The sequence below is a fragment of the Nocardioides sp. NPDC054178 genome (assembly GCF_055585005.1).
Genome location: NZ_JBVJKY010000001.1, coordinates 984414 through 1039364 on the forward strand (window position 1 = coordinate 984414; position 54951 = coordinate 1039364).

General features: G+C 68.9%; 57 protein-coding genes (1 of these 57 cut by a window edge). 32 read left to right on the top strand and 25 right to left on the bottom strand.

The genetic code is table 11. The features are described 5' to 3' along the window. Positions 1 to 72: 72 nt before the first annotated feature. Together ACZ6WN_RS04775 and ACZ6WN_RS04780 are read right to left on the bottom strand one after the other, a co-directional pair. A complete protein-coding gene (locus ACZ6WN_RS04775) occupies positions 73 to 885 on the bottom strand; it encodes an IclR family transcriptional regulator (RefSeq protein WP_465863036.1) in 813 nt (270 codons plus the stop codon). 218 nt (positions 886 to 1103) lie between these two features. Next, the gene (locus tag ACZ6WN_RS04780; RefSeq protein ID WP_465863037.1) at positions 1104 to 2366 is read right to left on the bottom strand and encodes a TetR/AcrR family transcriptional regulator; all 1263 of its coding nucleotides are present in this window, start codon (positions 2364 to 2366) and stop codon (positions 1104 to 1106) included. A gap of 107 nt (positions 2367 to 2473) precedes the next feature. On the opposite strand from ACZ6WN_RS04780, the gene ACZ6WN_RS04785 reads away from it, so the two are divergent. Beyond that, on the top strand, positions 2474 to 4267 hold the full coding sequence (locus ACZ6WN_RS04785; RefSeq protein WP_465863038.1) for an ABC-F family ATP-binding cassette domain-containing protein: 1794 nt from the start codon (positions 2474 to 2476) through the stop codon (positions 4265 to 4267). Between the two features lie 203 nt (positions 4268 to 4470). On the opposite strand, the gene ACZ6WN_RS04790 is transcribed toward ACZ6WN_RS04785, so the two are convergent. After that, positions 4471 to 4959 carry a MarR family winged helix-turn-helix transcriptional regulator gene (locus tag ACZ6WN_RS04790; protein WP_045546820.1) on the bottom strand — a complete coding sequence of 163 codons (489 nt, stop codon included), beginning with the start codon at positions 4957 to 4959 and terminating at the stop codon, positions 4471 to 4473. A gap of 109 nt (positions 4960 to 5068) precedes the next feature. Between ACZ6WN_RS04790 and ACZ6WN_RS04795 the strand changes: the two genes are divergently transcribed. The 4 genes from ACZ6WN_RS04795 (at position 5069) to ACZ6WN_RS04810 (ending at position 7176) form a co-directional block, all read left to right on the top strand. Next, positions 5069 to 5866 carry a methyltransferase domain-containing protein gene (locus tag ACZ6WN_RS04795; RefSeq protein WP_465863039.1) on the top strand — a complete coding sequence of 266 codons (798 nt, stop codon included), beginning with the start codon at positions 5069 to 5071 and terminating at the stop codon, positions 5864 to 5866. Beyond that, positions 5863 to 6243: a VOC family protein gene (locus ACZ6WN_RS04800; protein ID WP_465863040.1), complete on the top strand. Its 381-nt coding sequence runs from the start codon at positions 5863 to 5865 to the stop codon at positions 6241 to 6243. Before ACZ6WN_RS04795 ends, ACZ6WN_RS04800 begins: the two co-directional genes overlap by 4 nt. 149 nt (positions 6244 to 6392) lie before the next feature. Further along, a complete protein-coding gene (locus ACZ6WN_RS04805) occupies positions 6393 to 6659 on the top strand; it encodes a metal-sensitive transcriptional regulator (RefSeq protein WP_008362591.1) in 267 nt (88 codons plus the stop codon). Positions 6660 to 6708: 49 nt separating this feature from the next. Further along, positions 6709 to 7176: a hotdog fold domain-containing protein gene (locus ACZ6WN_RS04810; protein WP_378732836.1), complete on the top strand. Its 468-nt coding sequence runs from the start codon at positions 6709 to 6711 to the stop codon at positions 7174 to 7176. A 60-nt stretch (positions 7177 to 7236) separates the two neighbouring features. Here the strand turns inward: ACZ6WN_RS04810 and ACZ6WN_RS04815 are convergent, their stop codons facing one another. The 4 genes from ACZ6WN_RS04815 to ACZ6WN_RS04830 form a co-directional block, all read right to left on the bottom strand. Then, positions 7237 to 8151 (bottom strand): amino acid ABC transporter permease, encoded by a 915-nt coding sequence (locus ACZ6WN_RS04815; protein ID WP_465863041.1) that lies wholly within the window; start codon positions 8149 to 8151, stop codon positions 7237 to 7239. Next, a complete protein-coding gene (locus tag ACZ6WN_RS04820) occupies positions 8151 to 8840 on the bottom strand; it encodes an amino acid ABC transporter permease (RefSeq protein WP_465863042.1) in 690 nt (229 codons plus the stop codon). The genes ACZ6WN_RS04815 and ACZ6WN_RS04820 overlap by 1 nt, the downstream gene beginning before the upstream one ends. A gap of 73 nt (positions 8841 to 8913) precedes the next feature. Continuing rightward, a complete protein-coding gene (locus ACZ6WN_RS04825) occupies positions 8914 to 9732 on the bottom strand; it encodes a glutamate ABC transporter substrate-binding protein (protein ID WP_465863043.1) in 819 nt (272 codons plus the stop codon). A 76-nt stretch (positions 9733 to 9808) separates the two neighbouring features. Beyond that, on the bottom strand, positions 9809 to 10585 hold the full coding sequence (locus tag ACZ6WN_RS04830; RefSeq protein ID WP_465863044.1) for an amino acid ABC transporter ATP-binding protein: 777 nt from the start codon (positions 10583 to 10585) through the stop codon (positions 9809 to 9811). A 135-nt stretch (positions 10586 to 10720) separates the two neighbouring features. Between ACZ6WN_RS04830 and miaB the strand changes: the two genes are divergently transcribed. Beyond that, positions 10721 to 12223: a tRNA (N6-isopentenyl adenosine(37)-C2)-methylthiotransferase MiaB gene (gene miaB / locus ACZ6WN_RS04835; protein ID WP_465863045.1), complete on the top strand. Its 1503-nt coding sequence runs from the start codon at positions 10721 to 10723 to the stop codon at positions 12221 to 12223. Between the two features lie 106 nt (positions 12224 to 12329). Next, positions 12330 to 13262 (top strand): zinc metalloprotease, encoded by a 933-nt coding sequence (locus ACZ6WN_RS04840; RefSeq protein WP_465863046.1) that lies wholly within the window; start codon positions 12330 to 12332, stop codon positions 13260 to 13262. A 76-nt stretch (positions 13263 to 13338) separates the two neighbouring features. Here ACZ6WN_RS04840 and ACZ6WN_RS04845 read toward each other — a convergent pair whose 3' ends face one another. Together ACZ6WN_RS04845 and ACZ6WN_RS04850 are read right to left on the bottom strand one after the other, a co-directional pair. Beyond that, positions 13339 to 13857: a hypothetical protein gene (locus ACZ6WN_RS04845; RefSeq protein ID WP_465863047.1), complete on the bottom strand. Its 519-nt coding sequence runs from the start codon at positions 13855 to 13857 to the stop codon at positions 13339 to 13341. 259 nt (positions 13858 to 14116) lie between these two features. After that, positions 14117 to 14311 (bottom strand): antitoxin, encoded by a 195-nt coding sequence (locus tag ACZ6WN_RS04850; RefSeq protein ID WP_160025434.1) that lies wholly within the window; start codon positions 14309 to 14311, stop codon positions 14117 to 14119. A gap of 59 nt (positions 14312 to 14370) precedes the next feature. Here ACZ6WN_RS04850 and miaA point away from each other — a divergent pair, with 59 nt between their 5' ends. The 9 genes from miaA (at position 14371) to ACZ6WN_RS04895 (ending at position 24843) form a co-directional block, all read left to right on the top strand. Beyond that, positions 14371 to 15363, top strand: a complete 993-nt coding sequence (gene miaA, locus ACZ6WN_RS04855) for a tRNA (adenosine(37)-N6)-dimethylallyltransferase MiaA (RefSeq protein ID WP_465863048.1) — start codon at positions 14371 to 14373, stop codon at positions 15361 to 15363. A 14-nt stretch (positions 15364 to 15377) separates the two neighbouring features. Further along, positions 15378 to 16307: a helix-turn-helix transcriptional regulator gene (locus ACZ6WN_RS04860; RefSeq protein WP_465863049.1), complete on the top strand. Its 930-nt coding sequence runs from the start codon at positions 15378 to 15380 to the stop codon at positions 16305 to 16307. Between the two features lie 53 nt (positions 16308 to 16360). Further along, entirely contained in the window at positions 16361 to 16990 is a 630-nt protein-coding gene (locus tag ACZ6WN_RS04865; protein WP_465863050.1) for a pyridoxamine 5'-phosphate oxidase family protein, read from the top strand. Continuing rightward, a complete protein-coding gene (gene dapF, locus ACZ6WN_RS04870) occupies positions 16990 to 17841 on the top strand; it encodes a diaminopimelate epimerase (RefSeq protein ID WP_465863051.1) in 852 nt (283 codons plus the stop codon). Before ACZ6WN_RS04865 ends, dapF begins: the two co-directional genes overlap by 1 nt. A 60-nt stretch (positions 17842 to 17901) precedes the next feature. Then, the gene (locus ACZ6WN_RS04875) at positions 17902 to 18678 is read left to right on the top strand and encodes an SDR family NAD(P)-dependent oxidoreductase (protein ID WP_091051594.1); all 777 of its coding nucleotides are present in this window, start codon (positions 17902 to 17904) and stop codon (positions 18676 to 18678) included. Between the two features lie 122 nt (positions 18679 to 18800). Then, complete coding sequence (locus ACZ6WN_RS04880; RefSeq protein ID WP_465863052.1) at positions 18801 to 20432, top strand: substrate-binding domain-containing protein; 1632 nt, start codon at positions 18801 to 18803, stop codon at positions 20430 to 20432. Between the two features lie 60 nt (positions 20433 to 20492). Continuing rightward, positions 20493 to 21977, top strand: a complete 1485-nt coding sequence (hflX, locus tag ACZ6WN_RS04885; RefSeq protein ID WP_465863053.1) for a GTPase HflX — start codon at positions 20493 to 20495, stop codon at positions 21975 to 21977. Positions 21978 to 22085: 108 nt separating this feature from the next. Further along, on the top strand, positions 22086 to 22838 hold the full coding sequence (locus ACZ6WN_RS04890; protein WP_465863054.1) for an SGNH/GDSL hydrolase family protein: 753 nt from the start codon (positions 22086 to 22088) through the stop codon (positions 22836 to 22838). Positions 22839 to 22848: 10 nt separating this feature from the next. Beyond that, the gene (locus ACZ6WN_RS04895; protein ID WP_465863055.1) at positions 22849 to 24843 is read left to right on the top strand and encodes an ATP-dependent DNA helicase; all 1995 of its coding nucleotides are present in this window, start codon (positions 22849 to 22851) and stop codon (positions 24841 to 24843) included. An 18-nt stretch (positions 24844 to 24861) separates the two neighbouring features. Here the strand turns inward: ACZ6WN_RS04895 and ACZ6WN_RS04900 are convergent, their stop codons facing one another. The 3 genes from ACZ6WN_RS04900 to lexA form a co-directional block, all read right to left on the bottom strand. Continuing rightward, complete coding sequence (locus ACZ6WN_RS04900) at positions 24862 to 26418, bottom strand: MXAN_6640 family putative metalloprotease (protein WP_465863056.1); 1557 nt, start codon at positions 26416 to 26418, stop codon at positions 24862 to 24864. Positions 26419 to 26492: 74 nt separating this feature from the next. Then, positions 26493 to 28157 (bottom strand): alkaline phosphatase D family protein, encoded by a 1665-nt coding sequence (locus ACZ6WN_RS04905; protein WP_465863057.1) that lies wholly within the window; start codon positions 28155 to 28157, stop codon positions 26493 to 26495. A gap of 97 nt (positions 28158 to 28254) precedes the next feature. After that, positions 28255 to 29022, bottom strand: a complete 768-nt coding sequence (gene lexA, locus ACZ6WN_RS04910; RefSeq protein ID WP_465863058.1) for a transcriptional repressor LexA — start codon at positions 29020 to 29022, stop codon at positions 28255 to 28257. A gap of 182 nt (positions 29023 to 29204) precedes the next feature. Between lexA and ACZ6WN_RS04915 the strand changes: the two genes are divergently transcribed. Then, on the top strand, positions 29205 to 29597 hold the full coding sequence (locus ACZ6WN_RS04915) for a LysM peptidoglycan-binding domain-containing protein (protein ID WP_465863059.1): 393 nt from the start codon (positions 29205 to 29207) through the stop codon (positions 29595 to 29597). A 114-nt stretch (positions 29598 to 29711) separates the two neighbouring features. Here ACZ6WN_RS04915 and ACZ6WN_RS04920 read toward each other — a convergent pair whose 3' ends face one another. Continuing rightward, on the bottom strand, positions 29712 to 30623 hold the full coding sequence (locus ACZ6WN_RS04920; RefSeq protein ID WP_465863060.1) for a hypothetical protein: 912 nt from the start codon (positions 30621 to 30623) through the stop codon (positions 29712 to 29714). Between the two features lie 398 nt (positions 30624 to 31021). On the opposite strand from ACZ6WN_RS04920, the gene nrdR reads away from it, so the two are divergent. Together nrdR and ACZ6WN_RS04930 are read left to right on the top strand one after the other, a co-directional pair. Continuing rightward, a complete protein-coding gene (nrdR, locus tag ACZ6WN_RS04925; RefSeq protein ID WP_357337606.1) occupies positions 31022 to 31522 on the top strand; it encodes a transcriptional regulator NrdR in 501 nt (166 codons plus the stop codon). 151 nt (positions 31523 to 31673) lie between these two features. Next, positions 31674 to 34601: a vitamin B12-dependent ribonucleotide reductase gene (locus tag ACZ6WN_RS04930; protein WP_465863062.1), complete on the top strand. Its 2928-nt coding sequence runs from the start codon at positions 31674 to 31676 to the stop codon at positions 34599 to 34601. Positions 34602 to 34694: 93 nt separating this feature from the next. On the opposite strand, the gene ACZ6WN_RS04935 is transcribed toward ACZ6WN_RS04930, so the two are convergent. The 4 genes from ACZ6WN_RS04935 to ACZ6WN_RS04950 all read right to left on the bottom strand — a co-directional run bounded on the left by ACZ6WN_RS04935 (position 34695) and on the right by ACZ6WN_RS04950 (position 36612). Next, positions 34695 to 34868 carry a hypothetical protein gene (locus ACZ6WN_RS04935; RefSeq protein ID WP_465863063.1) on the bottom strand — a complete coding sequence of 58 codons (174 nt, stop codon included), beginning with the start codon at positions 34866 to 34868 and terminating at the stop codon, positions 34695 to 34697. A gap of 68 nt (positions 34869 to 34936) precedes the next feature. Then, positions 34937 to 35938: a type IV toxin-antitoxin system AbiEi family antitoxin domain-containing protein gene (locus tag ACZ6WN_RS04940; protein ID WP_465863065.1), complete on the bottom strand. Its 1002-nt coding sequence runs from the start codon at positions 35936 to 35938 to the stop codon at positions 34937 to 34939. A 77-nt stretch (positions 35939 to 36015) separates the two neighbouring features. Further along, the gene (locus tag ACZ6WN_RS04945) at positions 36016 to 36186 is read right to left on the bottom strand and encodes a hypothetical protein (protein WP_465863066.1); all 171 of its coding nucleotides are present in this window, start codon (positions 36184 to 36186) and stop codon (positions 36016 to 36018) included. 36 nt (positions 36187 to 36222) lie between these two features. Continuing rightward, entirely contained in the window at positions 36223 to 36612 is a 390-nt protein-coding gene (locus ACZ6WN_RS04950) for a carboxymuconolactone decarboxylase family protein (protein WP_465863067.1), read from the bottom strand. Positions 36613 to 36742: 130 nt separating this feature from the next. Between ACZ6WN_RS04950 and ACZ6WN_RS04955 the strand changes: the two genes are divergently transcribed. The 9 genes from ACZ6WN_RS04955 to ACZ6WN_RS04995 all read left to right on the top strand — a co-directional run bounded on the left by ACZ6WN_RS04955 (position 36743) and on the right by ACZ6WN_RS04995 (position 43531). Further along, positions 36743 to 37165, top strand: a complete 423-nt coding sequence (locus ACZ6WN_RS04955) for a DUF302 domain-containing protein (RefSeq protein WP_465863069.1) — start codon at positions 36743 to 36745, stop codon at positions 37163 to 37165. Beyond that, positions 37149 to 37409 carry a metal-sensitive transcriptional regulator gene (locus ACZ6WN_RS04960; protein ID WP_141802705.1) on the top strand — a complete coding sequence of 87 codons (261 nt, stop codon included), beginning with the start codon at positions 37149 to 37151 and terminating at the stop codon, positions 37407 to 37409. The genes ACZ6WN_RS04955 and ACZ6WN_RS04960 overlap by 17 nt, the downstream gene beginning before the upstream one ends. A gap of 103 nt (positions 37410 to 37512) precedes the next feature. Continuing rightward, positions 37513 to 38652: a hypothetical protein gene (locus ACZ6WN_RS04965; protein ID WP_465863071.1), complete on the top strand. Its 1140-nt coding sequence runs from the start codon at positions 37513 to 37515 to the stop codon at positions 38650 to 38652. Between the two features lie 73 nt (positions 38653 to 38725). After that, positions 38726 to 40738, top strand: a complete 2013-nt coding sequence (locus ACZ6WN_RS04970) for an MDR family MFS transporter (protein WP_465863073.1) — start codon at positions 38726 to 38728, stop codon at positions 40736 to 40738. Between the two features lie 53 nt (positions 40739 to 40791). After that, positions 40792 to 41094: a hypothetical protein gene (locus tag ACZ6WN_RS04975; protein WP_465863074.1), complete on the top strand. Its 303-nt coding sequence runs from the start codon at positions 40792 to 40794 to the stop codon at positions 41092 to 41094. Next, on the top strand, positions 41094 to 42296 hold the full coding sequence (locus ACZ6WN_RS04980) for a WXG100 family type VII secretion target (RefSeq protein WP_465863076.1): 1203 nt from the start codon (positions 41094 to 41096) through the stop codon (positions 42294 to 42296). Before ACZ6WN_RS04975 ends, ACZ6WN_RS04980 begins: the two co-directional genes overlap by 1 nt. A 7-nt stretch (positions 42297 to 42303) precedes the next feature. After that, positions 42304 to 42663: a hypothetical protein gene (locus ACZ6WN_RS04985; protein WP_465863078.1), complete on the top strand. Its 360-nt coding sequence runs from the start codon at positions 42304 to 42306 to the stop codon at positions 42661 to 42663. Positions 42664 to 42665: 2 nt separating this feature from the next. Next, the gene (locus ACZ6WN_RS04990) at positions 42666 to 43091 is read left to right on the top strand and encodes a hypothetical protein (protein ID WP_465863079.1); all 426 of its coding nucleotides are present in this window, start codon (positions 42666 to 42668) and stop codon (positions 43089 to 43091) included. After that, on the top strand, positions 43088 to 43531 hold the full coding sequence (locus tag ACZ6WN_RS04995) for a hypothetical protein (protein WP_465863080.1): 444 nt from the start codon (positions 43088 to 43090) through the stop codon (positions 43529 to 43531). The genes ACZ6WN_RS04990 and ACZ6WN_RS04995 overlap by 4 nt, the downstream gene beginning before the upstream one ends. Here ACZ6WN_RS04995 and ACZ6WN_RS05000 read toward each other — a convergent pair. Next, positions 43525 to 43971 (bottom strand): TY-Chap domain-containing protein, encoded by a 447-nt coding sequence (locus ACZ6WN_RS05000; protein ID WP_465863081.1) that lies wholly within the window; start codon positions 43969 to 43971, stop codon positions 43525 to 43527. The genes ACZ6WN_RS04995 and ACZ6WN_RS05000 overlap by 7 nt on opposite strands. 135 nt (positions 43972 to 44106) lie before the next feature. Between ACZ6WN_RS05000 and ACZ6WN_RS05005 the strand changes: the two genes are divergently transcribed. Beyond that, the gene (locus ACZ6WN_RS05005) at positions 44107 to 44883 is read left to right on the top strand and encodes an NPP1 family protein (RefSeq protein WP_465863083.1); all 777 of its coding nucleotides are present in this window, start codon (positions 44107 to 44109) and stop codon (positions 44881 to 44883) included. Positions 44884 to 44909: 26 nt separating this feature from the next. On the opposite strand, the gene ACZ6WN_RS05010 is transcribed toward ACZ6WN_RS05005, so the two are convergent. The 6 genes from ACZ6WN_RS05010 to ACZ6WN_RS05035 form a co-directional block, all read right to left on the bottom strand. Further along, complete coding sequence (locus ACZ6WN_RS05010; protein WP_465863084.1) at positions 44910 to 45659, bottom strand: anti-sigma factor; 750 nt, start codon at positions 45657 to 45659, stop codon at positions 44910 to 44912. Further along, on the bottom strand, positions 45656 to 46255 hold the full coding sequence (sigK, locus tag ACZ6WN_RS05015; protein WP_465863086.1) for an ECF RNA polymerase sigma factor SigK: 600 nt from the start codon (positions 46253 to 46255) through the stop codon (positions 45656 to 45658). Before sigK ends, ACZ6WN_RS05010 begins: the two co-directional genes overlap by 4 nt. Before the next feature lie 37 nt (positions 46256 to 46292). After that, the gene (locus ACZ6WN_RS05020; protein WP_465863087.1) at positions 46293 to 46934 is read right to left on the bottom strand and encodes a fasciclin domain-containing protein; all 642 of its coding nucleotides are present in this window, start codon (positions 46932 to 46934) and stop codon (positions 46293 to 46295) included. A gap of 79 nt (positions 46935 to 47013) precedes the next feature. After that, complete coding sequence (locus ACZ6WN_RS05025) at positions 47014 to 48561, bottom strand: molybdopterin-dependent oxidoreductase (RefSeq protein WP_465863088.1); 1548 nt, start codon at positions 48559 to 48561, stop codon at positions 47014 to 47016. Positions 48562 to 48618: 57 nt separating this feature from the next. Continuing rightward, on the bottom strand, positions 48619 to 50376 hold the full coding sequence (locus ACZ6WN_RS05030) for a DUF429 domain-containing protein (protein WP_465863089.1): 1758 nt from the start codon (positions 50374 to 50376) through the stop codon (positions 48619 to 48621). 48 nt (positions 50377 to 50424) lie between these two features. Further along, positions 50425 to 51096, bottom strand: a complete 672-nt coding sequence (locus ACZ6WN_RS05035) for a class I SAM-dependent methyltransferase (protein WP_465863090.1) — start codon at positions 51094 to 51096, stop codon at positions 50425 to 50427. Positions 51097 to 51149: 53 nt separating this feature from the next. Between ACZ6WN_RS05035 and ACZ6WN_RS05040 the strand changes: the two genes are divergently transcribed. The 3 genes from ACZ6WN_RS05040 to ACZ6WN_RS05050 all read left to right on the top strand — a co-directional run bounded on the left by ACZ6WN_RS05040 (position 51150) and on the right by ACZ6WN_RS05050 (position 53328). Beyond that, entirely contained in the window at positions 51150 to 52070 is a 921-nt protein-coding gene (locus ACZ6WN_RS05040) for an AraC family transcriptional regulator (protein ID WP_465863091.1), read from the top strand. Positions 52071 to 52206: 136 nt separating this feature from the next. Continuing rightward, positions 52207 to 52929 (top strand): EcsC family protein, encoded by a 723-nt coding sequence (locus tag ACZ6WN_RS05045; RefSeq protein ID WP_465863093.1) that lies wholly within the window; start codon positions 52207 to 52209, stop codon positions 52927 to 52929. Positions 52930 to 52971: 42 nt separating this feature from the next. Next, a complete protein-coding gene (locus ACZ6WN_RS05050) occupies positions 52972 to 53328 on the top strand; it encodes a hypothetical protein (RefSeq protein WP_465863094.1) in 357 nt (118 codons plus the stop codon). Between the two features lie 140 nt (positions 53329 to 53468). Here the strand turns inward: ACZ6WN_RS05050 and ACZ6WN_RS05055 are convergent, their stop codons facing one another. After that, on the bottom strand, positions 53469 to 54951 hold the 3' portion of the coding sequence (locus tag ACZ6WN_RS05055; protein ID WP_465863095.1) for a DEAD/DEAH box helicase. The gene runs 329 nt beyond the window's last position; only the last 1483 of its 1812 coding nucleotides appear in the window; the start codon falls outside the window, past its right edge — the gene reads right to left on this strand; its stop codon occupies positions 53469 to 53471.

Here is a 54951-nt window from a genome sequence, read left to right on the forward strand (position 1 = left end):
AGGCGGCAGCGCGTGACGCCTCGGCCAACCTAGCCGACGCCTCGACCGACGGGGCTGACGCCTCGGCAGGGGTCAGGCGGCGCTGGAGACCACCTCGTCGGAGATCGCGGCAGCGGCGCGGCGCAGGTGACGAGTGATGCTGGCGGCGTTGAACCCGGCGGCGCTGCCGGAGACGGAGACGGCGGCGATGGCTCGGCCCTCGATCATGATCGGGACGCCGGCGCAGACGATGCCGAGCTGGGCCTCCTCACGGTCGAAGGCGATGCGCTCGCTGTTGGCGCGGCGGAGCTCGGCGAGGAACTTCGCCGGGTCGCCGTGCGAGTGGCGGGTGCGCCTGACCAGGCCGGACTCGAGAACGGCCGCGATGTGGTTGCGGTCGCTGAACGAGAGGATCGCCTTGCCGAGTGCGGAGCAGGCGGCGGGCGCTCGCCCGCCGACGTACGTGTCCGGCTGGATGCCACCGCGTCCGGTGATCTTCTCCAGGATGACGATGTCGGTGCCTTCGAGGATGGCGAGGTGGACGGTCTTGCCGGTGGCCACATAGAGCTCGGCCAGATGCGGCATCGCGGTCTCCCGGATGCCCTGCGGGCGGCAGATCTGCACCGCGTTGCCGAGCTCGAAGAGTCGCCGGCCGAGTACGTAGTGACGACCGGTGCGCTCGACGTACCCGCTCTGCTCGAGGTGGCGCAGAAGACGGAAGGCGGTCGACTTGGGAAGGCCCGCGGTGCGAGCGATCTCGCTGACACCGAGCTTCGGACCGGCTCCGAGAAATGCCTCCAGGATCTGGAGGGCCTTCGTCGCAGACGGGGTCGCCGAAGAGGTCGTCCTCGGGGCACCTTCATGGTCGTGCTGACTAGCCAGGGTGGGGATAGCAGTGACGCTCATGGGGGGATCTCCTTAATGAGACGGAGGCACCACGAAGGGGGGATCTGGGGCCTCCAACTCTCTGTGACAGCAGTCACTGTAACGATCGTTCCGGAGGTTGTGGAGCAAATGTTGGATAAATCTCATTCCTGACCTGCGGAAATAGATGACACGACATACAGATCGATGAGTTTCCGACCGTTCGCGTCGTAAACCCTCTGTGGACCTACGGTAGTAGGTCAGTGACTGATCTGTGTATGAAACGGCGTCGCCGTCACCAGTCGCGCCAGCAGGTCCGAGGTCGTGGCCGGTGGCATGTCGGCGCTGTCGAGCGCCTCGGCGAAGAGAAGTCCGTCTGCGATGACGAGCAGCAGCGCGGCCATCTCGTCGGCGTGCGCCGGCCCGTCGTCCCCGAGCGCTCCGCGGAACCAGCCGGCGAAGTCGTCCCGCGACCGGCGGCGTACGGCAAGGAACCGGTCCCGGCCGGGAAGCGGCTCGGGCCGCTTCGGGAGCACCAGCATCAGGCCGATCCGCAGGAACGGCGGCAGTTGGCCCAGGCTGGCCACCAGTGGCCTCAGCAGGAGTGGGAGCTCGGCCGAGCAGTCGCAGTCCGCGCTCGGCGGCTGCCACGAGGACTGGGTGCTGATCCAGGCGCGGTAGGAGTCGTCCACCGCGGCCGAGAACAGGTCGTCCTTGTTCTCGAAGTGCCAGTAGACGGAGGAGGCAGGCAGACCCGCCGCGGCGCAGATCCGGCTGATCGAGGCGCCCTCGTAGCCGCTCTCCGCCGCGACCTCCAGCGCTGCCGAGACCAGCTTCTCGCGGCTGCTGCTCCTGCCCTCGTACGTCACCGGCGGCAGATCCACCGTCTCGGGGACGGCGGCCGGGTCCAACGTCCGGAGATGGTCGGCAGCCTCGGCCAGCCCGTCGGCGAGCCGTTTCCGGAGCGGGTCGAGGTCGGCGTACTCATCGGTCTGGGCGTGGATGAAGAGACCGTCGTGGGCGGCGAGCGTCAGCCGGGCGAGGGTCTCGATGTGCGGGGCGGGGAGGTCGACCGCCTCGGTCCACCACCGCTCGAAGTCGGCCAGCGTCTGGGTGCGGATCCGGAGGAAGCGACCGCGCGGACCGTCGCCGACCGTCGGCCCGGACTCGAGGGCCAGCATCAGGCCCATCCGCCACCAGTCGGCCTTGGCGCCGTGGGTGTCCGAGGTCGTACGCCGCAGGTTGGCCAGCAGTCCCAGGCGCAGGTCGTCGCCGATCGGTGTCGGCTCCCACCGCGGGGCGATGTCGTACCAGCGGGTGTAGCCGTGCTCGAGCGCCTCGGCGAGAAGCTGGTCCTTGCTGGAGAAGTGCCAGTAGAGCGAGGACGGCGGGAGACCGGTCGCGCGACGGACCAGCGCCATCGTCGTGCCGACATAGCCGCGCTCGGCGGCCAGCCGGAGCGCTGCTTCGAGGATCATCTGACGCGAACCGTGGGTGTGCTCGCGGAGTGTCTTCTCGGCCATTGCACCGAGTCTAGGCAGGTCAGGGGCTCTTCGTCCGCCGGGTGTGCCACTGGACGGCCGCCGCGATGCTGGCTGCCTCACCGCCCTCGGGGACAATGGGAGACGATATGGCGAACCTCCTCAACCTCGAGCACGTCTCCAAGGCCTACGGCATCCGGCCCCTCCTCGACGACGTCTCCCTCGGCATCAACGCCGGCGACCGTGTCGGCATCGTCGGCCGCAACGGCGACGGGAAGACGACGCTCCTGCAGGTGATGACCGGCCTCGAGGAACCCGACTCCGGGCGTGTCTCGCGCCAGCGTGGTCTGCTCGTCGGGTTCCTGCACCAGGGTGACCAGCTCGTCGACACCCACACCGTTCGCGAGGCAGTGCTCGGCGGGCGTTCCGACCACGAATGGGCCGGCGTGCCGGCGCTGCGCGAGATCGTGGAGCAGCTCCTGGCCGGGATCGACCTCGACCGGGCGGTGATGGGGCTGTCCGGGGGCGAGCGTCGACGCTGCGCCCTGGCCGAGCTGCTGCTCGGGGAGCACGACCTGATCGTGCTCGACGAGCCCACCAACCACCTCGACGTCGAGGCCGTGGCCTGGCTCGCGTCCCACCTGGCCGCGCGCTCGTCCGCGCTCGTCGTGGTCACCCACGACCGCTGGTTCCTCGACGCGGTGTGCCAGTTCACCTGGGAGGTCCACGACGGTCAGGTCGACGCCTACGAGGGTGGCTACGCCGCCTTCGTCCTCGCCAAGGCCGAACGGTCCCGTCAGGCTGCCGCCTCTGAGGTACGCCGCCAGAACCTGGTCCGCAAGGAGCTCGCCTGGCTGCGTCGCGGTGCCCCGGCGCGTACGTCCAAGCCGAAGTTCCGCATCGACGCCGCCAACCAGCTCATCGAGGACGTACCTCCGCCGCGCGACCGCTTCGAGCTGCAGAAGTTCGCCACCCAGCGGCTCGGCAAGGACGTCATCGACGTCGAGGACGTCGACCTCTTCCGGGGCGAGCGGCAGCTGCTGTCGCACGCCACCTGGCGTATCGGTCCGGGGGACCGGATCGGCATCGTCGGCGTCAACGGAGCCGGCAAGACCTCCGTGCTGTCGCTCCTGGACGGCACCCTCCCGCCTGCGGTGGGGAAGGTACGCCACGGCCGCACCATCGCTCTCCAGCACCTGACCCAACAGCTGGACGACCTCGACCCGGAGGCGCGGGTCCTCCCCACCGTCGAGTCGATCAAGCGCGTCACCAAGACGACCGACGGCCAAGAGCTCTCGGCGACCTCGATGCTCGAGCGCTTCGGGTTCACCGGCGACAAGCTGGTCACCCGCATCGGCGACCTCTCCGGCGGCGAGCGCCGCCGTTTCCAGCTGCTGCGCCTGCTGCTCACCGAGCCCAACGTCCTGCTGCTCGACGAGCCGACCAACGACCTCGACATCGAGACGCTCAACGTCCTCGAGGACTTCCTCGACGCCTGGCCCGGCACCCTGATCGTCGTCTCCCACGACCGCTACTTCCTCGAGCGCGTCACCGACTCCATCTGGGCTCTTCTCGGCGACGGCCAGATCTCCATGCTCCCGCGCGGTGTCGACGAGTATCTCGAGCGCCGCCTCCCGATCCCGGCCGAGGCGTCAGCCCCGCAGGCCGAGACGGCGCTCGCGTCGGCCGAGACGGCAGCGTCTGGCCCGTCGAAGGCCAAGCCCGGCTCTGCCGACGAGCGAGCGGCGAAGAAGGTGATCGCCAGGATCGACAAGCAGCTCGAGCGGATCGGCCAGCAGCAGCAGAAGCTCGAGCTCGCGATGGCGGAGGCGGTCAACGACTACGCCCGGCTCGCCGAGCTCAGCGCGGAGCTGGACCAGCTCGCCGCGGAGAAGGACGACCTCGAGCTGGAGTGGCTCGAGGCGGCCGAGGCGTTGTCCTGAGCCTGTCGAAGGGTCTTCGCGTAGCCGGCTCGCACGCCGAGTCGGCGCGAATTGACCGGATCCGACGCCGAGTCGGCGCAAACTGACGAGATCCGGCGTCGAGTCGGCTCGTCATAACGCGCCGACTCGGCGGGGATCTTGGTCAAGATGAGCCGACTCGGCGGGGGTTTTGGTCAAGATGAGCCGACTCGGCGGGGGCTTGGTCAGGATGAGAAGGGGACCAGCAGCCGGCGCAGCAGATCGGTGAGCTGGCTCTGCTGGTCGCCGGAGAGGCCGTCGAGGAACTCCCGCTCGGCTGCGAGCAGTGCCTCGAAGGCGCTGTCGACGGTTGCCTTGCCGTCGGGAGTGAGCCGGACGAGGACGCCTCGACGGTCCGCCGGGTCCGGCAGCCGCTCGACCAGTCCTCGGGAGGCGAGCCGGTCGACGCGGTTGGTCATGGTGCCGCTGGTCACCAGGGTCTCGCGCAGCAGCCGGCCGGGGGAGAGCTCGTAGGGGTCGCCCGCCCGGCGTAGGGCGGCGAGCACGTCGAACTCCCACGACTCGATCCCGGAGCCCGAGAACGCGTCGCGTCGGGCGAGGTCGAGGTGGCGCGAGAGGCGGGAGAGACGCGAGAAGATCTCGACGGGGCCGAGGTCCAGGTCGGGCCGCTCGTGTGCCCAGGCCTCGCTCAGGTCGTCGACTTCGTCGCGCATGGCGAGAGCGTAGCCCAAGTTCGCCTCATCGAGAATCTTGACATCGAGACAAGTCGGCGAGACGATCGGAATATCTTGACGTCAAGAGAAAATCGAGAGGATGTACGCCATGACCGCATGGGATCCCGAGCGCTACCTGACCTACTCCGACGAGCGAGGGCGGCCGTTCGTCGATCTCCTTCGCCGGGTCGGCGCCGATCGTCCGAAGACCGTGATCGACCTGGGCTGCGGTCCTGGCAACCTGACCGCCCTCGCGGCCGGCCGCTGGCCGGAGGCCAGGGTCGTCGGCCTCGACTCCAGCGCCCCGATGATCGACAAGGCGCGAGCGACCATCGACGGCGTCGACTTCGCGGTGGCAGACCTTCGCGACTGGGCCGACTCGGTGGTGCCGGGCTCCGTCGACGTACTCCTCTCCAACGCCACCCTGCAGTGGGTCCCCGGTCATCTGGACCTGCTCCCGGCGCTCGCCGGCGCGGTCGGGGAGGGCGGTTGGTTCGCCTTCCAGGTCCCGGGCAACTTCGACGAGCCCAGCCACCGGCTCCGTGAGGAGCTGGCTGCCGAGGAGCCGTACGCCGACCACACCCGCCACCTCGAGGCGCCCGGGTCGCACGACCCTGCCGACTACTACGACGTGCTGGTGAGGGAGGGCTTCGAGGTCGATGCCTGGGAGACGACGTACCTCCACGTGCTGACCGGTGAGGACCCGGTCTTCACCTGGATTGCCGGAACGAGCCTGCGTCCCACGGCTGCGGCACTCGAGAAGGCCGGCCTCTTCGAGCCGTTCGCCGAGGAGCTCAAGAACCGTCTGGCACAGGCTTATCCCGTAAGAAACGATTCGGTAGGAAACAGTTTCGTCCTGCTCCCGTTCCGCCGCGTCTTCGTGGTCGCCCGCAGACTGGAGGCATGATGCGTATCCATCACGTGCAGGTCGGCATGCCCGCCGGTCACGAGGACGAGGCCAGGACCTTCTATGCCGACGGACTCGGGCTGACCGAGGTGCCGAAGCCCGCCGAGCTGGCCAAGCGCGGTGGTGCCTGGTTCCGTTCTCCGGGCGGCGCCGAGATCCACCTCGGCGTCGAGGATCCGCACCGTCCGCAGGCCAAGGCGCATCCTGCTCTGGCGGTCGAGACCGAGGCGGACCTGGAGGCCATGGGCACGAGGTTGGCGAGCCTGGGCTTCGACGTCGACTGGAGCCAGCGCCACAATGCCGACGGATTCCAGCGCTTCCACGTCCGTGATCCGTTCGGCAACCGCGTCGAGATCGTGTGGCAGACGGACGACTAGCACGAACTTCGGCACCGTGTAGGCGAAAACCGGAATCAACCAAAAAGAACCGTAACGCCAACTGGTCTGGACCGTTGTCCCCCGGGGGATACAACAACGAGCCAGGAACGATGCCAGAAATGATGGAAGGCAACACTTTGACTGACGACGTGACCGTCCCCCAGCCTCGGGACGCGGAGACGACGAGCGTGGTCAATCGAGTCCGCCGGGCTCAGGGCCAGCTCGGCGGCGTGCTCCGCATGATCGAAGACGGCCGCGAGCTCGCCGATGTGGTCGGCCAGCTCAAGGCAGTGACCCGCGCCCTCGACAAGGCGGCCTTCGCGCTGCTCTCCAACGAGCTGCGCCGCGCGCACGCCGACGGAGACCGCCCGGAGCAGATCGAGGAGCTCGAGAAGGTCTTCCTCTCCCTCTCCTGATCTCGGGCCAGGAGAGGGGAGGAGGTTACCGTCGGGTAACCTGACCAGCATGAGCCAGCTCTACGACCTCTGGAAGTCCTTCAACCGTGTCCCCGTTGTCGGCAAGAGAGCATTTTCGGTCGCCTTCTCGAAGAAGGCGCCCTACTTCGGGTCCATCCACCCGCTGGTCAACCAGCTGCGGCCCAACTACGCAGAGGTCATCGTGCCCAACCGCAAGGGCAACCACAACCACATCGGGACCGTGCACGCCATCGCGCTGTGCAACGGTCTCGAGATGGCGATGGGTGCCCTTGCGGAGGTCACCATCCCGCGCGACAAGCGCTGGATCCCCAAGGGGATGACCGTCTCCTACACGGCCAAGGCCTCCACCGACATCACCTGTATCGCGGAGACCGACCAGGAGCAGTGGGACACCGCCGACGGTGACCTCGCGGTGCGCGTCAAGGGCATCCGTGAGGACGGCACCGTGGCCATCGAGGGCACGATCAACCTCTGGGTGACCCCGAAGAAGAAGTAGAGCAGGTATGCAACGGCCCGCTGCCCCTCGGGGCAGCGGGCCGTTGGTCTGTCCGAATGCTCAGGCGCCCGGCCCGGCACCACCGACGTTGGCAGCGTTCGCCTTCTGCACGAGCTCGGCCTCGGCGGCGACCGGGTCGACCGCGTCGGCGTGGCCGATCGGCGCCGCGGTGCGTCCCACTCGCCGGGTACGGGCCTCGGCGTAGTTGGCGATCAGTCCGAGGATCGTGTTGATGACGATGTAGATCAGTGCCACGACGATCGCCGCAGGGATCAGGTTGTTGTAGTTGCCCTCGATCTTGTTGATCTGGTTGAGCAGCTCGTCGTAGGCCAGGATGTAGCCGAGCGCGGTGTCCTTGAGCAGCACCACGAGCTGAGCGATGATCGCCGGCAGCATCGAGCGCACGGCCTGCGGGAGCAGGATGGCACGCATCACCTGGCCGGGCGAGAGCCCGATGGCGACACCGGCCTCCGACTGCCCCTTCGGCAGAGCACCCACACCTGCACGGATCACCTCGGCCAGGACGGAGCCGTTGTAGAGCATGAGGCCGAGTACGACCGCCCAGAAGACGCTGGTCTCGAGTCCCAGCGGCTGCTGCATGAAGTAGATGAACATCATCAGCAGCAGCATCGGGATCGCGCGGAAGAACTCCACGACCACGCCACTGGGGACGCTGATGAATCGGCTCGGCGAGAGGCGGCCGACTGCGAACACGAACCCGAAGATAAGTGCGAGCACCGCACCGACGGCGAAAGCGCTCAGCGTGCCGATGAGACCGGGGATGAGGAAGTTCTCCCAGACCGGCGCCTCGAGGAATGGCTTCCACTTCTCGGCGTCCCACTGTCCGGTTTCGTCGAACTTGGAGTAGACGAACCAGGCCACCCAGGCCAGGACCACGAGGGCGATGACCGAGTAGACCCAGTTGAGCGCCTTGCCGCGGGGGCCGGGGGCGTCGTACAGAACTGAGGCGCTCATTATCGGATCACCGCGAATCGCTTGGCGGCCCAGCCGGCGATGAAGCCGATGGGCAGAGTCAGGATCATGAAGCCCACCGCGAAGATGATGAAGATCAGCAGGATCTGGTCGGAGTTGCGCTCCATCAGCGACTTCATCTGCCCCGACGCCTCGTTGACCATGGTGGCGGTGGTGACACCGATGGTGACGGCGACGGTCGTGTTCTTGGTCATCGCGATCAGCACGCTGGCCAGCGGGTTGATCACCGACCTCAACGCCTGGGGAAGGACGATCAGGCGAAGGTTCTGAGTGAAGGTCAGCCCGATCGCGCGCGCCGCCTCGGCCTGTCCGAGCGGCACCGTGTTGATGCCCGAGCGCAGCACCTCACACACGAAGGTCGACGTGTAGACGCTGAGCGCGAGGACGGCCAGCCAGAAGTTGTTGCGGTAGATCAGTTCCTCGTTGAAGTTGAGGCCGAGCTGATAGCTCAGTCCGAAGAGCGTGAAGAACATGACCAGGGTCAGCGGAGTGTTGCGGAACGTGTAGACGACGGCCGAGCCGATCCAGCGCAGCACGGGAACCGGTGAGACCCGGAACGTCGCGAGCACCACGCCGAGCAGCATCGAGAAGATGCCGCTGAAGATGGCGAGTCTCAAGGTCAGCCCGAACGAGGTCAGGATGGCTGACCCGCTCTCGGAGATGAGGTCCATTGGTCCTTCCAAATTTCTTGCGCTGGACGCGCCGACGGGGCAGGGGAGCGGAGTCCCCTGCCCCGCGGGTGCCTCAGTAGCGGTCGACGGTCGGGGGCTCCGGCAGCTTGTAGCCGGAGTCACCGAGGTTGTCGTTGAACGCCTCTTCCCAGGCGCCGTCCTCGAAGGCCTTCTCGATCAGGTCGTTGATCTTGTCGCGGTCCTCGCTGCCCTTGGGCAGGCCGACCCCGTAGTTCTCCTCCGAGAAGGGGGCACCGACGATCTTGAACTTGCCCGGGTCCTGCTGGGCGTAGCCCGCCAGGATGATGTCGTCGGTGGTCATCGCGTCGAGCTGGCCGCCCTCGATCGCGGTGACGCACTTGCTGTAGGTGTCGAACTCCTGCAGCTGGACGCCCTTGGAGTACTCGTCCTTGACCTTCTGGGCCGAGGTCGAGCCGGTCACCGAGCAGAGCTTCTTGCCGTCGAGCGACTCGGGGCCGGTGATGTCGGTGTTGTCGGCGGCGACCAGGAGGTCCTGACCGGCGACGTAGTACGGGCCGGCGAAGTCGACTTCGGCCTTGCGCTCGTCGGTGATCGAGTACGTCGCCAGGATCATGTCGACGGTGCCGTCCTTGAGGAACGTCTCGCGGTTGGCGGAGACGGCCTCGACCCACTCGATCTGGTCCTCGTCGTAACCGAGGCCCTCGGCGATGTACTCCGCCATGTCGACGTCGAAGCCGGAGTAGTCGCCGTCGGCCTCCTTGAAGCCGAGACCCGGCTGGTCGAACTTGATGCCGATCTTGATCTTGTCGCCACCGGCGTCGGAGCCGGAGTCGTCGCTGCCGCCACAGGCAGCGAGCGAGCCGGCGAGCGCGAGGACGCCCGCGACCGCGGCGATCTTCTGGAACTTCATCGAATCCACCTTCTGGGATATGAGTGTTGGTGCGTTGCAGGGTTCGCGAGCCGAGGGCTCACCCGAGACGTACGTTTCAGTGCTTGAGGATCTTGCCGAGGAAGTCCTTGGCGCGCTCGGACTGCGGGTTGTCGAAGAACTCGGCGGGGGTGTTGGACTCGACGATCTGGCCGTCGGCCATGAAGACGACACGGTCGGCGGCGACGCGGGCGAAGCCCATCTCGTGGGTGACCACGATCATAGTCATGCCCTCCTTGGCGAGGCTGACCATGACGTCGAGCACCTCCTTGACCATCTCCGGGTCGAGCGCGGAGGTGGGCTCGTCGAAGAGCATCACCTGCGGCTTCATCGCCAGCGCCCGGGCGATCGCGACACGCTGCTGCTGGCCGCCGGAGAGCTGGGCGGGATACTTCGCCGCCTGGGCGCCCACGCCGACGCGGTCGAGCAGCTTCGTGGCCTCGGCCTCGGCCTCCGCCTTCTTCAGCTTGCGCACCTTCATCGGGCCCAGCGTGACGTTCTGCAGGATCGTCTTGTGGGCGAACAGGTTGAAGCTCTGGAAGACCATCCCGACCTCGGCGCGCAGCTTGGCCAGGCCCTTGCCCTCGGCGGGCAGCTCCTTGCCGTCGAGCGTGATCGTCCCCGAGTCGATCGTCTCCAGCCGGTTGATCGTGCGGCAGAGGGTCGACTTCCCCGAACCCGAGGGCCCGATCACCACGACGACCTCGCCACGCTTGATCTCCAGGTTGATGTCCCGGAGCACGTGCAGGTCGCCGTAGTGCTTGTCGACATGGTCGAGCACCACCAGGGCGTCTCCCGAAGGTGCGCTGGTGGGTTCTGTGTCAAGCACGGTCATGCCGCAGACCTAACCACATCCTGCATTGCACATCCATGAATTGGTCCCCGGTATCGGTTACAAGCGCATAACCAAGCAGACAACCGGTCGGGATTTCCTGCCCTCGGACCCCCGCGCCGTACTCTTGAGGACGCTATGACCGTGTCCACCGCCTCGAGCTCCGCCTCAGCCCGTACGTACGAAGTCCGCACCTACGGCTGCCAGATGAACGTCCACGACTCCGAGCGCCTCTCGGGGCTGCTGGAGGATGCCGGCTATCTGAAGGCGACCGAGGGCACGCAGGCCGACGTGGTCGTCTTCAACACGTGCGCGGTCCGGGAGAACGCCGACAACAAGCTCTACGGCAACCTCTCCCACCTGGCCCCGATCAAGGAGGCCAACCCGGACCTCCAGATCGCCGTCGGCGGCTGCCTCGCGCAGAAGGACCGCGCGACGATCACCCAGAAGGCGCCGTACGTCGACGTGGTCTTCGGGACGCACAACATCGGCTCGCTCCCGGTGCTGCTCGAACGGGCCCGGGTGCAGGAGGAGGCCCAGGTCGAGATCCTGGAGTCCCTCGAGGTCTTCCCGTCCACCCTGCCGACCAAGCGCGAGTCGGCCTATGCCGCCTGGGTGTCGGTGAGCGTGGGCTGCAACAACACCTGCACCTTCTGCATCGTCCCCTCGCTGAGGGGCAAGGAGAAGGACCGCCGACCGGGCGAGATCCTCGCCGAGATCGAGGCGCTGGTCGCCGAGGGCGTCACCGAGGTGACCCTGCTGGGCCAGAACGTCAACGCCTACGGCGTGGAGTTCGGTGACCGGCAGGCCTTCTCCAAGCTGCTGCGCGCCTGTGGCGAGATCGAGGGGCTGGAGCGGGTCCGGTTCACCAGCCCGCACCCGGCCGAGTTCACCGACGACGTCATCGAGGCCATGGCCGAGACGCCCAACGTGATGCCGTCGCTGCACATGCCGCTGCAGTCGGGCTCCGACCGCGTCCTCAAGGCGATGCGACGCTCCTACCGGTCGACCAAGTTCCTCGGCATCATCGAGCGCGTCCGCGCGGCGATCCCGCACGCGGCGATCACCACCGACATCATCGTCGGCTTCCCGGGCGAGACCGAGGAGGACTTCCAGGGCACCCTCGACGTGGTCCGTGAGTCGCGCTTCGCCTCGGCCTTCACGTTCCAGTACTCCAAGCGCCCCGGCACCCCCGCGGCCGATCTCCCCGACCAGATCTCTCCCGAGGTGGTCAAGGACCGCTACGGCCGGCTCGTCGACCTCGTCAACGAGATCGCCTACGAGGAGAACAAGAAGAACGTCGGACGTACGCTTGAGCTGATGGTCGCCGAGGGCGAGGGCCGCAAGGACGCCGAGACCCACCGCCTCTCCGGTCGCGCTCCCGACAACCGGCTCGTCCACTTCAACGCCGCCGGGGCCGAGGGCGTACGTCCCGGCGACATGGTCAAGGTCGAGGTCACCTACGCGGCGCCTCACCACCTGGTCGCCGACAACCCCGTGCTCGAGGTGCGCCGCACCCGTTCCGGCGACGCCTGGGAGGCTCGCCAGGGCCGACCCGAGCCCGAGGCGGCATCGGTCGGGCTGGGGATGCCGACGGTCGGCGTGCCGGCTCCGCTGCCCGCCGCGCCGGCGTGCGGCTGATCGTGCGGCGTGGCGTTACTCGAACAGCAAATTCTCCGTAACTCCGTTCCCCCGGTGGGTATTCCTGCTCTAGCCTGAGGCAACTTGTCTCAGGAAGGGATACCCCATGTCGATTCCCAAGCTGGCCGGCAGAGCAGCGGCGATGGGCGCGCTCGGAGTGCTCGTGGCATCAGGTCTGGCCGCGGCGGCCCCCGCGGGCGCGATGCAGGCGTCGGCAGGAGGCGGTGCCTGCTTCGACCCGCACGAGGTCGGAGCGGCCCGGGTCGCCGAAGGTGCCGAGCAGGTCCGTGACACGAACCACCTGACCGCGAAGCAGGCCGACGCCAAGGAGAAGGAGCTCGCGTCCGCGCTGGCCGCGCACGGGAAGAAGAGCGGCAACGCGACCCTGGGTCCGACGACCATCCCGACCTACATCCACGTCATCCAGGAGGACGCCACCACCGGCGCCGTCCCGCAGGCGAACATCGACGCCCAGATCGACGTGCTCAACGCGGCGTACGCCGGCACGCCGTTCTCCTTCGAGGTCGCCGGCCAGGAGACCACGATCAACCCGGCCTGGTACCCGATCATCTCCGGATCGGCCGGCGAGCGGGACATGAAGTCGACCCTGCGCCAGGGCGGCGACAACGCGCTCAACGTCTACATCGGTGAGATCGACGACGGCCTGCTCGGCTGGGCGACCTTCCCGGCCAAGAACATCTCCTCGCAGGACGGCGTGGTCATCCTCGGTGAGTCGCTTCCGGGCGGTTCGGCGGCGCCGTACGACGAGGGCGACACGGCCACCCACGAGGTCGGCCACTGGCTGCACCTCTACCACACCTTCCAGGGTGGCTGCCGCGGCAAGGGCGACCAGGTCGCCGACACCCCGGCCGAGGCCGCGCCGGCCTTCGGCTGCCCGGAGGGCTCCGACACCTGCACCGCTCCGGGCCTCGACCCGATCCACAACTTCATGGACTACACCGAGGACGCGTGCATGGACGAGTTCACGCCGGGTCAGGTGCAGCGCATGATCGACGGGTGGGTGGCGTACCGCGCCTGAGCCGAGCTGAGACAGCATCGAGCGCCGGGCCCCTCGCGGGACCCGGCGCTCGATCTGTGTGATCAGCGGAGCGGGATCAGTACTGCGACTGGCCCTGCTCGCCGCCGAAGCCGCCCTCGTTCGAGCTCTCGTCGGAGCCGTAGGAGGAACCCTCGGACTGCTCGCCGCCACCGTAGGAGCCCTCGCCGGACTCCTGGCCGCCGAAGCCACCCTCGGAGGAGCTCTCGGACTGCTCGCCGTAGGAGGAGCCACCCTCGCTCTGGCCACCCTGCTCGCCGTAAGAAGAGTTCTCGCTCGAGCCCTCGGACTGCTCGCCGCCACCGTAGGAGCTGCCCTCGTCGGACTGCTCACCGTAGGAGGAGCCGCCCTCGTTCGAGCCCGCGCCGGAGCCGTAGGAGGAACCCTCGGACTGCTCGCCGCCGCCGAAGCCGCCCTCGCTCTGGCCGCTCTCCTGGCCGCCGAAGCCGCCCTCGTTGGAGGACTCCGAGCCGTAGGAGGAGCCCTCGTTGGACTCCTGGCCGCCGAAGCTGCCCTCCTGGCCGCCCTCCTGGCCGTAGTTCTGCTGCTCGTCGCTGTTGCCGTAGTTCTCAGACATATTGGTCCACACTTCCGAGTAGTTGTGACTGGACCGGAATCGGACATGCATCGCATGTCCGCCCCCCGGCTGCCCCATTCGTTGAGGCATTGAATGAGACGGTCTAGACCGTTCCACGTGACGGCACATGTCGCAACAGGTCTGTAACAGTGTTTCGATAATCAGTACGTAAAAAGTCAGCTGGGTGTAACGGGACGTAAACGCGAGGCGGGGAGCAACCCGGTCTGGGTTGCTCCCCGCCTCGGGGCCTGTGGATGGCTCAGTTGCCGCCGTCCAGCTTCTCTGCTTCGTTCTTCGCAGTCTCGACGCCCTGGTCGATCTGGTCGCTGAACTTGCCACCGGTCTTCTCGTCGGCGAACTCGCCGGCCTTGTCCAAGCCCTCGCCGACCTTGTCGGCGCCGATCTTGTCGATGCCCTGCTGGGCGAGATCCTTTGCCTTGTCCAAGAAGCTCATGCTTCCCCCTCTGGATCGGTGGCTCCCCGTATGAGCCAACTTGCGGCCAGACTAACTGCATGGAGTACGACAGCAACAGGGGGACACGCGACCCTGATGGTGCATCTGAGCTACGCGACCTGGGATCTTTTGCCCTGTCGGCCACGCCGATCGTGGCCGTCGTCGGTGCCACCGCGGCAGGGAAGACGTCGCTCTCCCTCGATCTCGCCGAGACCCTCGGTGGCGAGATCATCAACACCGATGCGATGCAGGTCTACCGCGGGATGGACATCGGGACGGCGAAGCTGCCGGTCGCGGAGCGGCGCGGGATCCCGCACCATCTCCTCGACCTCCTCGACATCGCCGAACCGGCCTCCGTCGCCGACTTCCAGGCACTGGCGCGCGAGGAGATCGCGGTGCTCCGGAAGGCCGGGAAGACACCCGTGCTGGTCGGCGGCAGCGCCCTCTACACGCGAGCGATCCTGGACCGGTTCGAGTTCCCCGGGACCTCGAACGAGGTGCGCGAGCGTCTGGAGATGGAGCTCGAAACCGCAGGTGAGAAGGCGCTTCACGACCGGCTGCGAGCCCTGGACCCGGTCGCCGCGGAGCGGATCGAGATCGACAACGGTCGCCGCGTCGTACGCGCTCTGGAGGTCATCGAGCTGACCGGCGAGCCGTTCAGCGCACGACTGCCCGAGCAGGTCTACCACGACCCGGCCTCCATCCAGATCGGCGTCGACATCTCCCGCGAAGCACTGGACGTACGCATCCGGCAGCGCGTCGCGGAGATGTTCGACTCCGGCTTCGTCGATGAGGTGGCGCGGCTCCTGGAGGCCGGTCTGGGGCGGTCGCGGACCGCCTCGAAGGCCATCGGCTACCAGGAGGTCGCCGCTCATCTCGCAGGGGAGATGACGCTGGCGGAGGCGATGGAGCGAACGGCGATCAAGACCCGGCAGTTCGCGCGACGGCAGGACGCCTGGTTCCGCAAGGATCCGCGGGTCGTGTGGGTCTCCTACGACGATCCGTCCCGCCTCGACAAGGCCGTCGCGGCGGTGCGGGCGGTGACGGTGTGAGCGGGGTGAGCGGGGTGAGCGGGAATGAGCGTGACCGGCTGCGGGAGCTGCTGGACGCGGTGCTCGACGGTGCCGACGACGGGGAGCCGCGCACGCTGGCGCAGATGGCGGGCGACGCCTACACCTCGCCCTATCACTTCAACCGGTTGCTCTCCCGGGGTGCGGGGGAGCCGCCGGTGGCGATGCGGCGGCGGGTGATGCTGGAGCGGGCCGCGTGGCAGCTGCAGCACGGTGGCACGGTGACCGATGCCGCCTGGGCGGCGGGGTACGAGTCCATGGAAGGGTTCTCGCGCGCCTACGCGAAGGCGTTCGGGCACCCACCGAGCACCACCGCGGCCAGCCACTGGCTGCCGGCGCCGAACGGGATCCACTTCCATCCGCCGGAGTCGCTGTGGGTCGACTCCCAGGAGCGGGTGCTCTCGCCGCTGACCGAGCAGCTCGTCAGGCACGACATCGACGACACCCGCGCCTTGCTCGACCTCGCCGGGGACCTGCCCGCGGAGACGCTCACGCAGGTGCGGCTGGCCGGCCACGAGGTGCTCGAGTGGGATGGTCCGGAGGAGTCGCTCGCGCAGGTCCTGGAGGCGACGGTCTGGGCCAAGGAGTGCTGGGTCGCCTCCATCGAAGGACTCTCGATGCCGGTCCGGCGTCGCACCGACCCGATCCCCGCACTGGCCGAGCGGCACGAGGCCGTGGCGGTGCGGTGGCTGGCGGTCGTACGCGACATCGAGCGGCGCGGGGCCTGGGAGGACCGGCTCATCGACGCCCTGTGCGAGCCGCCGGAGAGCTTCCAGATCGGGTCGGTGGTCGCCCACGTCCTGACGTACGCAGCCCATCGGCGTCTGCTGGTCCGGATGATGCTCCGGATGGCCGGCGTCGAGGTCGACCGGGGCGACCCGATCGAGTGGCTGCGGGCTCGCCGGGGCGAGGTGCCGTCGGCCTGAGTCGGGGGCGAAATGATTCGGCCGCCCGCGCTCACGCCTCGTACCCTGAGGCCGTGACCCCTACCTGGACTGAGATCAGCACGCTCGAGGAGCTCGTCGACCTGGTCGGCGTGCCGCACGAGCGGGCGGCGACCAAGGGGCGCCCGGCGCTCCTCGACATCGACCGGGAGTGGCTCGCCGCGACGCCGTTCTGCGTGCTCGCGACCTCGGACGCGGAGGGCAGCTGCGACGCCTCGCCCAAGGGGGACCCGGCCGGGTCGCTGGTGCACGTCATCGACGACACGACGATCGCGATCGCGGAGCGGCCGGGCAACAAGCGGGTCGACGGCTACCGCAACGTACTCTCCAACCCGCACGTCGGGCTCAACTTCCTGATCCCGGGCCGCGGCGACACGCTGCGGATCAACGGGCGTGCCCGACTGGTCTCGGACGCACCGTTCTTCGACGAGATGGCCGTGAAGGGCAAGCGGCCGATCCTCGCCCTGGTCGTCGACATCGACGACATCTTCTTCCACTGCGCGAAGGCGTTCCTGCGCTCGGGCCTGTGGGACCCCGAGACGTGGGACCCCGACCACCTCCCCAAGCGTGCGGTCATCGCCAAGCAGGTCGAGAACGACCCGCGTACGCTGGCGGAGATGGAGGACTACTACCGCACCGACGCCTACTCGAAGACCCTCTACTGATGTCCTACGCCTTCCTGAAGGGACACGGCACGGAGAACGACTTCGTGCTGCTGCCCGACCTCGACGGGTCGGTGCACGGTGCCCTCTCGGACGAGGAGATGGCCGAGCGGGTCCGGGCATTGTGCGACCGCCGGGCCGGCATCGGCGGCGACGGGATCCTGCGGGTGATCCGGACCGCCGCCTACACCGGTGCGGACCGTCCCGTCAGCGACGCCGAGTGGTTCATGGACTACCGCAACGCCGACGGCACCCGGGCCGAGATGTGCGGCAACGGCACCCGGGTCTTCGCGGAGTACCTGCGCTCGGCGGGGCTCGCCGGTGACCAGGTCACCTTCGCCACCCGCGCCGGTGACAAGACCCTGACCGCCTCCGGGGACGTCTGGACCGCCGACCTGGGCTCCCCGAAGCTGCTCGGGTCGACCCAGGTCACCGTCGCCCACCACTTCTGGTCGGCCTGCAACGTCGACATGGGCAACCCCCACGCTGCCGCCGAGGTCGACTCGATCGACCCCCACGGCCCGGTCGGTGACCTCTACGACTCCCCGGTCTTCGACGAGACGGTCTATCCGAACGGGGTCAACGTCGAGTTCTTCGAGCGCGTCGGCGAGCGCCACGTCGCGATGCGGGTCTACGAGCGCGGTGCGGGCGAGACCCGCTCCTGCGGCACCGGAGCCTGTGCGGTGATGGTCGCGGCCGCCGAGGCCGACGGTCTCGCGATCGCGCGCGATGCTGATGTGACGTACCGGGTCGATGTGCCGGGCGGCACCCTCCACGTCACCTGGGCGACCGACGACCGCGTCCTGCTCACCGGACCGGCGATCCTGATCGCCGAGGGCACCACGTCGCTCTGACCGCGAGACGGTTAACGGATATTCACCCCGGTGAGGGTGGTCACGTCTAGGGTGCTGCCCATGGAGTTGACTGATAGCACAGCGATCGTGACCGGCGCGGCCAGCGGGATCGGGGCGGCGACGGCCCGGGCGCTGGCGGCCAAGGGTGCGACGGTGATCGTCGCAGACATGCAGAAGGACAAGGGCGAGGCCCTGGCGGAGGAGATCAAGGGGCTGTTCGTGCCCGTCGATGTCACCGACACCGACCAGATCACCAACGCTGTGGAGAGGGCCGTGGAGATCGCGCCGTTGAAGGCGGTGGTCAACTCGGCCGGCATCGGCTGGGCGCAGCGCACGATCGGGCGCGACGGTCAGATCGGCTCGGCGCACGACCTGGATGCGTACAAGAAGGTCATCGCGATCAACCTGATCGGCACCTTCGACATGTGCCGCCAGGCCGCGACCTACATCAGCCGCAACGAGCCCGACGCCAACGGGCAGCGCGGCGCGATCGTCAACCTGGCCAGCGTGGCGGCCTTCGACGGCCAGATCGGTCAGGTGTCCTACTCCTCGTCCAAGGGCGGCGTCGTCGGCCTGACCCTCCCGCTCGCGCGCGACCTCGCCGCGGTCGGCATCCGCGTCAACACGGTGGCGCCGGGGCTGATCGACACCCCGATCTACGGCGAGGGCCCGGAGTCGGAGGCGTTCAAGGCCAAGCTCGGCGAGAGCGTGCTGTTCCCGCATCGCCTCGGTGAGCCGGCGGAGCTGGCCAGCATGGTCGTGGAGTGCCTGACCAACGACTACATGAACGGCGAGACGATCCGGGTCGACGGCGGCATCCGGATGCCACCGAAGTGACCGGACGCAACTGAACTAACAGGACGCTGGTAGTACCCCGACGGCTGGCGCACCGCTAATGTGTGCGCCAGCCGCGGACCGTTCCAGACCGCTCCGCGGACGTCGGAGCAAGGGGAGTTCGCATGTCCGATAAGGCGGACACCAGTACGTCGAAGGCGCTCGCGATCATCGAGACCGGCGAGCCCACGGAGCCGGCGGGAGCGAGCGAGCCCCCGCGCGAGCCGCGACTGACGCGCGAGACGATCGGTGTGATCGCCGGCGCGGCCGGTGTCCTGGCCGTGTGCCTGATCGCGACCGCGCTGGTCGCCAACGGCAACGCCAGCTCGAGCGACGACCGGACCTGCCTCGGCCCGCAGATGAAGGTCGCGGTGGCTCCCGAGGCGGCGACCGTCGTGGGCAACATCCTCGAGGCGGCCGGCTGCGCCCAGATCGAGGTGGAGGCGACCAAGACCGACCAGGTCCTCGCGCCGATGGCGCTCGACGGCGACCTCCCCGACGTGTGGATCCCTGACTCCTCGCTCTGGCTCGACCGGATCGAGCCGGCCGTCGAGCCGGTGACGCTGCGGGCCTCGATGGCCTCCTCGCCGGTCGTGCTGGTCTCCGGCGACGGGCTCACCCGCACCTCCTACGCCGAGGCCTTCGCCGAGGACGACCTGCTGATGGGCGACCCGCAGCGGATGATGAGCGCGCTCGGCACGGCCGTCGCGAGCGAGGGCGAACCCCAGGACGAGGCCAGGCTGGAGCCGTTCGCGGAGCGGCTCGTCTCCGGCGAGGAGGGCGCCGGGCCGACCGACTCGGGGCGCCTGGCCGAGCTTCGGACGGTCATGAGCGGGGTGACCGCGACCAGTGAGCAGCAGTGGTCGACGTACGCGCCGATGCTGAAGGCCAGTGCGCCGAAGGAGGGCACGGTGGTCCTCGACTACCCGGTCCTGATCACCGCGGACTCGGCGCGCCGCAACTCGATCGCCGCCTCCATCACCAGCCTCGCCCGGGTGCTCGACAGCGGCGAGGCCGACACCGCGCTGACCCAGGCCGGGTTCCGCACCAGCGGCGCCGGCAAGCCGGCACCGAACGTGGGCGCCTACACCCGGGTCGACTCCGCCGAGGTGGCGAGGACGGCCTCGGAGTGGAGCGCCAGGCTTCGACCCACCCGGGCGATCGCGGTCATGGACGTCTCGGGCTCGATGGCCTGGCCGGCCGCTCCCGAGAGCGCCGCCACCCGCCTCCAGCTCACCCAGGAGGCGGCGTCGGAGGCCGTCAGGACCCTTCCCGGTAATGCCGCGATCGGGCTCTGGGCCTTCTCCGAGAAGACCGAGGGCACGCTGGGAGGCGACCACAAGGTGCTCGTCCCGACCCGTCAGCTGGCCTCGAAGGACCAGCGCGCCCAGCTGACCGAGGAGATCGCCGGTCTCACCGCGCGCACCGGTGGCGGCACCTCCCTGCACGACACCGCGCTGGCGGCCTACCAGGCCGCGGTCGCCTCCTACGACCCGCTCGCCACCAACGAGGTGCTCCTGCTCACCGACGGCACCAACGACGATCCCGACTCGATGGACGTGGCAGAGCTCGTACGCCAGCTGGAGACGGTCTCCGACCCGCGCCGGCCGGTCCGCGTCCTGGGGATCGGGATCACCGCCGACGCCGACCTCGGTGCGCTGCAGGCGATCGCCGACGCGACGGGCGGGGCGGCGTACGTCGCGGAGCGTCCGGAGGACGTCGGAACCGTGCTCCGAGAGGCGATCGAGCAGCGCTGAGGGGCGCTCTCGGATAAGCATTGTCCCCCGGGTGGTGCGGCGCCGTACTCTTGTTGGTATATGACGAACAACGCACACGACTTCTCTCTCGCTGACGAGCTCGAGGCCACCGAGGACTGGGACGCGCTCGACGACAGCTTCGAGTCCGGCTACGCCGACGAGGATCCTGAGGACACCGACCCGACCGTCGGTGCGATGGAGCTCGCCGAGCGGCACGCGCTCAAGCGCGTCGCCAGCCTGCGCACCGAGCTCGAGGACATCACCGAGGTCGAATACCGCCAGCTCCGCCTGGAGCGAGTGGTGCTCGTGGGCGTGTGGGCCGGCGGCACCCAGGCCGACGCCGAGAACTCCCTGGCCGAGCTGGCGCTCCTCGCCGAGACGGCCGGCTCGGAGGTGCTCGAGGCGATCTACCAGCGCCGCCAGGCGCCGGACCCCGCGACGTACATCGGACGCGGCAAGGTCGAGGCGCTCAAGGAGATCGTCGCCGCGACCGGTGCCGACACTGTGATCGCCGACGGCGAGCTCGCGCCTTCGCAGCTCAGGAACCTGGAGGACCGCACCGGGGTCAAGGTCGTCGACCGGACCGCGCTGATCCTCGACATCTTCGCCCAGCACGCCAAGTCGCGCGAGGGCCAGGCGCAGGTCGAGCTGGCCCAGCTCAGCTACATGAAGCAGCGGCTCCGTGGTTGGGGTGGCAACCTGTCCCGCCAGGCCGGTGGCCGGGTCGCGGGCGGTGCCGGTATCGGTGGCCGTGGTCCCGGTGAGACCAAGATCGAGACCGACCGCCGTCGGATCAACACCAAGATCGCCAAGCTCAACCGTGAGCTGAAGGCGATGAAGGGCACCCGCGACACCAAGCGTGCCGACCGCAAGCGCCACCAGATCCCGGCGGTCGCGATCGCCGGCTACACCAACGCAGGCAAGTCCTCCCTGCTCAACCGGCTCACCGGTGCCGGGGTGCTCGTCGAGGACGCGCTCTTCGCGACCCTGGACCCGACCACCCGCAAGACGACCACCGAGGACGGCCGGGTCTACACGATGTCCGACACCGTCGGTTTCGTGCGCCACCTGCCCCACCAGCTCGTCGAGGCCTTCCGCTCGACGCTGGAGGAGGTCGCCGACGCCGACCTGGTCGTGCACGTCGTGGACGGTTCCCACCCCGACCCCGAGGGCCAGCTGGCCGCGGTGCGTGAGGTCTTCGCCGAGATCGGTGCCAGCGAGGTGCCGGAGCTGGTCGTGATCAACAAGGCCGACATCTCCGACCCGCTGGTGATCGCCAGGCTGCTTCGCGCCGAGCCGCACTCGGTCGCCGTCTCGGCCAAGACCGGCGAGGGCATCGACGCCGCCATCAAGGCGGTCGAGACCGACCTGCCGCGGCCGGGCGTGGAGTTCTCCGCGCTGGTTCCCTACGAGCGGGGCGACCTGGTCAACCGGATCCACCAGCACGGCGAGATCGACCACCTCGAGCACACCGCCGAAGGCACCGTCGTCAAGGGCCGCGCCAACGCGGACCTGGCCGGCGAGCTGGCTGCGTACCCGAACTGATCGACGCTGACCCAGGCGCTGATCCGGCGCCTGTTTCGGCGTTTCGACATTGGCTCTGCCAGGCTCGTCCCTCACACTTGGGACGATCGGTCTAGGGAGAGGTCACGGATGCGCACAGAGGTACGCCGCGCGGCGCGCGCCACGGTGGTGGGCGTGCTGGCCGGTGCTGTCCTCGTGACCGCGCTCGCGGGCTGTGGCAGCACGGACGACGGCGTGCTTCCGGGGCAGGAGGCGGATCATGGGACCGAGGTGACCCAGGATCTGTGCACCCGACTGGCCGCGGAGTCGGTGACCCGTGCCTCGGTGGTGACCGGTGCCGGCGAACGGGTCGTGGTCATCGGCGACTCCTGGGCCTCCGGCTTCGGGCTGGACGACCCCGGCCTGTCCTGGCCGCGCTATCTCGACGGGGAGGTGCGCGTCTCGGGCTTCGGCGGCACCGGCTACTCGCACGATCTGATGGAGCGGTGCGGTCCGATCTCGTTCCCCGAGCGTGTCCCGGACGCGGTGGTGCAGGGCACCGACCTGGTCGTGCTCGAGGGCGGCATCAACGACTCCAAGAGTGACATCGACGAGGTCGAGAAGGGCTTCCGGGCGACCCTGGACGAGCTGAAGGGCCACGAGGTCATCGTGCTCAGCGCGCCCAAGGTGAACTCCCGCGCCAAGGCGATCAGGGTCGTCAACAAGATGATGCGCCGGGTCTCGGCGGAGTACGGGGTGACGTACATCAACGTCTTCGACCTCGAGCTGCCCATGCTCGAGGACAACACGCACCTGACGGTCGCCGGCCACATGCAGTTCGGGGAGATCGTCGCCCGCCGGATCGCGGAGAGCCGATCGGAGACTGTCCCCGCCCACGGCTAAGGTTGCCCGAGTGACCGTAACCGACACCGCCTCCCAGACGCCCGTACGTGAAGCCCTGGCGGACGCGGTCGCGACCCTCGGCGGGGCCACCCGTGAGGGTCAGGTGCTGATGGCCGATGCGGTCGCGCAGGCCTTGGCCGACGAGGAGCACCTGCTGGTCGAGGCCGGCACCGGCACCGGGAAGTCGCTGGCCTACCTGGTCCCGTCGCTGCTCCACGACAGCCGGGTGGTGATCGCCACCGCGACCCTGGCGCTGCAGCACCAGCTCGTCGAGCGCGACCTGCCGCGCCTGGTCAAGGCGATCGGCTCGCGCCCCGGCGTCGACGCGTCCTACGCCGTCCTCAAGGGCCGCTCCAACTACGCCTGCCTCCACCGGGTGCGCGAGGGCGCTCCCGACGACCAGGGCACCCTGGTCGACGTCCCGCTGGGCCCGATGGCCGAGAAGGTCCTCGAGCTGCGCAGCTGGGCGGAGAAGGAGGCGGAGAAGGGCGGCAGCGGCGAGCGTGACTCCGCGCCCCGCCACACCGACCGCGAGTGGCGTCAGGTCTCCGTCAACCACCGCGACTGTCTCGGCGCCGCCAAGTGCCCCTTCGGCGAGGAGTGCTTCGTCGAGGTCGCCCGCGACAAGGCCCAGAAGAGCCACCTGATCGTCACCAACCACTCCCTGCTCGCGATCGACGCGATCGAGGGCGTGCCGATGATCCCGGAGTACGACGCCGTGGTGATCGACGAGGCCCACGAGCTCGTCGCCCGGGTGACCCAGGCGGCGACCGACGAGCTGACCGCGGCCGAGGTCGAGCGGGCCGCCCGGCGGGCCCAGAAGCACATCGAGGGCGCCGAGGCCGACGATCTGGCCGATGCCTCCGACGCGCTACGGGCGGCGATCAACGAGACCTCGCCCGGGCGGCTGGTCACGCTGCCCGAGGTCGTCTCGGACGCGCTCGTGCTGGTGCGCGACGCGGCTCGGTCCGCGCTCTCGGCGCTGCCGAAGCCCAAGGACTCCGACAGCGCCGACCCCGGCTTCCAGCAGGCCAAGGGTGGCCTGCAGGAGGTCTTCACCACCGCCGAGCGGATGGCCGCGGCCTCCGAGCACGACGTGATCTGGATCAACGAGGGCAGTGACCGGATCCCGCCGCGGCTGTGCGTCGCGCCGCTGCAGGTCTGGGCGCAGATGCGCGAGAAGCTGCTCACCGAGAAGACCGTCGTCTTCGCCTCCGCGACCCTCAAGCTCGGCGGTGACTTCGGCCCGGTGGCCGGATCCCTCGGGCTCAAGGCGGAGGAGCGCACCGAGGTGGGCGCCGCGGCGCAGCGTACCGATGACGTACTGCCGTGGATCGGGCTCGATGTCGGCAGCCCGTTCGACTACGGCAAGCAGGGGATCCTCTACGTCGCCCGTCACCTGCCTCCTCCCGGGCGCGACGGCATGGGTGCCAAGACCCTCGACGAGATCGTCGACCTGGTCGACGCCGCCGACGGGCGTACGCTCGGGCTCTTCTCCTCCCGCCGCGCCGCCGAGGCCGCTGCCGAGGTCGTGCGCCAGAAGCTCCCTCACCTGACCACCCTGGCCCAGGGTGACGCGCAGCTGCCCGAGCTCGCCGCGCAGTTCGTCGCCGACCCGCACACGGTGCTCTTCGGCACGCTGTCGCTGTGGCAGGGCCTCGACGTCCCCGGCGACACCTGCCAGCTCGTGATCATCGACCGGATCCCGTTCCCGCGGCCCGACGACCCGCTGATGTCGGCCCGGCAGCAGGCGGCCGACAAGGCCGGCGGCAACGGGTTCATGCAGGTCGCCGCCACCCATGCCGCGCTGCTCCTCGCGCAGGGTGCCGGCCGGCTGATCCGTACCACCTCCGACCGTGGTGTGGTGGCCGTGCTGGACGCGCGCCTGGCCACCGCCCGCTACGGCGGCTTCCTCAAGGCCAGCCTGCCGCCGATGTGGGCCACGACCGACCCCGCCATCGTGCGTCAGGCCCTGAAGCGACTCTCCGAGTCAGCCTCTGCCTGAGCGAGAACCACGCCGAGTTCAGCGGTAGGTCTTGGCCCACCAGCGGTGGGTGGCCTTGTCGGGCGTCGCGACGCCGTGGCAGGAGAAAGCGGTGCCCTGGCCGCAGTTGAAGTTGCTGCTCGCGTTGGCGAAGGTGACCTCGACCTTGCGGATCCGCTTGGAGGAGAAGCCCTCGATGGTCTTGGTGGCGATGCCCTTGCTGTTGGGCTTGAGGTGGTAGACGCCGCGGGTGCCGTCGGTGCGGAACACGCTGACCACGGCGCCGTTGGCGTTGGGCCGGGCCACGTCGACCTTGACCCGCAGCTTCCAGCCCTTCCCGACCTTCTTCGGGACCAGGCGCTGGGAGGCGTACGTCAGGTGCTTGAGGGTGAACTTGCCGTCGACGGTCTGTCGCTTGGCGGGCAGGGCGGTGCGGCCGTCGTAGACCGGCGGGTAGTAGGCGCCGCCCTCGCTGTAGCTCTTCGCGGGGGCCAGGTTGGCGGCGGCGAAGCGGATGTACTCCTGCTTCAGCGTGGTGCCACGCTGAGCAAGCGCCTGCCGGACGGCGGTGGTGGAGTAGGTCGACGGCGCCCGGTTCCAGATCGAGAGGACCACCTCCGGCAGAGTCCCGCGCTCCTTGGCGAAGCGCTCGGACAGGTAGCGGAAGAAGATCCAGTTGCCGTAGATGCCGAGGTTGGAGGCGCTGGAGTTGTCCAGCGGCTTGCGCTGGTCCTCGAGCTGGCCGTAGCCCAGGTATTGCCGGTTGTCGTTGATGCTGTCGTAGACCTCGTCCTCGACCCAGGTCGCGGTGGACTCCATCATCCAGCGGTCCTCGCCGGCGTCATAGGCGAACTGGACGGCGTGGAAGTATTCGTGGGCCGCGGTCACCCGGAGGTTCTCGGTGGGGGTGTTGTACGAGCCGTACTCACTGGTGGCGTAGTCGTTGTCCAGGACGCAGTAGGCCGTGGCGGCGGTCTTGGAGACCTTGGTCTCGGGCGCGCAGTAGCCGTAGTAGCCCTCGTCGTAGAGGTTCTCCAGGTAGATGTCGACCTTGCCGGGGGTGACCGCCTCGTCGGCCGCGGGCTTGCGGTAGCCCGCCTGCACGTAGAGGTTGTGGACCTTGGTGACCACGTCACGGACCTGGGTCGCGTACGCCGCCGAGGCGCGGTCGCCGCCCTTGCCCGGCGAGTAGTGGACGCAGACCACGTCGCTGCAGGTCTGGGTCGCGGCACGGGGGCGGGCGAGCAGCTCACGGGCTGCGGTCTTGTTGGAGCCGTCCAGGGCGTCCTTGGCGTTCCACAGGTCGGTCAGCGCGATGGTCGCGTCGGGCCGGCCGGCGACGTGCCGCCCGGGCACGACCTGACGGGCGCCGCGCACCGACTGGCTGCGCCTGACCTTCTTGGCGGCGGCGAGCGCCTCCCGGGCCGCCTTCTCGGTCACCGGCTGCTCGGCGCCGGTGTCACCGCCGGTCCTCACCGAGGACGCCGGCGTCGACCCGGTTGCGGGCATGGTGGCGAAGAACGTCGCCGCGACCATGCCTGCGATCAAGACGAGGGTGCGCTGTTTGCGGTTGATCCGGCGGGCAATGTTTCGCATGAGATACCAGACGTTCGGGAAGGCAGACCTGGGCAGTCTAAGCGCAGAGCGCCGCTGTGTCCGGGGGACACGGCCTAGACGGGCTGGGTGACGTGATGAAGCCGGTTGCTTCCGGTTGCCGTGGCGTACGACCTGGTCCAGGTGGCCGTCGTGCCGGCGTCCTTGCGCTCGCCGATGACGTACCAGTCCATCTGGGCGCGCTCGCGGGTCACGTCGAGGACGGAGTAGCCGTGGTCGTCGAAGTTCAGGTAGCGGACGTGGCGGTTGGCGGTCCTGATGATGTTCTCGACCGTCACGCTGACCGTGCGGCGCGGCGCACCGAGGATGTCCTTGAGGTTGTTCGAGGTCACCGAGGTGGCCACGAGCTCGACGCCGGCGGTCCTGCCGAGCGGGTAGACGGCGGAGTCGTACGGCAGGTCGCAGGCCCACGCGGAGTGGATGTCGCCGGTGACGAAGACGGTGTCGGTGATCGCGTGGTCGCGGATGTGCTCGAAGAGCTCGGTGCGGTCGGCGGTGTAGCCGTCCCACTGGTCGACGTTGTAGGCGACGCCGTTGTCGGGCAGCAGGCCGGTGACGTCGTTGACCGGGGCGATCAGGCTCTTCGGGAGCGCGCCGAAGGTGACCGGCGCGATCATCACCGGGTTGCCGACGATCTTCCACCGGGCGTCGGTGAGCAGCCCGTCCTTGAGCCATGCCAGCTGCTCGTCGCCGGTGATGGTGCGGTCGGGGTCGTCGACCCCGGCGAGGTCGGTGCGGGCGACCTGCTCGGAGCGGTAGGAGCGCAGGTCGAGCATGCTCAGCTCGAGCAGGGTGCCGAACCGCAGCCGCCGGTAGATGCGGTCGTGGAGATGGCCGGCGGTCTCGACCACGGCGGTGGCGTCGACACGTATCGGCATCCACTCGTCGTAGGCCTGGTTGGCGTTGGTCTTGCGGTCGATCCAGTCGTACTCGCCGGGCTCGTTGTTCTCGGCGCCCAGCAGCCAGGCGTCGTTGGCCGACTCGTGGTCGTCCCAGGTGACGATCCAGGGCAGCCGGGCGTGGGCGGCGGAGAGGTCGACGTCGCGCTTGTACTGCGCGTGCCGGATCCGGTAGTCGGCCAGCGTGTGGAGCTCGTGGGCGGGCTCGTGCGGCCGGACGTCCTCGTTGGCCATGCCGTAGCCGTACTCGCCGGGAGCGTACTCGTAGATGTAGTCGCCGAGGTGGATGATCGCGTGCAGGTCCTCGCGCGCGGCGAGGTGGCGATAGGACGCGAACCAGCCGGCCTGCAGGTTGGAGCAGGAGACCACCCCGAAACGTACGTTCTCCGGGGCTGCGTCGGCGGCCGGCGCGGTGCGGGTGCGGCCGACGCGGCTGGTCTGGCCGTTGTAGGTGAAGCGGTAGTAGTACCAGCTCTGCGGGCTCAGGCCGGTGACGTCGAGCTTCACGGTGTGGTCGCGGTCGGGACCCGTCTGCTGGGATCCCTTCGCGGTGATGCGGTCGAAGTCGGCGGTGGGCGAGACCTCCCAGCGGACCAGGACCTGCTCGCCCTGCCCGGACCCCGGGGTCGCGTCCTCCGTCGGCGTGACCCGCGTCCAGATGACCACGCGGTCCGGGAGCGGGTCGCCGGAGGCGACGCCGTGCTGGAAGTGGTTGAGCGAGCCGCTGACGGCCTCGGCTGGGTCGGGAAGAGCGACGGCTCCGGCGGCGGTCGCCAGCCCGGCGGCGATGAGGGTGCGGCGGTCGATCTGCGTCTGGGTCACGCTGGAGCGAACGACGCAGCCGCCGGCCCCGTCATGGGCCGGCGGCTGCAGTTCACGCAGTGTTCCCGGACTGGTTCCGGGAGGTGTGACACGGGACTCAGAGGCTGCGCAGGACCGCCGTCACCTTGCCGAGGATCCTCGCGTGGGTGCCGTCGATCGGCTCGTACGCAGCGTTGTGCGGCAGCAGCCAGACCTTGCCGTCCTTGCGGGAGAGCGTCTTGACCGTCGCCTCGCCGTCGATCAGCGCGGCCACGATCTCGCCGTTCTCGGCGGTCGGCTGCTGGCGCACGACCACGAAGTCGCCGTCGCAGATGGCCGCGTCGACCATCGAGTCACCCGAGACCGAGAGCAGGAAGAGGTCGCCGTTGCCGACCAGCTGCTTGGGCAGCGGGAAGACGTCCTCGACGCTCTGCTGGCTGGAGGTCTCCTCGGCCAGGATCGGGCCACCGGCCGCGATCCGCCCGACCAGGGGAACCATGGCGGCGGCGGGGTTGGGGTTGATGTCGGCCTCGGCCGTGACCGTAGCCTCGGCCTCCTCGCCGGACATGGCCTTGCGGTGGGCCATCACCTCCGGAAGGAAGACCTCGAGAGCGCGCGGCCGCTTCGGGTCCTTGCGGATCAGACCACGCTGCTCCAGGGCACGGAGCTGGTGGGCGACGCTGCTGGTGCTGGTCAGCCCGACCGCGGCACCGATCTCGCGCATGCTGGGCGGGTAGCCACGCTGCTCGATGCTGTCGCGCAGGTGAGCGAGGATGCGCTGCTGACGCGGCGTGAGCCCGGTCGCGTCCGGCGGCCCGTCGGGCAGCTCGCGGACGCGGCTCTTCTTCGAACCGCCTGATCCGGTGCCTGTCTTCTGCGTGGTCATGTCACCACATTAGTCCCTCTGGCACCACGACATCAAACATTTGTTCGACGTCGTGGGCAGCGCGTGTCGGCGTTCGAAAATTCTTGGGGTCGCTACTTGCGTTGTTCGAACACGTGATCTACCTTCGAACATGTGCTCGATCGAACACGTGATCGAGCGACTTGTGACCAGGAGGCCGTGAGATGAGTGCAACCGTCTATGTGCTGCCCGTTGCCGAGCCGCCCCGCGAGGTGCGGGAGGTGCGCCGCTCGACCGTGCGGCTCACCCGTCGCGGACGAGTCGTCGTGTTCGCATTCGCGCTCGTCGTGCTCTTCGGGATCGCGCTGATCGGGGCGCGGGTGGCGTTCGCGGTGGAGAACGGTGCCGGCACCGATGCCGGATTTCGTGGCCCCGCCCCCGCCGCCCACACGATGGTCGTCGGCGATGGCGACACGCTCTGGGACATCTCCTCGAAGGCCGTCGCCGGGACCGACGCCTCGATTCGGGAGATGGAGCAGACGATCAAGGAGCTCAACTCTCTCGAGTCCTCGATGCTCGTGTCCGGGCAGACGCTGATCATCCCGACCGCGCCGTAGGGCGCCGCCACAGATGTCCGGCTGCTCCTTCGACCCCTGGCAGCCGGCTACCGGGGAAAGAGTGAGAGTGCTGCAGACGATGGGAAGCGTCTGCAGCACTCTCGCGTATCCGGGTCAGTGGCGCCCGCGGTAGGGGGTGTCTGGCTCGGCCGGCGGCCACTGCTTGTTGCGGGTGCTGTGCCGCGGCGGCCACTCGTCGTCCGGCTGGACCGGCGGGTCCTGGGGCTGGCGCTGGGTGGGCATCGCCTGGGTCGCGGCGGGATCCTCGGTCAGTCGAGCCCGGGAGCCGGTCTGGCCGTAGCCGGCCGGGGCCGGATAGGCACCCGACTGATACGGCGCGGAGCCGGTCTGCTGGGTCGGGTAGCTGTCCGTGGTGTATCCGGGCGAGGCGTACCTCGGGGTGCTCTGCGGCGTCGACGTCGGCGTCGGCGGGCTGGAGTAGTAGGAGGGCTGGGCGGGTGGCGGGCTGGTCGGCGGCTGGTAGGCCGAGGCGCCGTAGGCGGCTCGGCTTCCGGTGGTGCCGTAGCCCTGGTCGCTGCCGGGGTAGCCGTAGGGCGACTGGGAGCCGGTGTCGGTGTAGGCCGAGCGGTTCGTGGTGTCACCGTAGGGCGGCTGGCTCCCGGTGTCGGAGCTGTGCCGGCCGTAGGAGCCGGTGTCGTCGTAGCCGTAGGAGCCGGTGCCGTAGTAGTCCTGCTCCGGGTAGGCCTGATCGGAGTAGGTCTGATCGGGGTAGGTCTGGTCGGGGTAGGCCGGGTCCGAGTAGTCCTGCTCCTCGACGTAGGCGTTGGAGTGGCTGCCGGCGTAGTCGTCGGCGGGTGGCGTCGTCGGGGCGCCGGTGAGGGCCCGCCAGGCCTTCCCGGCGAAGGTGAAGGTCAGGAAGAGACAGGCGACTGCCACGACCGCCGCGATGGCGAGCTTCGCCCAGGCGCCGGAATCGCCTCCTCGTGCGTCGGCCCCGAAACCGACGGCGACCCACACGAGCACTCCCCAGATGATGAGGAAGGCCAGTGTCGCGATCGCAGGCAAGATGAACGGTGGCCGGGGACCGCTTCTGGGGCGCGTGCCTCTCCGCGACCCGACGCGATTTCCTCCGGAGATGTTTGTCACGGGGGCCATTCTTACCCATCCGGGCCAGTCCGGCGCCGCTGAACCGGAATCTTTCGGTGTTTGACCGGCGACACGCCGGACACGCGGGTAAACCCGACCCTCGCTTGCATCGTCGTGGGGGCGGGCGTACGGTTACCACTACATCTAGTAGTTACACCGCTGTAGTTATCCACATCTAGTTCACATGAACGGACGGATGGTTCACAGCGACAGGGGTGTTGTTCCACAGGGACTCACGCTCATATCCACAGGTTCCACAGGCTCGGGCCGCCGTAGAGACGGCCTGGATCCACAGGTCTCACGAGAGGGGCTCGACCGTGCACTGTCCGTTCTGCCGACACAGCGACACCAAGGTGCTCGACTCCCGCGTGGCCGAGGACGGTGGCCAGATCCGGCGCCGCCGGGTCTGCCAGGAGTGTGGGAAGCGGTTCACGACCGTCGAGCAGATGCAGCTGATGGTGGCCAAGCGCTCCGGCGCCGCCGAGCCGTTCAGCCGCGACAAGGCGGTGCACGGCGTACGCAAGGCGTGCAAGGGCCGCCCGGTCACCGAGGACCAGCTCGCCTGCCTCGGCCAGGAGGTCGAGCAGGCACTGCGCAGCCAGGGGCTGGCCGAGGTTCCCAGCAACGAGGTGGGGCTGGCGATCCTCGCGCCGCTGCGCGAGCTCGACGAGGTGGCCTACCTGCGCTTCGCGAGCGTCTACCGGGCCTTCGGCTCGGCGGACGACTTCGAGCGTGAGATCCAGATGCTGCGTACCGAACGGGAAGTCCAGGACTTCGAGGCAGAACATCCGGTCGAGGCCCCGGTGGGCACCGACTAGGTCCCACGGGACACACAGACCGGCCCGGGCAGGCCGTGGGGAAGCGACCTGTCCGGGCCATCCAGCTGAACAGATAGAACAGAGCAAGGACTCCACCATCAGCACCGACCAGCAGTACGGCACAGCGATCGATGACAACAGGGGGAACGAAATGACAGACACGGCAGCAGAGGCACAGGCATCGTCGAAGGCGGGCGCCGGGCTGAAGATCGAGCGGATCTTCAGCACCGAGGGCGTCCACCCCTACGACGAGATCACCTGGGAGCGGCGCGACGTCGTCCAGAAGAACTGGAAGACCGGCGAGACCGTCTTCGAGCAGACCGGAGTCGAGTTCCCCGACTTCTGGTCGATCAACGCCTCGACGATCGTGACGACCAAGTACTTCCGCGGTGCCCTCGGCACCGAGAAGCGCGAGCAGAGCCTGAAGCAGCTGATCGACCGCGTCGTGAACACCTACGTCGCCTCCGGCAAGGAGAACGACTACTTCGCCTCCGAGGCCGACGCCGACCTCTTCGGTCGCGAGCTCACCTGGCTGCTGGTCAACCAGCACTTCGCCTTCAACTCGCCGGTCTGGTTCAACGTCGGCACCGAGTCCCCCCAGCAGGTCTCGGCCTGCTTCATCCTCTCGGTCGACGACTCCATGGACTCGATCCTGAACTGGTACAAGGAGGAGGGCCTGATCTTCAAGGGCGGCTCCGGTGCCGGTCTCAACCTCTCCCGCATCCGTTCCTCCAAGGAGCTGCTGAAGTCCTCCGGCGGCACCGCCTCCGGCCCGGTCTCCTTCATGCGCGGCGCCGACGCGTCCGCGGGCACCATCAAGTCCGGTGGCGCCACCCGCCGCGCGGCGAAGATGGTCGTGCTCGACGTCGACCACCCCGACATCGAGGAGTTCGTCGAGACCAAGGCGCGCGAGGAGGACAAGATCCGCGCGCTGCGCGACGCCGGCTTCGACATGGACCTGGGCGGCAAGGACATCTCGTCCGTGCAGTACCAGAACGCCAACAACTCCGTGCGCGTCTCCGACGAGTTCATGCGCGCCGTCGAGGAGGGCAAGAAGTTCGGCCTCCGGGCGCGTACGACCGGTGAGGTCATCGAGGAGATCGACGCCCGCGATCTGTTCCGCAAGATCTCGATCGCCGCGTGGGAGTGTGCCGACCCGGGTCTGCAGTACGACGACACGATCAACGACTGGCACACCAACCCGGAGACGGGCCGGATCACCGGCTCCAACCCGTGCTCGGAGTACATGTCGCTGGACAACTCCTCCTGCAACCTGGCGTCGCTGAACCTGCTGAAGTTCCTCAAGGACGACGACACCTTCGACGCCGTGCGCTTCCAGCAGGCCTGCGAGGTCGTCTTCACCGCGATGGACATCTCCATCTGCTTCGCCGACTTCCCGACCGAGGCGATCGGCGAGACCACCCGCGACTACCGCCAGCTCGGCATCGGCTACGCCAACCTCGGTGCGCTGCTGATGGCGATGGGTCTCGGCTACGACTCCGAGGGTGGCCGCACCATGGCCGCCGCCATCACCTCGCTGATGACCGGTGCCGGCTACAAGCGCTCGGCCGAGCTGGCCGGCGTCGTCGGTCCGTACGCCGGCTACGCCCGCAACGCCGAGGCCCACCAGCGGGTCATGCGCAAGCACCAGGCCGCCAACGACGCGGTCCGCTCGATCAACCCGGTCGACCGCAACATCATCGACGCGGCGACGAAGGTGTGGAACGACGTCGTCGAGATCGGCAAGGTCAACGGCTTCCGCAACGCCCAGGCCTCGCTGCTCGCGCCGACCGGCACCATCGGCTTCATGATGGACTGCGACACCACCGGCATCGAGCCCGACTTCTCGCTGGTCAAGTTCAAGAAGCTCGTCGGTGGCGGCTCGATGCAGATCGTCAACCAGGTGATCCCGCGCGCGCTGAAGAAGATGGGCTACCAGCCCGAGCAGATCGAGGCGATCGTCGCCTACATCGCCGAGCACGGCCACGTCATCGACGCCCCCGGCCTCCGCCAGGAGCACTACGAGGTCTTCGACACAGCGATGGGCAAGCGCGCGCTGCAGCCGATGGGCCACGTACGCATGATGGCGGCGACCCAGCCGTTCCTCTCCGGTGCGATCTCCAAGACCGTGAACCTGCCCGAGACCGCGACGGTCGAGGAGATCGAGCAGGTCTACATGGAGTCGTGGAAGCTGGGCTTGAAGGCCACCGCGATCTACCGCGACAACTGCAAGGTCGGCCAGCCGCTGGCCGACGGCAAGTCGGAGAGCGCCAAGAAGGACCAAGGTCTCTCCACGGCTGCTGCGGCTCCGGCTGCCGAGGCCGAGGTCGAGCCCGAGGTCGTCGAGAAGATCATCGAGAAGATCGTCTACGCGCCGACCCGCAAGCGCCTGCCGAAGTCCCGCGTCTCGCGCACCACCTCCTTCACGGTCGGTGGCGCCGAGGGCTACATGACCTCCGGTGCCCACGCCGACGGCGAGCTCGGTGAGGTCTTCCTCAAGCTCGGCAAGCAGGGTTCGACCCTGGCCGGTGTCATGGACGCCTTCTCCATCGCGGTCTCCGTCGGCCTGCAGTACGGCGTGCCCCTGGAGACCTACGTCTCCAAGTTCACCAACCTGAAGTTCGAGCCCGCCGGTCTGACCGACGACCCGGACGTACGCATGGCGCAGTCGCTCATGGACTACGTCTTCCGCCGCCTGGCGCTGGACTACATGTCCTTCGAGGACCGCTCGGCTCTCGGCATCTACTCCGCCGACGAGCGTCAGCGCTACCTCGAGACCGGCTCCTACGAGCAGCTCGGCAACGGCACCACCGCCGCCGAGCTCGTCCAGAAGCCGGCCCCGGCCCCGAAGGCCGCGGCGGCTCCGGTCGCCGAGCCGGTCGAGGCCGAGATCGAGGAGGAGGCCGAGGTCGTCGAGGAGGCGCCCAAGGCCACCGCCCACACCACCGCCGAGCTGCTCGAGTCGATCAGCGGCATGGCCATCGACAGCCCGCTCTGCTTCACCTGCGGCACCAAGATGCGCCCCGCCGGCTCCTGCTACGTCTGCGAGGGCTGCGGCTCGACCTCCGGTTGCAGCTGAGCCTGACTGACTGAGTCCGGTCCCGCACCCCAGTGGGGGCGCGGGACTGGCTCGTTTTCGGGGACGTGGGAGTCCCGGTGTCACTGGGTGACTTCAGGACTCCCAGGTCGCACGAGGACGAGCACGTGCTGGCGTTCCATCACCCGCGACCGACGTACGTGAGCTGCTCGGGTCGTCCAGAACGTTGCCCGGGAGGTGGAGCGAGAGCACGGTGCTGCGGCGGTGCTCACCGATCTGGGTGCCTACCAGGACTCCAAACACCTTCATATCCACGTCCACAGCGGAGGCCGTAGAGGCCAGGGGTGACGTGGGAGTCCCCGTGTCACTGGGTGACCTCAGGACTCCCATGTCGGGAGGTCACAATCCTCCCCACAGGCCGATGGAGCACCTTTCCAGCCACTGGCCTTCAGGATCTGCGCGATCCGGGCCGCGGTTCGACACGGCGTGCCGAAGATCTGGTGCCAGCGGAGGCGGGCGGTGGTCCGGCCGCCGAGGGCCAGGTCGTCGAGGTCCCGGTCGGCGTCGCGCCCCTGGGCGCTCCAGGACTCGTGGTTGAGGCGGCCGTCGAGCTCGACGACGAGGCCGTACGCCTTGTACTCGACGTCGCGAAGCTCCTTGCCATTCGGCGTCCGCCTTTCGCTCTGGCGGGTGCCCGTGGGGAGGCCGGGGGCGCGTTCGACCCGGGTCAGGTAGGCGTGCTCGAGGACTGAGCAGGTGCCGGCGTTCACGTCGGTGAGGAGGTCGCTGACGAAGGCGCGACGGGGGAGTCTTGGGTGGCGCTTCAGCGCGGTGCGTACGGCATCGGTCGTCACTCCGCGACGGCCGATGGTGTCGGTGAGCAGCCCGATGACCTCCATCTCGGAGATTGCGTCTCGGGCTTGGAGGAGCGCGTTGTCCTCGAGCTTGAGACGCGGCGGGCGTTGGCTTGCGAACATCTGGCGGCCCAGCCCCACGACGCGGTGGACTACGACCCCTCGGGGCGCGTAGAGGCGGCGGCTGTGGTCGATGGCGACGCGGATGGGGCCGGCCGCGTCGTCCGTGCGGAGCGGCTCGAGGACCGTCGGACCGCACAGCGCTGCGGGCTCGGCGTAGAGCACTGCCGCCCAGGCGCGTTGGCGCCAGGTGAGGGGGCCGGTGTGGGTGACGTAGACGCCGCGATGGACCGTCTGCAGCTCGCGGCGTCTGATCGCTCGGCGGATGTCGTTCGGCGTATAGCCGCCGAAGGTGAGCTGTGCTCGGCTTGCCACGCCGTGCTGCAGTTCGAGCTCGCGCGCGACCCAGGCTCGCCGCGCTTCCAGGTCGCGCACGGCGAGCTCCGGATCGACGAGCGCGGTCACGAGCCCTCCTGGGTCTGTCGACGTCGACGGCGTCGGACGAGGTGGTCGCTGGGCACGATAGGCGCGACCGCCGACAGTCAGCGGCCGAGGATGCGGCTCAGCCAGGCGCCGTTCGGGTCCTTGGGGTCGGCGGAGTGTCCCGAGCACCACTGTCCGGTGGGTACGGAGGCCTTCACCGCGGAGACGTGGCGGCCACAGCCGGCCCAGGTGGTCTTCGTGCACTTCTTGCAGCGGACGGGGCGACACATGTGTTCTGTTCCTGCTTCTGTGGATCCGGGCGATGGTCAGGCGGGAGGTTCGCCGGCGTCGAGGGCGTCGACGAACTCGCAGAACGCGTCGAAGGCCCGCGCGCCGTGGATGGTGGCGGGGCCGCCGTGCATGAGGAAGGTGACGCCGATGGCCTCGGCTGCCTCCTGAGGGCTGGCGCCCGCGCGAGCGGCGGCCTGGCCGTGGGAGGCGATGCAGCCGTCGCAGCCCTCGACCACGCCGATCGCGAAGGCGATCAGCTCCTTGGTCTTGCGGTCGAGGGCGCCGTCGGCGAATGCGGCCTTCGAGAGTCCGCCCCAGCCCTTGTAGACGTCGGGGATGGCGCGGCGCAGCTCCTGGTGGAGCGGCCCGAGCTCGCGCAGAACGCTCTTGCCATGGGGCGAGCTGTGGTCGGTCGTGAGGGTCATGAGGGCTCCTTTCGGGTGGCGGTCGAGGTGCTCTTCTCTCCTCGCGATGTAACCCCCCGGGGGGTTACGATGTTGACGGTAGCATAACCCCCCGGGGGGTTATAGAATCGCTGACGAAGAAGGAGACCCGATGACCGGCTTCACCTTGAGCGCCGACGTTCCCGCGGAGTATGCGGAGACGTTGGCGCGCGTACGAGAACTCCTCGGCGACGCCGGGTTCGGCGTCCTCACCGAGATCGACCTGACCGCGACCCTGCACGCCAAGCTCGGCGTGGACATCCCGCAGCAGGTGATCCTCGGGGCGTGTATGCCTCAGCTCGCACATCGCGCGCTCGAGGCGGACCCGCGGATCGCGACGATGCTGCCGTGCAACGTCGCGGTCGCTGCGGAGGGCAACGGCACCCGGGTCGAGATCTTCGATCCGGCCGCGATGACCTCGTTCAGCTCGGACGCCGGCGTCGCCGAGGTCGCGGTGGACGCGCGTCGGCGCCTCACTGGCATGTTGGAAGCACTCACTGGAAAGAAGAAGGACGACGATGCAGCTCGAGCCTGACGAGATCAAGGCCGTCATCACCCGACTCAAGCGCGCCAACGGACACCTCGCCTCGGTGATCCGGATGCTCGAGGAAGGGTCGGAGTGCGAGGACGCGCTCACCCAGCTCGCGGCGGTGAACAAGGCGGTCAGCCGAGGTGGCTACGCGCTCGTCGCCACCGGGTTGGAGAAGTGCCTCGCCGAGGGTGGTCGCGACAGTGTCGACACCAAGAAGATGGAGAAGCTCTTCCTCGCTCTCGCCTGATTGGCGGGCCGATCACTGTCCACAGGCGAGCTTCGAGACAGGGTTATCCACAGGGCGGCGATAGGCGCTGGTGAGGCGTACGGATCCGGGGTCTGCTGGTGCCATGCCCAAACGCAAGAAGCACCAGAAGCCCGGGGATCCGCGGCGGCGGTCGTTCGCGGAGAAGGTCGTCGACAGTCCTTACTGGCCGGCGATGTTCGCGGTGAACGACGCCGAGAACCGTGGGGACGTGAAGTCCGCCCTGGAGATCATCCGCACGACCAGCGATCAGCTCGACAAGGAGCAGTTCTGGCATCCCTCGCGTCTCGAGCGGCTGGAACAGCTGCGGCTGCTCGAGGCGCTCGTGCCGCGGTGGGCGCATTCGCGATGGATCCTCGCGCAGGCGATGCAGGGGACCCACGCGCGCAACCGGGGGCGGATGTCGAAGGCGATCAACGTGGCGCTGGACGTCCGTGGCGGCCCTGACCCCGGTCGTGACCGGGAGGACGACCGCATCCAGATCTTGGATCGCGACTGGGTCTACCGCCAGACCTTCCTCTACGACCTCGGCGGTCTCGAGGCGTTCCTGCGCCACCACGCGTCCGGCGACCTGATCGCCGGTGCCGACCGGGTCTGGGAATGGGCGCGGGCGCCGATGCGTGGCCTGCGACTGCTGGGGCGCGAGCCGCGAGACCTGCACTGGGAGGATCCGAGGACCGGAGAGCAGGTCACGACGATCAACATCGGTGCCGGACTGCTCCTCGATGACGGGGAGTGCGTGATCGGTCGGGTCGTGCCGATCGACGAGGGGATGATGTTCGAGACGGCGCCGTTGCGGGTGCCCGAGGAGGTGGCGTACGCCGTGGCCGATGAGCCCGAGCGGTGGATCGAGGCGCTGCGGGACCGGACCGGGAGACCCGATCGGGATCCGGGAGAGATCTGGACCCACCGCGGGCTGCGCGACTACGGCCTGCTCACCGATGTCCCGTACGGACTGGTCAACCTCGCCATGGACGCGGGTCTGCACGCGTTCAGGAATCCCGATGACGTCGAGATGGACGAGCTCGGCGAGCTGTTCACCCATCCGGCCGACTATCCGGCGTGCCTGGCCGCGTGGCTGATGCGACCGGAGACGATCTCGGCGCTCGCTGCGGGAACCCCGAAGGAGGGTCTTGTCGCGCTCGGCGGGTTCGCCGAGTTCGTCCACGAGCCGGCCGCGAGTCTCATCCACGATCTGGCCGACCACCACCAGGAGGCCGCCTGACACTCCGCGAGGCCGCTCGCCCTGACCTGGAGTTTGGCTTAGTTTGATTCCAGTCGAGACCGTGGGGGTCGCAATGGCAGCACCGCAGGCGACGTCGGACGCCGAGCCTCAGCTGAGCCGGCGCCGGATCAATCTCATCTTCGGCACCGTGCTCCTCGGCATGCTGCTCGCGGCGCTCGACCAGACGATCGTGTCGACCGCGCTGCCGACGATCGTGGCCGACGTCGGAGGTGCCGGCCATCTGTCGTGGGTGGTGTCGTCCTACCTCCTGGCCGAGACGGTCGCGACCGTGCTCGCCGGCAAGTTCGGCGACCTCTTCGGCCGCAAGCTGATGCTGCAGATCTCCGCCGGGCTCTTCATCCTCGCCTCGGCCGCGTGCGGGTTCGCGACCGACATGGCCTGGCTGATCGGGGCGCGAGCCGTGCAGGGCATCGGTGCCGGCGGCTTGATGGTGACCGCGACGGCGTTGATCGGCGACATCATCCCGCTGCGCGACCGAGGGAAGTACCAGGGCGCCCTCGGGGCGGTCTTCGGTGCCACCACCGTCCTCGGTCCGCTCCTCGGCGGCCTCTTCACCGACCACCTCTCCTGGCGCTGGGCCTTCTACATCAACCTGCCGCTCGGCATCGCCGTGATCGCGATCGCGAGCCTGACGCTGCCGCAGATCGCCCGCGGCAAGCGGCCCTCGATCGACTACCTCGGCATCCTCTTCGTCGGCCTCGGTGCCTCGATGCTGACGCTGGCCGTCAGCTGGGGCGGGACCGAGTACGCCTGGGGGTCGGCGACCATCGTCGGCCTGTTCATCGGCTCGGTGGCGGCCTTCGCGATCTTCGTCTGGGTCGAGTCGCGAGCGGTCTCGCCGATCCTGCCGCTGCGGCTGTTCCGGGACCGGGTGTTCACGGTCAGCGTCGTGCTCTCGTTCATCGTCGGCTTCGCGATGCTCGGAGCGATGACCTACCTGCCGACCTACATGCAGTACGTCCACGGCGTCTCGGCGACGTCGTCCGGGATCCGCACCCTGCCGATGGTCATCGGCCTCCTGGTGACATCAACGCTGGCGGGCTCGATCGTGGGCCGGACGGGCCGCTACAAGATCTTCCCGGTCGCCGGTGCGCTGATCATGGCGCTGGGTCTCTATCTGCTCTCGACCATGGACGCCGACACCAGCACCCTGGTGATGTCGCTCTACCTGCTGATCATGGGCATGGGGGTCGGCCTGAGCATGCAGATCCTGACCATCATCGTGCAGAACACCGCGGCCTACGAGGACCTCGGCGTCGCGACCTCGGGGGTGACCTTCTTCCGGACGATGGGCAGCTCCTTCGGCGCCTCGATCATGGGCACCGTCTACGCCAACCAGCTCGCCGACCGACTCCCCGCCGCCCTCGCCTCGGCCGGAGTCTCCGCGGAGCAGGTCTCGGCCCCGGCGCTTCTCCACGCGCTGCCCGATGCCCAGAGCGCGCCGATCATCGAGGCCTACGCGGAGACGCTCCAGGTCGTCTTCCTCGCCGCGGTCCCCGTCGCCGGGCTGGCGTTCGTGGTCGCGCTGCTCCTCAAGGAGGTGCCGCTGCGGGGCACCTCGAGGGCCGCCGCGACGGACACGGGCGACGGCTTCGCGATGCCCAACTCCTCCGACAGCGCGGTGCGCCTCGATGCCGCCGTCGCCCAGCTGGTGCGCCGGCAGCCGCCGGAGACGTTCACCCGGATCCGGGAGTCGGCGGTCGACCTCGACGCCGCGACCGCGTGGTGCGTACGACAGATCGGGATCCGCGAGTGGGTCGGCGGCGAGGCCTCGCTGGTCGCGATCGGCCACCGCCTCGGGATGCCGGGCGAGGTCCTGGCCCCGGCGTTCGCCTCCGCCGCGGCAGAGGGCTACCTCTACGGCGACGAGACGGCGTACGCGCTGACGGAGGCGGGCCGGGAGGAGCTCGGCAAGCTGGTCGCGGCGTTCAAGGAGTGGCTGGCCACCGAGCTCTCCGACTGGGGTCCCGACGACGCCAAGCTCGACGAGGCGCTCGCCGTGCTCTCCCGCAAGATCGTCGAGGGCGAGCAGGACGGGCGGGTCCCGGCCGGGGCGGCCACCTAGGGCTTTTTACCTTCGGTGTGTTTGAGATCGGCGAAATCGGGTAGGACGAGGGCATGAGTGACGACGACATGCACGTCAATCCCGACGATCTCAGGTCCATCAAGAGCACGCTCGACACCGCCGGCGGAGACTTGTTCAAGCAGGCCAAGCCGTTGCAGAAGACACCTGACGTCGGGGAGTCGTCCTCCGAGGTCGCGACCGCGCTGGCATCGCTGGCGGCGGCCGTCGGAGGGATGGCGGAAGGTCTCGGGAAGCTCAGCGACGGCGTCCAGAACGCTCTCGACCACGCGACCACGGCCGATCAGGCGACCGGCGACGCGGGCCGGCGCCAGGAGCAGAGGGTGAGGGGCAACTGATGCCGCAAGCGATGGACACCAAGGTCTACGGCGACGCCTCCGCGGCGCAGACCGCGGCGGACGCGTGCACGACCGCCAAGGACGCGGTCGGTGACGCGCTCGACGACCTCGGCAAGGCGATCAAGACCGCCGGCTCGTGGAAGGGCCAGGCCGGTGCCGCCTTCGAGTCGAAGGCGGAGCGGCGCAAGAGCGACCTGCGTCAGCTCGAGTCGCGCATCGAGGCCATGGGCAAGGGCCTCTCGACCTTCTCCGGTGACCTCAAAGCGGTCGAGACCAAGATGTCGACGATCCGCACCGAGGCGAGCGGGGCGGGGCTCACTGTCAGCGGCACCATGATCTCGCCGCCGACCGACCCGGGCGAGGACGCCTCCGAGGGCGACGTCAAGGCGCACAACACCAAGGTCGAGAAGTGGAACGACCTGGTCAGCCGGGTCGAGACGGCTCGGAAGGACGAGGACAACGCCCACGAGGACCTCGGCAAGGCGATCTCGAAGTCGACCGGCGACGGTTGGATCGAGGACCGCCTCGAAGACCTGGGCCTGCTGCCGAAGGACTTCTCCGACGGCATGCAGATCGGTGCGTACGCTCTGGGGCTGGCCGGTCTGGGTGCGGGTGCCGGTGTCGACTGGATGGTGAAGAGTCGTTACGGCACGTTCCAGCCGCGGGTGAACGGCCGGTTCGCCAGTCCGTCGAGCCTGACGAAGCTGGAGCGCGCCGCGAAGGTGCTCAACGACAAGAACTGGCATGCGAAGGCCAACAAGGCAGCCGTACGCGGCAAGTGGCTGACCGCGGGCAAGTGGGCGACCCGGGCCGGCTGGGTGGTCACCGCCGGCACCTCGGCCTGGGAGCAGTGGCAGAAGGACGCCGACGACCCGTCGCTGTCGACCACGGAGCGGGTGAGCCGCACGGTCAGCACCTCGGCGATCACCACCGCGGGTGCCGCGGGCGGAGCCTGGGCCGGAGCCCAGGCCGGTGCCGCGATCGGGAGCATCTTCCCCGGTCCGGGCACGGTCATCGGAGGTGTCGTCGGAGGCGTGATCGGTGGTGCGATCGGCTCCGGCCTGGCAGGCAAGGCCGCCGACTTCGTGGTCGACGAGGCCGGCGAGCTCGGTGAGGCCGTGGTCGACGGGGTCAGCGACTTCGCGGAGGGTGCCGGCGAGGTAGCCTCCGACATCGGCGACGCCATCACCTTCTGGGACTAGGACCACCATGATCTGGGCCGCACTCATCCTCACCGCCGGCGTGATCGGCGCCGGGGTCAGCATCTGGCAACATCTCGGGCTCTCCGCCCGCGCCCGTTCCTGGGCGAGCGCGTGGAACCGGGGCGGTGTGGGCGAGGACGTCGTGCTCATCCACCTGCCCTGCATCTCTGCGCTGGCCATCACCGGCTCGACGGCCTTCGGGCTGGTGCCTGAGCAGACCGCGGCCTGGACGATCATCGGCGGGCTCTTCCTGCTCACCTGCCTCGTCTACCCGCTGCTGGTCATCGTGCCCACCCCGTCGTTCATCAAGCCGAAGTGGTATCGCGAGTCGCGCCCGAAGAAGAAGCGCACCGCGGGAAAGAAGTGACCGTGTCGGATCAGCAGACGACCCTGACGCTCCCCGAAGGCTGGGAGATCGTCGAGCCACCCGAGGGCGTACGCCTCCTGGCGCTCGCGCCGGAGAGCGGCACCTTCCGCTCCAACCTCACGGTGACCGCCCAGACCAACGGCGACCTGGGGTTCCGCGACTGGCAGGTCGGCTCCGAGATGGCGTTCACCGAGATGATGCCGGGCTACACCCCGATCGACCTCGAGCGCCTCACGATCGCGGGGCAGGAGGCGGGTCGGCGGCTGGCGATGTACGACGGGCCGGGCGACTCCGCGCTGACCATGGAGCAGTGGTTCGTAGCGATCGACGGAATCGGCCACACCCTGACCGCTACCGTGCTGACCAGCGACTATGCGGCCTGGGCTGCCCAGATCGATGCCGCTGCCGCGACCTGGAGCCCGGCGTGAGCGCGGCGGCGGAGGTCGTCTGGATGCTCGCCGGTCCGGGCGGACGCCTCGAGCACCGTGCTGCGGTCGGCCCCGCGGGCATCCACCTCGAGCTCGGCGTCGACGGCACCCGTACGCAGCCCCTCGACCTTCCGCGAGGTCACCTGGTCCCGAGCCTGGTGCGCACGCTGAAGATCCGCCCGGTCAAGGGCGCGGCCGGGTCGGTGCGGCCGTTCCCGACCGTGCGGATGGCCGAGCTGCTGGGCGAGGACCAGGAAGCCCGCGACGAGGTCCTGGCCGAGATCGGCGCCCGCACCGCCTGGTCGATCGCGGTCGGCTCGTGGCAGCTGACCGGCATCAACGGCCCCGACGGCGTCCATCTCGCGCTGGGGGACACGCTCACCCCGATGACCAACACCGCCTTCTACCGGATGCTCTGTCAGCAGCTCGGCGCCTACTGATCCCTGGTGAGGGAGAGGGTCGCGAAGTCGGCGCCGAGGATGCGGAAGGCGTCGACGAGGAGCCCGGCGACGAGCGCTGCCTCGCGTTGGGGCACCGTCCGCCAGTAGTGCGGCAACCCCGGGGCCGGCGCGATCGGGTCGGTCTCCGCGGGGGTCAGCCAGCCGGCCGCGCGAAGCGCCTCGTGCTGCTCGACGGAGGCCTCCCAGGTGCCACCGATGTGCTGCGTACCGGCGAACTCGGCGGAGAGCACCCCGTCCACGCACAGGACCTGGCCCCAGCGTGAGGGCGCCGAGGAGCGGGACGCCTTCGACCTGAGCCGGGCCAGCAGGCCCGTCGGCTCCGGTGCGGGCGGCGCGGGCTCGCTGATGATGACGAACTCCTGCTGCCCGAGGCCGGCGAGCTCGGAGGCGATCCGGTCCTGCCACTGCGTTGCGTTCACCGGTCCATCCAACCAGGGCAGGGAGGGCACCGGCGAGCAGCGTTACCGGCGCGTTCACGCGCACAGGGTTGTCACACGATCGCGGCACTGGTTGCATCTGTGCACCCCCATCCCCCCACTCACCAGGGACCCCACATGACTCTCGGGAAACGACTCACGCGCCAGCTCGCTCTCGCGCTTCCGATCGCCGCACTCCTCTCCCTCGTCCCGGCGGCCGCCTGGGCCGCCCCGCCCCCGGCGCTGCCGGCCTCGGCCCCGGAGGCCGATCGCACCTGGCAGCCGGCCCTCGACTTCGACACCGACGGCTGTTACAGCACCCCGGCGATCGGGCCGGACGGGACGCTCAACGGCGGCCTGGCGATGGGCGGCACGGTCAACGGCCAGTGCCGCGACCTCTCCGACCTGCAGAGCACCAACGTCTACTCGCGCTCGAAGTGCAACAACGGCTGGTGTGCGTACCTCTACGGCTACTACTTCGAGAAGGACCAGGTCTCCTGGGGCCCCGGCTCGGCCGGCCACCGGCACGATTGGGAGCACATCATCGTGTGGGTCCAGGACGGCCACGCCCGCTACATGTCGGTCTCCCAGCACTCCGGCTACCAGATCAAGCCCGAGTCGGAGCTGCAGTTCGAGGGCGGTACGCACCCCAAGGCCGTCTATCACAAGGACGGAGGGAGCACCCACTGCTTCCGCTTCCCCAAGACCGGTGGCGGAGACGAGCCGCCCGAGAACCACGAGGGCGTCTGGCAGGTCAAGGGCCTGGTCGGCTGGGACAACTACCCGGCCGGCATCCGCGACCGTCTCGTCGCGGCCGACTTCGGTGCCGCCACCTTCAAGCTCACCGATGCGCGCTTCGGCGGCACACTGGCGAACGGGAAGCCGGCCGGGGTCTCCCTCGACCCCTACGCCTGAGCCGGCCGGCCTCCCGTTCGCGCAGGTCAGGTGGCCTGGGCGAAGTCGAACAGCGCGATCGGAGCCGAGGTCGGCTCGTCCGAGCCTCCCTCCGGCTCGACGGTGATCCCGGCTGCGCTCGCGTCGCCGGCATCGCCCTCGAGGACGACGGTCTGGTCGCTGCCGGCGGGCATCAGGCCGGCGGGGACCATGACGTCGTCGTGCTGGAGCCAGAGCTCGTAGACCTTGCCGTCAGGTGCGGCCGGCATGTCGGAGGTGACCAGCACGGCCCTGTTCTCCGAGACCGAGCGGACCACCCGGGCCCGGGCGTCACCGGGAAGGTCGACGGCCACGGTCGTCGCGTCCTTCGCGCTCAGCACCCGCTCCGCGGTCGACATGGTCTGGCTGGAGTCGTCGCGGACCAGCTCGACGACCGTGACCGCACCGGTGCCGACGACGGCCAGCACCGCGGCCGCGGCGGCGAACGTACGCCACCCGAACCGTCGATGCCCGGACGAGGCGGCCGATGGGTCAGGAGCGACCTCGCGGATCGCCGTTGTCTCGGGCGGAAGCGGCCGGATCTCCTTGATGCCGGCGAGCAGACGGTCGCGCAGCTCCGGCGGCGGAGCGGTGTCGGTCATGCTGCTGAGCTGCCAGGCGCTCTCACGCAGGCTGGCGACCTCGTCGCGGCAGTCCGCGCACACGGCGAGATGCTCCTCGAACCGGACGCGCTCGAGATCGTCGAGGGCGTCGACGGCGTAGGCGCCGGAGAGGGCGTGAATATCGTGCGCGTTCATCGGCTCACTCCCATCGCGTCGCGCAACCGGATCAGTCCGTCGCGGATCCGGGTCTTTGCAGTGCCTATCGGCAGATCGAGCATGGCGGCGACCTCAGTGTGGGTGTAACCACCGAAGTACGCCAGCATGAGGGCCTCACGTTGGACCGCCGTCAGGGTCTCGAGGGCGATGTGGACGCGGCGAGCCTCCAAGGAGATCTCCACGGCCTCGGCCGTCGTGTCATGGGGCGGGGTCTGGGTGGTGCCGTGGTAGGCCGTGTCGTTACGGCCGGCGGACTCCGCGGATCGGACCCTGTCGACGGCACGACGATGGGCCAGGGTGAGCAGCCACGAATGGGCGCTGCCCAGGTTCTCGTCGTACCGGCTGGCGTTGCGCCACACCTGGAGAAACGTCTCCTGGGTGACCTCCTCGGCCTGAGCCGGGTCACGCACCACCCGTAGCACCAGTCCGTGCACACGGGCGGAGGTCGCGTCGTAGAGGGCGGCGAAGGCGGCCTCGTCGCCTCGGGCGATGCGACGAAGGAGGCCGGCAAGCTCCGGGGACCCCGCTCCCTCCGGCGACGAGTCGCCGGAGGGAACTGAGCTGAGCGGTCTCATGTATCGATCCTCGCGGATATCCGGTCCGATGTCCCGATCAGGGCATCAGGACGGTGTCGACGACGTACACCGTGGCGTTGGCGGTCGGGATGTTGCCGCACAGCACCTTGGCGTTCTCCTTGCCGACGGTGAACTCCTCGTCCGAACCCTCCACGGTGATCGTGTCACCGGCCAGGGTCTCGTGCTCACCGGCGACCTCGTCCGGGCCGAGCTGCCCGGCCACCACGTGGTGGGTGAGGACCTTGGTCAGCGTCTCCTTGTCGGCCAGGACGGCGTCCAGGTCGGCCTTCGGGATCTTGGCGAAGGCGTCGTCGGTCGGGGCGAAGACGGTCAGCGCGTCGGCGCTGTTGAGGGTGTCGACGAGCTCGGCCTGGCCCACGGCCGAGACCAGCGTCTTGAGCAGCGGGTTCGCGCTCGCCGCGGAGGCGACCGGTGCCGTCGACATGCCGTTGAACGAACCGGCGCCGTCGGCGGGGATCAGCTTGCAGCCCTCACCGAAGGTCTGCGCACCGGCCTCCATGTCCTCCTCGGGCGCCGCCTCGGACGACTCGGAGGTGCTGGACCCGGCGTCGCTTCCGGACGCGGTGTCCTCGGAACCACATGCCGAGAGACCGAGACCCAGCAGAAGCGCCATGGACGCGGCGACGCTGCCGGTACGGGTGATCGTGTTGAGCTTCATTTGGGAGAGCCTTTCGAGGGTTGGTCTCTTGCTGTCATGAGGGCTTCGGCACGGTCGTCAGTTCGGATTTCGTCTTTTTTCACTCGGTGACGGTGACGACGATTTCCTGGATGCCGCTGGACCCGTCGGGGAACGGGGTGGCCCGGTCGGTGCTCTGCACGTTGCCGTCGCGATCGGTGACCCTCACCGCCAGCTGGTGGCTCCCGGGCTGGGCGTCCCAGGGCAGGAACCACTGGCGCCAGTAGTCGATCCCGGCATCCGGGCCGAGCTCGGCCGGCTGCCAGCGGCCGCCGTCGATGCGTACGTCGATCCGGTCGACGCCGTGGTGCTGGGCCCAGGCGACGCCGCCGATCACGGTGCGACCGGCGGGGATGTTGCTCAGCGGGCGGGGCGTGTCGATCCGGCTGGACAGCTTGATCGGGGCATCGATGGCCCAGTCGCGGTCGGTCCAGTAGGCGGTGGCCTCGTCGTAGCGGGTCAGGGTCAGCCGGGTGACCCACTTGGTGGCACCGACGTACCCGTAGAGCCCGGGCACCACCAGCCTGGCCGGGAAGCCGTGGGTGCGGGGGAGGACCTCGCCGTTCATGCCGAGGGCGACCAGCGCGTCGCGGCCGTCCATCGCGGCCGCGAGCGGGGTGCTGATCGTGAAGCCCTCGACGTCGGTCGAGAGGATCTGGTCGGCGTTCTCGCCGACGCCGGCCTCCTCGAGCAGCTCCTTGAGAGGTACGCCGGTCCAGCGCGCCGCGCCGACGAGCTTGCCGCCGACCTCGTTGGAGACGCAGGTCAGGGTGATGTCGTGCTCGACGTTCTCGCGTTCGCGCAGGTCGTCGTAGCTGAAGGTCAGCTCGCGCTCGACGTCACCGTCGATGGTCAGCGACCAGCTGTTCTGGTCGACGATCGGGATGGCCAGCTTGGTGTCGACCCGGTAGAAGTCGCGGTTGCGGGTGACGAACCGGGAGATCCCCTGGTGGGTCTCCTCCAGCCCCGCCGGCAGCGCCGGCAACGGGTCGCGGACCGGCGGCAGCATGATGTCGGCGAGCGCCGTACGGCCGCGCACGATCAGCTGCCCGCCGGTCGCGGCCGCGGCGGAGAGCACGGCCAGGGCCCCGAACCCGATCAGCACGCTGCGGCGGGTGGCGGTGCCGTCGCTCGGGTCTTCGCTCGCGGCGCGGTGGCTCGGCGGGCGCTCAGCGGTCAGGGCGCGGGTCAGCAGCACCAGCACGGCAGGTCCGAGGACGAGCGCCACCAGCGTGGGCAGGAGGTCGGTGATCTCGAAGAGCGGCAGGCGGGCCACCGCGGCTCCGGCGAGCAGGACCAGGCCCGCCATGAGCCCGACGCCGAGTCTCAGCCGGCGGCGGGCCACGACGCCGATCACGGCGGCGAACCCGATCGTGACCAGCAGCACGCTGCCGATCAGGATCGGCTTGTCGGCACTGCCGAGCTCGCGTACCGCCCACTCCTTGACCGGGGTGGGCGTCGCGTCGATGACCGCGGTGCTGACCGCGAGCGCGGGGGACGAGGCCGGCGTGAGCAGCGCGGCCGTCAGATGTGCGGCGGACATTCCGGCCACCCCGGCGAGCACGCCGGCGGCGGCGTGGGCGAGGGTATGGCGATCCAGGTGTCTCATAGCGGGGATTCGCGCCCGCCCCCGGATCGGATTTCAGCGAGCGGCCCGCCGATCGATTCAGTCGGAGTCGCGCATCTTGGCGAGCCTGGCCCGCAGGCCGGGCGCCCGGTGCGCGTTGGCGCGCAGCTCGACGTAGGCGTCGCCGTAGACCCACAGCAGCGCGTCGTCGAGCCGGCGCACGGCACCCGGCGGGTAGCGGTAGTCCATCCGCGCCATCAGGGTCTCCTCGTCGACCGAGCGCAACGCCTCGCCGAGCTCGGTCAGCGAGGTGATGCCCAGCTCGAGGATGACGCCGGAGATCCACCCGTAGTGGTCGGTGCGCGACCAGCCGGCGTCGGAGTACTGCCCGGCGAGGAACGCCGCCAGCTCACGCGGGCTGATGCGCGGGTCGTCGTCGAGGGCCTCCGCGCTGGCGGCGGTCCCGCCCTCCCGGAGCCGGTCCCGGATCGTGGAGAACTCACGGTCGGCGAGCTCGAGCAGGCCGGCAGCGAGCGTGAACCGGCGGTCGAAGTCGGGCACGTGCTCGCTGGGGATGGTGCCCTTGTAGCGGATGTCGTGCTCGAACTCGGCCCACGCGTGCTGCAGCACGGTGCGGATCTGGATCTGCGCCTGGCGGCCCCGCAACAGCTCGTACGCCGCCTGGCCCTCGCGCGCGGGGTCGAGACTGACCAGCAGGTGGCGGCTGGCGTAGCCGAACCGGCCCTCGCTCGCGGTCTCCTCGCCCATGTCACGGTCGTCGTGGACGACCACCTGGTCGTCGAGGAGGTCGGCGACGGCCTGGACGTCGCTGTGGACGTAGGTGATCACCCGCAGCCCGCTCTGGTCGGTGATCTGGCGCAGCGGGTCGGTGAAGACCTGCCGTCCGTCGACGGTGCGAGCCGCCTTGGCCGCGAACGACGCGACCGACTTCGCGCGAGAGGTCACGGTGAGGTAGTTGATGCCCGCGTCGTCGAGGAGCGAGGTCATCAGCTGTACGTACTGGTCGGCCGCCTCCTGCAGCGTCGGCTGGATCGCGGCGTACTCCCGGACCGCGGCTCCGGTGTCGTGGATCCTCGCCACGGCCCGCCCGCGCGGTGTCGGGCGGAGGTCGTCGGGCAGCGTCGGGGTGACGATGTAGCCGGTGGCGAAGTCGCCGTAGGTGGTGGTGCGGTCCGGTGCCCGGGTCGCGAACAGGCCGATGTAGGCGCACAGCACCGCATCGACCTGGTCCTCGACCACGCGCAGCTCGCTCTTGCGTACCGCATTCTCGGCGGCCTTGCGCAGGGCCTGCCAGGACGGGTTGTCGAGCAGCAGCGGCGGGTCGGCGCTCGCGAGACCCTCCAGGAGGCCGAGCAGCATGATCAGCTCGGCGCGGAGCTGGTCGATGTCACGGCCCGACTTCTGCTTGTACTTCAGCGTCCGGCCCAGTCGGAAGAGCGCCACCGTCGCGGGGTGGGGGTAGACCTCGATCGCCCGGCGCCGCCGGCCGGACTGCGGGTTCATGTCGAGCCCGAGCCGCGCTGCGATCCGGGCGCCGCGAGGCTGCTCGCTGAACTCCGGCTTGCTGGTGTTGGAGGGGTGCGCGCCGGCGTCGAAGCGAGCGAAGTCCTTGTTGAGCGCGGCCTCGGCCGGCCGGTTCCCGGTGGGGTTGGTGACGATCAGGGGAGCATCGATCGCGACGAGACAGTCGCCGTCGACGTACGGCTCCATGGCCGCGACGATCTCATCGTCGGTCGTGGCCGCGCTGAAGTGGACGAGGCGGCCCTCCTCGTCCAGGACGGCCACGCCCGTGGGCCTGCGCGCGCCCCAGGCGAGGTCGACTCCGATGAAGTGCATGAGGCCAGACTGCCCGTCCGCGCGGCGCTGGCCTAACCCCTGCGGTCGTCAGCGGGTCGCCTGGACGATCGTGATCGGCCCGAACCTGTGCTCGATGTGGTCGATCTCGCGGGCGTCGGTGAACCCGGCGGCGGTCAGCAGGCCGACGATCCCGTTGTCGAGGTTGCGCTCGGTGTAGCTGTTCATGCCGCGGTGCTGGTGGCCCTCGTGGCCATGGCCGTGGTCGGGGGCGCCGAAGTCGACGATGGTGACCCGCCCGCCGGGCTTCAGGATCCGGTGGGCCTCGCGTCCGAACCCCTCGCGTCCGGCGTCGTCCACGTGGTGCAGCGCGAGCGAGGAGACGACGTGGTCGACGCTGCCGTCCTCGGGCAGCAGCCGGTCGGCGTACCCCTGCACCAGCGAGAGACGTACGCCTCGCCGACCCGCCTTCCGAGCGGCCATCCGCAGCGCGCCCGCGTCGGGGTCGTGCCCGGTGACAACGGCGCCGGGGACGGCGCGGAGCACCGCGAAGGAGAGGTTGGCGGTGCCGCAGCCGACGTCGAGCACGCTCTGGCCGGACTCGATGCCGGCGAGCTCGACGGTCCGCTCGTGGAGGGCGCCCACGCGGGCGAACCGGGTGAAGAGGTCGTAGAGGGGCAGGAGCCAGGGGCGGCCCATGCCGGGGAGGAAGTCGCGGCCCTGATCGCTCTCGGCGCGGCCGTCGATGATCTGTATCGTCATATCTCTACAATGGGACATTCTGCGGATATGCGGTGGGAGGGAAGTAGGCAGCGATGGGACGTTCTTCAGATCTGAGCCCGGACCGGGTGCGCTCGGTGCGTACGGTGCGTGCCGACGGCACCCCCGTCTATCGCTGGGAGCAGAGCCCCGGCATGCCGGCGGTCCGGGTCGTCCCGCTCGATCCCGACTGCGACGGCGAGCACCTGCCTCCCGACAACCGCCACGCCCACGACTTCTGGGTGCTGGCCTACGTCGAGCGCGGCGGCGGCGCCGTCGGCCTCGACGGCAAGCAGGTGGCGCTGCGCGACGGCGAGGTCCACGCGGTCGCTCCCGGCGAGGTCGTGGCCGCCGAGTCGCTCGCCGAGCTCACCCACGCGCGAGCCTGGTCGGTGGCCTTCACCCCCGACGCCATCCCCTCCCTCGCCTCCATCTCCCCGCTCACCTGGGCCCACCACCCGCTCCTGGCCCTCTTCGCCGCCGACGGCCGCCGCGCACTGGTGCCCGAGGCCGAGCGCCCACGCTGGCAGGCGCTGCTGGCCGATCTGGCTGAGGAGCTACGCCACCCCGAACGCCTCGGCGCCCACGACGCCGTCACCGCGATCCTCACCAACCTCCTGGTCGCCTCAGCCCGTCTAGCCCCGAGCGCCCCCATCGCCCCCGACCCGCTGGTCAGCCGCGTCTTCGACGAGATCGAGAGGACGTACGCCACCAAGGTCTCCGCCGGCGACCTAGCCCGCACGCTGGGCTACACCCCCGGCCACCTCACCACCGTCATCCGCCAACGCACCGGCCGGACCCTCCTCGACTGGCTCACCGAGCGCCGCCTCACCGAAGCCCGCCGCCTCCTCCGCGAGACCGACCTCCCGCTCTCGGTCATCTCCACCCGCACCGGCCTCACCGACCCGGGCTACCTCGTCCGCCGCTTCAAGTCCCGCTACGGCACCACCCCCGACCGCTGGCGCCGGGAAGCTTAGGTCCTGGCTTGCGCCGTTGGTCCCAGGTCGCGCCGGTGCTGGGCCATACCCCATTTGAAGGATCAGTGTGCGAGGAGCGGACGGACGATGCTCGCGTGGGTAGCGTTTCGTTCGATGAATCTGAACGGAGCGGCTGATGGCTGAAGTTTCCGACCAGAACGGCGTTTCGCTCGAGACCCTCGGGGGTCATCTGCAGCGGATGACGATGGAGGCCATTCGCAACGGAGTCGGTCCGATCACAGGTGCCAGTGCCTACGCGGACGACCGTCTCGAAAGAGTTCGGGCCTCTCGAATCGCACGCGGACTTGACCGATCAAACGACGACAGTGCCGCAGGCGAGAACGCGGAAACGGTATCCGGTCGCGAAGCTGCAATACAGAGGATCGTCCGGGAATCCGTCGTCGCAGCTGGAACCCAAGGCTTTGTCACCGGTCTCGGCGGGTTTGTGGCGATGCCGGTGACCCTCCCGGCAAACCTCGCGGGAAGCATGATCATCAACGCGCGGATGGTCGGGGCCATCGCACATCTGCGTGGCTACGACCTGGAGGACCCGCACACCCAAGCGGTCATGATGCTCACCATTGCAGGGTCGAGCGTTCAGGCAACTGCCTCGGCAGTCGGTGTGAAGGTCGGCGCGGCCTTCGCCAAACAAGCGATCGCTGCTGTTCCGATGACCGTGATCAAGCAGATCAACAAGAGAGCTGGGGTCTACTTGATCGCCAAGTACGGCACCAAACGGTCGGTGCTGACTCTCAGCAGAGCAGTCCCGGGAATCGGCGGCTTGGTCGGAGGATCGGTGGACGCCGCGTTTACGCGAACGATCGGCCGCACCGCGATGACCTTGTTTTCAGCGGACTGAACTTTCTACGGTCTGCAGCCCATTCCACGGAAGGCTTTTGGCATGCCGTTCGACGATGATCTACTGCATCTACTCACTGAGAACCTCACCGTCGGTGAAGCGATATACACGCTGGGCTCGCAGCACCCGAACTGGATCGTCAGAATTGGGCCTGAGGGGATCTACGTCGAGACCGATCGTTCGAAAGAGCGGGGCGCTGACCCCGAGCTTGTCCCTGCCGAGATGGTGACGAAGGCGTGGCAACGTCTGACCGTTCGGCATGTACTCACAAACAGGGAGCTTGTCGCCACCGACGGTCTCAACGTGAAGCGCTCCTCCTTCGTCTGTGCCGCTCTGGCTCACCTCCCTGGTGTCGTCGTCTCATCGACCAGGCCGATTACGATCACCTACCGACCCTGACGGCCCGAGAACCTCGAGCGCCGCAGCGCGAGCACCGCGACCGCCTGTGGGAACGGACTGATGGATGATCGGTGCCGTCCACAGCCGGACTTGCCGGTCATGTCGAGCACGGTAGTCAGGTCAGGCCGTTTCAGCCCGTCTCAGGACTTGTAAGCCTTGATGAGTTCCTCGACGAAGGCGAGGTGCGGGCTCGTCGAGTCATCGACGACCACGATCGCGGTCCCGAGTTGTCCGCGGGACAGCGCGATGTGACTCATGATCCGACTGTTCCGGATGTGATGCTCGGCGCCGCTGACACCGTTGGCGAAGTCGAGCAAGATGACGCGAGATGCCTCGATTCCTCGGGATGAGTGAATTGTCGTCAGCCGCACGTGGTCTTCGGGAACGACGGTGTCGCGGCCTGTTCCCGCGATCTGGTCGTGGACAGGAACGCCGAGCATCGCGAGGGCTTCTCTGGCCCATTTCGGTTCAGCCGACTTGGTGTCGCCTCGCGCACAGATGATGGCCAGGTCCCTGCGTTTACCTTCAGAAGCCAACAGCTCCAACGCGGAGCTGAAGATCGCCGCGTATGCGTGCAGCTTCGCCTGCCGCCAGTCGCCAGCGGGTGGCAGAGTGACACGAATGACCTCCGGTAACTCTCCTCCCGGCGTCATCTGGGTCCCGGTGAGCGCGAGCATCTCCGACCCGCTGTCATCTGGTGGATTGATCGGGTGCTTCTCCACCCAGTCCGGGATCGAGCCCAGATCTGGCGAGTTCTCGAACACGGCCTGTGCAACGAGGTAGCTCGCGGAAGCGTTTCGATAATTGCGGCGAAGGATCTCGACGGTGCCTTCGTCACGAGCGGCAGCCAGAAACTTCGGCGGCTCGCCGGCTCGGTTCGCCGGACCATAGAGCTCTTGACCGGGACCGTCGGCGATGAACCATTCTGCGTCGTTAGAAGCGAGCTGCTCGAGGAATTCGAACGCATCGTCGGCCATGTCCTGGCCCTCGTCGATACAGACGGTGTTGAACATGCCGGTGAAGCCAGACAGGTCGTCACCCAGTTGTTTGCGCAGTTCGTCGACATGCGTGATCACGATCCGGCGATCGACTGCTTCGCCGAGCCGCTGGCTCTCCATGACACCTCTCAGAGTGGATGCCAACACTCTGTTGAAGCAAGTGAACAGCACTGCCCTTCCTGCGCGAGCATGTGCCACAGCGATCTCCTGAAGCCGTACGGTCTTTCCGGTCCCGGGGGCGCCACGGAAGGCGGTCGGTGGTCGCCGGCCGGGTTCGAGGTACTTCCGGCTGACCGAAGACGGAGAAGCGACTTGTCGGCGTAGAACGCCGCCCCGCTCCTGATCCGCTTGGCTCGATACAGACGTCGGCGCCGGCTTGATCAGATCCGTGAACCTCGCCATCTGGTCGGCGGTTGGCACCGGGTTCTTGGCGCCGCGTCCCCGTGCCGGGGTGGACCGGATCGTCTGGAGGCGCAGCGCCAACGCTGCAGTGGACTCCAGGTCTTCGGCGAAGATCAGACTCTCGGCATGCAGCTCGATCTGTGGGTCGTCGAATCTCGTGACGAATGCCCTGCGACTGATCCGCGGAAAGGCCGCTGTCATGAGGAAGAACGGCGTCCGGGCT

Coding starts and splice junctions, on each gene's coding strand:
- ACZ6WN_RS05010 (WP_465863084.1), bottom strand. CDS start 45,659: ATGAACGCGCACGATATTCACGCCCTCTCCGGCGCCTACGCCGTCGAC.
- ACZ6WN_RS05005 (WP_465863083.1), top strand. CDS start 44,107: ATGACTCTCGGGAAACGACTCACGCGCCAGCTCGCTCTCGCGCTTCCG.
- ACZ6WN_RS04850 (WP_160025434.1), bottom strand. CDS start 14,311: ATGAGCTTCTTGGACAAGGCAAAGGATCTCGCCCAGCAGGGCATCGAC.
- ACZ6WN_RS05035 (WP_465863090.1), bottom strand. CDS start 51,096: ATGACGATACAGATCATCGACGGCCGCGCCGAGAGCGATCAGGGCCGC.
- ACZ6WN_RS04945 (WP_465863066.1), bottom strand. CDS start 36,186: ATGTGTCGCCCCGTCCGCTGCAAGAAGTGCACGAAGACCACCTGGGCC.
- miaA (WP_465863048.1), top strand. CDS start 14,371: ATGGAGTACGACAGCAACAGGGGGACACGCGACCCTGATGGTGCATCT.
- ACZ6WN_RS04840 (WP_465863046.1), top strand. CDS start 12,330: ATGTCGATTCCCAAGCTGGCCGGCAGAGCAGCGGCGATGGGCGCGCTC.
- miaB (WP_465863045.1), top strand. CDS start 10,721: ATGACCGTGTCCACCGCCTCGAGCTCCGCCTCAGCCCGTACGTACGAA.
- ACZ6WN_RS05050 (WP_465863094.1), top strand. CDS start 52,972: ATGCCGTTCGACGATGATCTACTGCATCTACTCACTGAGAACCTCACC.
- ACZ6WN_RS04845 (WP_465863047.1), bottom strand. CDS start 13,857: ATGTCTGAGAACTACGGCAACAGCGACGAGCAGCAGAACTACGGCCAG.
- ACZ6WN_RS04790 (WP_045546820.1), bottom strand. CDS start 4,959: ATGCGCGACGAAGTCGACGACCTGAGCGAGGCCTGGGCACACGAGCGG.
- ACZ6WN_RS04875 (WP_091051594.1), top strand. CDS start 17,902: ATGGAGTTGACTGATAGCACAGCGATCGTGACCGGCGCGGCCAGCGGG.
- ACZ6WN_RS04815 (WP_465863041.1), bottom strand. CDS start 8,151: ATGAGCGCCTCAGTTCTGTACGACGCCCCCGGCCCCCGCGGCAAGGCG.
- ACZ6WN_RS04965 (WP_465863071.1), top strand. CDS start 37,513: ATGCCCAAACGCAAGAAGCACCAGAAGCCCGGGGATCCGCGGCGGCGG.
- ACZ6WN_RS04810 (WP_378732836.1), top strand. CDS start 6,709: ATGAGCCAGCTCTACGACCTCTGGAAGTCCTTCAACCGTGTCCCCGTT.
- lexA (WP_465863058.1), bottom strand. CDS start 29,022: ATGACCACGCAGAAGACAGGCACCGGATCAGGCGGTTCGAAGAAGAGC.
- ACZ6WN_RS04830 (WP_465863044.1), bottom strand. CDS start 10,585: ATGACCGTGCTTGACACAGAACCCACCAGCGCACCTTCGGGAGACGCC.
- sigK (WP_465863086.1), bottom strand. CDS start 46,255: ATGAGACCGCTCAGCTCAGTTCCCTCCGGCGACTCGTCGCCGGAGGGA.
- ACZ6WN_RS05040 (WP_465863091.1), top strand. CDS start 51,150: ATGGGACGTTCTTCAGATCTGAGCCCGGACCGGGTGCGCTCGGTGCGT.
- ACZ6WN_RS04975 (WP_465863074.1), top strand. CDS start 40,792: ATGAGTGACGACGACATGCACGTCAATCCCGACGATCTCAGGTCCATC.
- ACZ6WN_RS04930 (WP_465863062.1), top strand. CDS start 31,674: ATGACAGACACGGCAGCAGAGGCACAGGCATCGTCGAAGGCGGGCGCC.
- ACZ6WN_RS04960 (WP_141802705.1), top strand. CDS start 37,149: ATGCAGCTCGAGCCTGACGAGATCAAGGCCGTCATCACCCGACTCAAG.
- hflX (WP_465863053.1), top strand. CDS start 20,493: ATGACGAACAACGCACACGACTTCTCTCTCGCTGACGAGCTCGAGGCC.
- ACZ6WN_RS04780 (WP_465863037.1), bottom strand. CDS start 2,366: ATGGCCGAGAAGACACTCCGCGAGCACACCCACGGTTCGCGTCAGATG.
- ACZ6WN_RS04900 (WP_465863056.1), bottom strand. CDS start 26,418: ATGCGAAACATTGCCCGCCGGATCAACCGCAAACAGCGCACCCTCGTC.
- ACZ6WN_RS05025 (WP_465863088.1), bottom strand. CDS start 48,561: ATGAGACACCTGGATCGCCATACCCTCGCCCACGCCGCCGCCGGCGTG.
- ACZ6WN_RS05030 (WP_465863089.1), bottom strand. CDS start 50,376: ATGCACTTCATCGGAGTCGACCTCGCCTGGGGCGCGCGCAGGCCCACG.
- ACZ6WN_RS04890 (WP_465863054.1), top strand. CDS start 22,086: ATGCGCACAGAGGTACGCCGCGCGGCGCGCGCCACGGTGGTGGGCGTG.
- ACZ6WN_RS04820 (WP_465863042.1), bottom strand. CDS start 8,840: ATGGACCTCATCTCCGAGAGCGGGTCAGCCATCCTGACCTCGTTCGGG.
- ACZ6WN_RS04985 (WP_465863078.1), top strand. CDS start 42,304: ATGATCTGGGCCGCACTCATCCTCACCGCCGGCGTGATCGGCGCCGGG.
- ACZ6WN_RS04935 (WP_465863063.1), bottom strand. CDS start 34,868: ATGAAGGTGTTTGGAGTCCTGGTAGGCACCCAGATCGGTGAGCACCGC.
- ACZ6WN_RS04950 (WP_465863067.1), bottom strand. CDS start 36,612: ATGACCCTCACGACCGACCACAGCTCGCCCCATGGCAAGAGCGTTCTG.
- ACZ6WN_RS05045 (WP_465863093.1), top strand. CDS start 52,207: ATGGCTGAAGTTTCCGACCAGAACGGCGTTTCGCTCGAGACCCTCGGG.
- ACZ6WN_RS05020 (WP_465863087.1), bottom strand. CDS start 46,934: ATGAAGCTCAACACGATCACCCGTACCGGCAGCGTCGCCGCGTCCATG.
- ACZ6WN_RS04800 (WP_465863040.1), top strand. CDS start 5,863: ATGATGCGTATCCATCACGTGCAGGTCGGCATGCCCGCCGGTCACGAG.
- dapF (WP_465863051.1), top strand. CDS start 16,990: ATGTCCTACGCCTTCCTGAAGGGACACGGCACGGAGAACGACTTCGTG.
- ACZ6WN_RS04915 (WP_465863059.1), top strand. CDS start 29,205: ATGAGTGCAACCGTCTATGTGCTGCCCGTTGCCGAGCCGCCCCGCGAG.
- ACZ6WN_RS04970 (WP_465863073.1), top strand. CDS start 38,726: ATGGCAGCACCGCAGGCGACGTCGGACGCCGAGCCTCAGCTGAGCCGG.
- ACZ6WN_RS04955 (WP_465863069.1), top strand. CDS start 36,743: ATGACCGGCTTCACCTTGAGCGCCGACGTTCCCGCGGAGTATGCGGAG.
- ACZ6WN_RS04785 (WP_465863038.1), top strand. CDS start 2,474: ATGGCGAACCTCCTCAACCTCGAGCACGTCTCCAAGGCCTACGGCATC.
- ACZ6WN_RS04980 (WP_465863076.1), top strand. CDS start 41,094: ATGCCGCAAGCGATGGACACCAAGGTCTACGGCGACGCCTCCGCGGCG.
- ACZ6WN_RS04825 (WP_465863043.1), bottom strand. CDS start 9,732: ATGAAGTTCCAGAAGATCGCCGCGGTCGCGGGCGTCCTCGCGCTCGCC.
- ACZ6WN_RS04795 (WP_465863039.1), top strand. CDS start 5,069: ATGACCGCATGGGATCCCGAGCGCTACCTGACCTACTCCGACGAGCGA.
- ACZ6WN_RS04880 (WP_465863052.1), top strand. CDS start 18,801: ATGTCCGATAAGGCGGACACCAGTACGTCGAAGGCGCTCGCGATCATC.
- ACZ6WN_RS04775 (WP_465863036.1), bottom strand. CDS start 885: ATGAGCGTCACTGCTATCCCCACCCTGGCTAGTCAGCACGACCATGAA.